General features: G+C 68.2%; 50 protein-coding genes (1 of these 50 cut by a window edge). 30 read left to right on the forward strand and 20 right to left on the reverse strand.

Going from position 1 to position 56,353, the window contains the following annotated elements; all coding sequences use genetic code 11:
- Nucleotides 1-158: 158 nt before the first annotated feature.
- Genes AC1RRS_RS15210 through AC1RRS_RS15225 form a run of 4 tightly spaced genes read right to left on the reverse strand, consistent with a single transcriptional unit; the run spans nt 159 to nt 3,668 of the window.
- Nucleotides 159-806 carry an ABC-type transport auxiliary lipoprotein family protein gene (locus tag AC1RRS_RS15210; protein ID WP_487291707.1) on the reverse strand — a complete coding sequence of 216 codons (648 nt, stop codon included), beginning with the start codon at nt 804-806 and terminating at the stop codon, nt 159-161.
- Nucleotides 803-1,741 carry an MlaD family protein gene (locus AC1RRS_RS15215; RefSeq protein WP_110121203.1) on the reverse strand — a complete coding sequence of 313 codons (939 nt, stop codon included), beginning with the start codon at nt 1,739-1,741 and terminating at the stop codon, nt 803-805. The genes AC1RRS_RS15210 and AC1RRS_RS15215 overlap by 4 nt, the downstream gene beginning before the upstream one ends.
- A complete protein-coding gene (locus tag AC1RRS_RS15220; protein WP_487291709.1) occupies nt 1,741-2,556 on the reverse strand; it encodes an ABC transporter ATP-binding protein in 816 nt (271 codons plus the stop codon). Before AC1RRS_RS15220 ends, AC1RRS_RS15215 begins: the two co-directional genes overlap by 1 nt.
- Nucleotides 2,553-3,668: an MlaE family ABC transporter permease gene (locus AC1RRS_RS15225; protein ID WP_492855872.1), complete on the reverse strand. Its 1,116-nt coding sequence runs from the start codon at nt 3,666-3,668 to the stop codon at nt 2,553-2,555. Before AC1RRS_RS15225 ends, AC1RRS_RS15220 begins: the two co-directional genes overlap by 4 nt.
- Before the next feature lie 284 nt (nt 3,669-3,952).
- On the opposite strand from AC1RRS_RS15225, the gene AC1RRS_RS15230 reads away from it, so the two are divergent.
- The 7 genes from AC1RRS_RS15230 to AC1RRS_RS15260 all read left to right on the forward strand — a co-directional run bounded on the left by AC1RRS_RS15230 (nt 3,953) and on the right by AC1RRS_RS15260 (nt 10,396).
- A complete protein-coding gene (locus tag AC1RRS_RS15230) occupies nt 3,953-5,413 on the forward strand; it encodes a glucan biosynthesis protein G (RefSeq protein ID WP_492855873.1) in 1,461 nt (486 codons plus the stop codon).
- Between the two features lie 170 nt (nt 5,414-5,583).
- Nucleotides 5,584-7,128, forward strand: coding sequence for a globin-coupled sensor protein (locus AC1RRS_RS15235; RefSeq protein WP_492855874.1), 1,545 nt, complete (start codon nt 5,584-5,586; stop codon nt 7,126-7,128).
- A gap of 884 nt (nt 7,129-8,012) precedes the next feature.
- Nucleotides 8,013-8,363, forward strand: coding sequence for a DUF3892 domain-containing protein (locus tag AC1RRS_RS15240; RefSeq protein WP_492855875.1), 351 nt, complete (start codon nt 8,013-8,015; stop codon nt 8,361-8,363).
- Between the two features lie 180 nt (nt 8,364-8,543).
- Nucleotides 8,544-8,939, forward strand: a complete 396-nt coding sequence (locus tag AC1RRS_RS15245) for a hypothetical protein (RefSeq protein WP_492855876.1) — start codon at nt 8,544-8,546, stop codon at nt 8,937-8,939.
- 85 nt (nt 8,940-9,024) lie between these two features.
- On the forward strand, nt 9,025-9,258 hold the full coding sequence (locus AC1RRS_RS15250) for a helix-turn-helix domain-containing protein (protein ID WP_492856088.1): 234 nt from the start codon (nt 9,025-9,027) through the stop codon (nt 9,256-9,258).
- Nucleotides 9,259-9,707: 449 nt separating this feature from the next.
- Entirely contained in the window at nt 9,708-9,953 is a 246-nt protein-coding gene (locus tag AC1RRS_RS15255) for a DUF1883 domain-containing protein (protein WP_492856089.1), read from the forward strand.
- Between the two features lie 266 nt (nt 9,954-10,219).
- Nucleotides 10,220-10,396, forward strand: coding sequence for a winged helix-turn-helix transcriptional regulator (locus AC1RRS_RS15260; protein WP_492856090.1), 177 nt, complete (start codon nt 10,220-10,222; stop codon nt 10,394-10,396).
- Nucleotides 10,397-10,454: 58 nt separating this feature from the next.
- On the opposite strand, the gene AC1RRS_RS15265 is transcribed toward AC1RRS_RS15260, so the two are convergent.
- A complete protein-coding gene (locus AC1RRS_RS15265; protein ID WP_487291715.1) occupies nt 10,455-11,519 on the reverse strand; it encodes a LacI family DNA-binding transcriptional regulator in 1,065 nt (354 codons plus the stop codon).
- Nucleotides 11,520-11,749: 230 nt separating this feature from the next.
- On the opposite strand from AC1RRS_RS15265, the gene AC1RRS_RS15270 reads away from it, so the two are divergent.
- The 3 genes from AC1RRS_RS15270 (at nt 11,750) to AC1RRS_RS15280 (ending at nt 14,891) form a co-directional block, all read left to right on the forward strand.
- Nucleotides 11,750-13,006, forward strand: a complete 1,257-nt coding sequence (locus AC1RRS_RS15270; protein WP_492855877.1) for an MFS transporter — start codon at nt 11,750-11,752, stop codon at nt 13,004-13,006.
- An 18-nt stretch (nt 13,007-13,024) separates the two neighbouring features.
- A complete protein-coding gene (locus tag AC1RRS_RS15275) occupies nt 13,025-13,849 on the forward strand; it encodes a TrmH family RNA methyltransferase (RefSeq protein WP_492855878.1) in 825 nt (274 codons plus the stop codon).
- A gap of 64 nt (nt 13,850-13,913) precedes the next feature.
- A complete protein-coding gene (locus AC1RRS_RS15280; RefSeq protein WP_492855879.1) occupies nt 13,914-14,891 on the forward strand; it encodes an alpha/beta hydrolase in 978 nt (325 codons plus the stop codon).
- 412 nt (nt 14,892-15,303) lie between these two features.
- Here AC1RRS_RS15280 and AC1RRS_RS15285 read toward each other — a convergent pair whose 3' ends face one another.
- Nucleotides 15,304-16,317: a hypothetical protein gene (locus tag AC1RRS_RS15285; protein ID WP_492855880.1), complete on the reverse strand. Its 1,014-nt coding sequence runs from the start codon at nt 16,315-16,317 to the stop codon at nt 15,304-15,306.
- Between the two features lie 401 nt (nt 16,318-16,718).
- On the opposite strand from AC1RRS_RS15285, the gene AC1RRS_RS15290 reads away from it, so the two are divergent.
- On the forward strand, nt 16,719-17,663 hold the full coding sequence (locus AC1RRS_RS15290) for a CPBP family intramembrane glutamic endopeptidase (RefSeq protein ID WP_492855881.1): 945 nt from the start codon (nt 16,719-16,721) through the stop codon (nt 17,661-17,663).
- 81 nt (nt 17,664-17,744) lie between these two features.
- On the opposite strand, the gene AC1RRS_RS15295 is transcribed toward AC1RRS_RS15290, so the two are convergent.
- On the reverse strand, nt 17,745-19,865 hold the full coding sequence (locus AC1RRS_RS15295; RefSeq protein ID WP_492855882.1) for a lytic transglycosylase domain-containing protein: 2,121 nt from the start codon (nt 19,863-19,865) through the stop codon (nt 17,745-17,747).
- 254 nt (nt 19,866-20,119) lie between these two features.
- Between AC1RRS_RS15295 and dapA the strand changes: the two genes are divergently transcribed.
- The 4 genes from dapA to AC1RRS_RS15315 all read left to right on the forward strand — a co-directional run bounded on the left by dapA (nt 20,120) and on the right by AC1RRS_RS15315 (nt 23,373).
- A complete protein-coding gene (gene dapA, locus AC1RRS_RS15300; RefSeq protein ID WP_492855883.1) occupies nt 20,120-21,004 on the forward strand; it encodes a 4-hydroxy-tetrahydrodipicolinate synthase in 885 nt (294 codons plus the stop codon).
- On the forward strand, nt 21,004-21,462 hold the full coding sequence (gene smpB / locus AC1RRS_RS15305) for an SsrA-binding protein SmpB (protein WP_058349779.1): 459 nt from the start codon (nt 21,004-21,006) through the stop codon (nt 21,460-21,462). Before dapA ends, smpB begins: the two co-directional genes overlap by 1 nt.
- Nucleotides 21,463-21,677: 215 nt before the next feature.
- The gene (locus tag AC1RRS_RS15310) at nt 21,678-22,838 is read left to right on the forward strand and encodes an acyltransferase family protein (RefSeq protein ID WP_492855884.1); all 1,161 of its coding nucleotides are present in this window, start codon (nt 21,678-21,680) and stop codon (nt 22,836-22,838) included.
- 115 nt (nt 22,839-22,953) lie between these two features.
- Nucleotides 22,954-23,373, forward strand: coding sequence for a DUF2147 domain-containing protein (locus tag AC1RRS_RS15315; protein WP_487291724.1), 420 nt, complete (start codon nt 22,954-22,956; stop codon nt 23,371-23,373).
- A 170-nt stretch (nt 23,374-23,543) separates the two neighbouring features.
- Here the strand turns inward: AC1RRS_RS15315 and AC1RRS_RS15320 are convergent, their stop codons facing one another.
- From AC1RRS_RS15320 to AC1RRS_RS15340, 5 genes are all read right to left on the reverse strand, one after another.
- Nucleotides 23,544-25,346 (reverse strand): aminopeptidase P family protein, encoded by a 1,803-nt coding sequence (locus tag AC1RRS_RS15320; RefSeq protein WP_492855885.1) that lies wholly within the window; start codon nt 25,344-25,346, stop codon nt 23,544-23,546.
- Between the two features lie 42 nt (nt 25,347-25,388).
- A complete protein-coding gene (locus AC1RRS_RS15325; RefSeq protein WP_492855886.1) occupies nt 25,389-25,781 on the reverse strand; it encodes a hypothetical protein in 393 nt (130 codons plus the stop codon).
- A 263-nt stretch (nt 25,782-26,044) separates the two neighbouring features.
- On the reverse strand, nt 26,045-26,911 hold the full coding sequence (locus AC1RRS_RS15330; protein WP_487291727.1) for a 50S ribosomal protein L11 methyltransferase: 867 nt from the start codon (nt 26,909-26,911) through the stop codon (nt 26,045-26,047).
- Entirely contained in the window at nt 26,908-28,317 is a 1,410-nt protein-coding gene (locus tag AC1RRS_RS15335; RefSeq protein WP_492855887.1) for an O-antigen ligase family protein, read from the reverse strand. Before AC1RRS_RS15335 ends, AC1RRS_RS15330 begins: the two co-directional genes overlap by 4 nt.
- 240 nt (nt 28,318-28,557) lie before the next feature.
- Complete coding sequence (locus AC1RRS_RS15340; RefSeq protein WP_492855888.1) at nt 28,558-29,058, reverse strand: hypothetical protein; 501 nt, start codon at nt 29,056-29,058, stop codon at nt 28,558-28,560.
- Nucleotides 29,059-29,144: 86 nt separating this feature from the next.
- On the opposite strand from AC1RRS_RS15340, the gene AC1RRS_RS15345 reads away from it, so the two are divergent.
- Nucleotides 29,145-30,326: a low temperature requirement protein A gene (locus AC1RRS_RS15345; RefSeq protein ID WP_492855889.1), complete on the forward strand. Its 1,182-nt coding sequence runs from the start codon at nt 29,145-29,147 to the stop codon at nt 30,324-30,326.
- Between the two features lie 117 nt (nt 30,327-30,443).
- Here AC1RRS_RS15345 and pip read toward each other — a convergent pair whose 3' ends face one another.
- Complete coding sequence (gene pip, locus AC1RRS_RS15350; protein ID WP_492855890.1) at nt 30,444-31,433, reverse strand: prolyl aminopeptidase; 990 nt, start codon at nt 31,431-31,433, stop codon at nt 30,444-30,446.
- A gap of 141 nt (nt 31,434-31,574) precedes the next feature.
- Between pip and AC1RRS_RS15355 the strand changes: the two genes are divergently transcribed.
- From AC1RRS_RS15355 to AC1RRS_RS15365, 3 genes are all read left to right on the forward strand, one after another.
- A complete protein-coding gene (locus AC1RRS_RS15355) occupies nt 31,575-32,123 on the forward strand; it encodes a TlpA family protein disulfide reductase (protein ID WP_492855891.1) in 549 nt (182 codons plus the stop codon).
- Between the two features lie 29 nt (nt 32,124-32,152).
- Nucleotides 32,153-32,407 (forward strand): low temperature requirement protein A, encoded by a 255-nt coding sequence (locus tag AC1RRS_RS15360; protein ID WP_110121231.1) that lies wholly within the window; start codon nt 32,153-32,155, stop codon nt 32,405-32,407.
- Between the two features lie 135 nt (nt 32,408-32,542).
- Complete coding sequence (locus tag AC1RRS_RS15365; protein ID WP_492855892.1) at nt 32,543-33,508, forward strand: bifunctional helix-turn-helix transcriptional regulator/GNAT family N-acetyltransferase; 966 nt, start codon at nt 32,543-32,545, stop codon at nt 33,506-33,508.
- A 75-nt stretch (nt 33,509-33,583) separates the two neighbouring features.
- On the opposite strand, the gene AC1RRS_RS15370 is transcribed toward AC1RRS_RS15365, so the two are convergent.
- On the reverse strand, nt 33,584-35,878 hold the full coding sequence (locus AC1RRS_RS15370) for a TonB-dependent receptor (protein ID WP_492855893.1): 2,295 nt from the start codon (nt 35,876-35,878) through the stop codon (nt 33,584-33,586).
- A 216-nt stretch (nt 35,879-36,094) separates the two neighbouring features.
- On the opposite strand from AC1RRS_RS15370, the gene ettA reads away from it, so the two are divergent.
- On the forward strand, nt 36,095-37,762 hold the full coding sequence (gene ettA, locus AC1RRS_RS15375; RefSeq protein WP_487291734.1) for an energy-dependent translational throttle protein EttA: 1,668 nt from the start codon (nt 36,095-36,097) through the stop codon (nt 37,760-37,762).
- Between the two features lie 60 nt (nt 37,763-37,822).
- On the opposite strand, the gene AC1RRS_RS15380 is transcribed toward ettA, so the two are convergent.
- From AC1RRS_RS15380 to AC1RRS_RS15395, 4 genes are all read right to left on the reverse strand, one after another.
- Nucleotides 37,823-39,844 carry a M48 family metalloprotease gene (locus AC1RRS_RS15380; RefSeq protein WP_492855894.1) on the reverse strand — a complete coding sequence of 674 codons (2,022 nt, stop codon included), beginning with the start codon at nt 39,842-39,844 and terminating at the stop codon, nt 37,823-37,825.
- Complete coding sequence (locus AC1RRS_RS15385; protein ID WP_492855895.1) at nt 39,832-40,203, reverse strand: hypothetical protein; 372 nt, start codon at nt 40,201-40,203, stop codon at nt 39,832-39,834. The genes AC1RRS_RS15380 and AC1RRS_RS15385 overlap by 13 nt, the downstream gene beginning before the upstream one ends.
- Nucleotides 40,200-42,017, reverse strand: coding sequence for a hypothetical protein (locus AC1RRS_RS15390; protein ID WP_492855896.1), 1,818 nt, complete (start codon nt 42,015-42,017; stop codon nt 40,200-40,202). Before AC1RRS_RS15390 ends, AC1RRS_RS15385 begins: the two co-directional genes overlap by 4 nt.
- Nucleotides 42,018-42,107: 90 nt before the next feature.
- Nucleotides 42,108-42,548, reverse strand: a complete 441-nt coding sequence (locus AC1RRS_RS15395; RefSeq protein WP_487288425.1) for a hypothetical protein — start codon at nt 42,546-42,548, stop codon at nt 42,108-42,110.
- A 309-nt stretch (nt 42,549-42,857) separates the two neighbouring features.
- Here AC1RRS_RS15395 and AC1RRS_RS15400 point away from each other — a divergent pair, with 309 nt between their 5' ends.
- From AC1RRS_RS15400 to metH, 9 genes are all read left to right on the forward strand, one after another.
- The gene (locus tag AC1RRS_RS15400; RefSeq protein ID WP_492855897.1) at nt 42,858-43,817 is read left to right on the forward strand and encodes a 2-hydroxyacid dehydrogenase; all 960 of its coding nucleotides are present in this window, start codon (nt 42,858-42,860) and stop codon (nt 43,815-43,817) included.
- A gap of 39 nt (nt 43,818-43,856) precedes the next feature.
- A complete protein-coding gene (locus AC1RRS_RS15405; RefSeq protein WP_110120994.1) occupies nt 43,857-44,219 on the forward strand; it encodes a VOC family protein in 363 nt (120 codons plus the stop codon).
- Nucleotides 44,220-44,368: 149 nt separating this feature from the next.
- Complete coding sequence (locus AC1RRS_RS15410) at nt 44,369-45,346, forward strand: ArsR/SmtB family transcription factor (RefSeq protein WP_492855898.1); 978 nt, start codon at nt 44,369-44,371, stop codon at nt 45,344-45,346.
- Nucleotides 45,343-46,299, forward strand: a complete 957-nt coding sequence (metF, locus tag AC1RRS_RS15415; RefSeq protein WP_492855899.1) for a methylenetetrahydrofolate reductase [NAD(P)H] — start codon at nt 45,343-45,345, stop codon at nt 46,297-46,299. Before AC1RRS_RS15410 ends, metF begins: the two co-directional genes overlap by 4 nt.
- Nucleotides 46,296-47,156 carry a CAU/MBL1b family subclass B3 metallo-beta-lactamase gene (blaCAU, locus tag AC1RRS_RS15420; protein ID WP_492855900.1) on the forward strand — a complete coding sequence of 287 codons (861 nt, stop codon included), beginning with the start codon at nt 46,296-46,298 and terminating at the stop codon, nt 47,154-47,156. Before metF ends, blaCAU begins: the two co-directional genes overlap by 4 nt.
- Nucleotides 47,153-48,229: a homocysteine S-methyltransferase family protein gene (locus tag AC1RRS_RS15425; RefSeq protein ID WP_492855901.1), complete on the forward strand. Its 1,077-nt coding sequence runs from the start codon at nt 47,153-47,155 to the stop codon at nt 48,227-48,229. Before blaCAU ends, AC1RRS_RS15425 begins: the two co-directional genes overlap by 4 nt.
- Nucleotides 48,230-48,244: 15 nt before the next feature.
- On the forward strand, nt 48,245-49,249 hold the full coding sequence (locus tag AC1RRS_RS15430; protein WP_492855902.1) for a D-alanine--D-alanine ligase family protein: 1,005 nt from the start codon (nt 48,245-48,247) through the stop codon (nt 49,247-49,249).
- 2 nt (nt 49,250-49,251) lie between these two features.
- Nucleotides 49,252-49,650, forward strand: a complete 399-nt coding sequence (locus AC1RRS_RS15435; RefSeq protein ID WP_492855903.1) for a DUF4259 domain-containing protein — start codon at nt 49,252-49,254, stop codon at nt 49,648-49,650.
- Nucleotides 49,647-52,325 (forward strand): methionine synthase, encoded by a 2,679-nt coding sequence (gene metH, locus AC1RRS_RS15440; RefSeq protein ID WP_492855904.1) that lies wholly within the window; start codon nt 49,647-49,649, stop codon nt 52,323-52,325. The genes AC1RRS_RS15435 and metH overlap by 4 nt, the downstream gene beginning before the upstream one ends.
- A 179-nt stretch (nt 52,326-52,504) precedes the next feature.
- On the opposite strand, the gene AC1RRS_RS15445 is transcribed toward metH, so the two are convergent.
- Complete coding sequence (locus AC1RRS_RS15445) at nt 52,505-53,626, reverse strand: HupE/UreJ family protein (protein WP_492855905.1); 1,122 nt, start codon at nt 53,624-53,626, stop codon at nt 52,505-52,507.
- A gap of 250 nt (nt 53,627-53,876) precedes the next feature.
- Entirely contained in the window at nt 53,877-55,013 is a 1,137-nt protein-coding gene (locus AC1RRS_RS15450; RefSeq protein WP_492855906.1) for a DUF3500 domain-containing protein, read from the reverse strand.
- Between the two features lie 189 nt (nt 55,014-55,202).
- Here AC1RRS_RS15450 and AC1RRS_RS15455 point away from each other — a divergent pair, with 189 nt between their 5' ends.
- A protein-coding gene (locus AC1RRS_RS15455; protein ID WP_492855907.1) for a GH1 family beta-glucosidase crosses the window boundary here: on the forward strand, nt 55,203-56,353 show its 5' portion. 298 nt of this gene lie beyond the right edge of the window; the window shows 1,151 of its 1,449 coding nt (coding positions 1-1,151); its start codon is at nt 55,203-55,205; its stop codon lies off the right edge, out of view.

The raw sequence follows: 56,353 nt of genomic DNA on the forward strand, positions 1-56,353 counted from the left end.
CCCGACCTGCTTCGCAGGCCACCCTCTCCCGCAAGGGGAGAGGGATCAGTTGTTCCGCTTTCGCGGGGATTTTACGGGGGAGGGCGGTTAGCGCTTCAGAAGCTGAAAACGGCCCCCCTCCGTCGCTCCGCGACACCTCCCCCAGAGGGGGAGGATCCCTATTCCGCCGGCAAACCCGCGCCCGCCGCGTTGATCCAGCCGACGATGTCGCCGATGACTTTCGCGTTGGCCTGGTCGAAGGCGGCGACGATGGCGCCGACGCGGTTGTCGGAGGCTTTCACCCTGGCTTCGAACAGCTGGTCGCCGACCAGGGCGCGGTCGCCGGTGCGGTTGATGACGCCGCGCACCTGGACGACGATTTCGGGGGGGGCCTTGGGGCCGTTCACATAGGCGGCCTCGAAGGCGCGGACCTCGAGCCGGACCACCATCTGGGCCTTGGCCACCTCGCCGCGGCCGATCAGGCGGGCGCGGCCGGGATCGGCGTCGAAGGCCCGGGCGATCGCCTCGTCGAACTGCACGCTGGCCGGGGCGATCCAGCGGGCGTCGGCGACATAGGCCGCCTCGCCGCCGGGGCTGGTGGTCAGGATGCGGTCGCCGGCCGAAGGGCGGGTGAAGACCGTGGGGGCCTTGAGCACGCCGAACATCGCGCCGGGCGGACCCTTGGCCGCCGCCGGGGGCGTGGTTCCGAAGCGGTACATGCCGGACGGCTTGGCCTTGGGGAACACGCTGATGCAGGCCGAGAGGCTGAGCGCCAGGCCGAGGGCCGCCGCGCCGGCGACCAGGGTCTTGATCCGGAATGCGCTCACGGCTTGATCTCCACTTCCTTGGCCGGGGCCTTGCCCACCAGGCCGCGCGGGTTCTGCTCCACCTCGCCGACCAGGCGGTCGAGCGACTCGGCGGCCGACTGCAGGGTGACGATGGCCGAGGACAGCTGCGGCAGGCCGGTGGAGGCGAAGTCGCTGGTCGGGCCTTCCAGGTTGCTGACCATGGTCCGCACGTCCTTGGCGGCCGCCTTGATCTCGTCGGCGGCCGCGCCGAGGTCCTTGATCGCCTTGCGGCCGTCGCCGTCGACCACGCCCTGGGTCGAGCGCGACAGGTTGGCGATCTCCTGGGCCGTCGTGTCGATGCTCTGCAGCGCCTTCTGGGCGTCGGCGATGATTTCCTTGCGCTCGCGCAGTTCGGCGGTGACCGACTGGACGTCGGACAGGCTGGCGCTGAAGGTCTTGATGTTGCGATCGGAGAGCACGCGGTTGACGCGGTCCAGGGCCTCGATCGTGCGGGTCAGCACCGTGCCGCCGCCTTCCAGCAGGTCGGAGAGGGCGCTGCGCTGGCTACGGATGATCGGGATGTCGCCCTTCTTCACCGTTTCCTTCAGCAGCGGCTTGGTCGAGGTGCCGGCGGTCAGCTGGATGTAGTTGACGCCGGTGATGCCCTGCGGCTCCAGCGTGGCGTAGCTGTCGACGCGCACCGGCACGTCGGAGGTCAGGCGGGTGTGGGCGATGACGCGGTTGGGGTCGGCCTTGTCGAGCTCGATCTTGGTGACCTCGCCGACCTTGATGCCGTTGAAGTGCACCTCGCCGCCTTCCGACAGGCCGCGCACCGCGCCGACGAACAGCACGTCGTAGAGGTCGTAGTCCTTGTTGAACTGCAGCTTGGCCAGCCAGACCACGAACACCACCAGACCCATGAACAGGATCAGGCAGGCCGCGCCGACGAGGGCGTAGTTGGCGTTTCTTTCCATCAGCGGCTCCTCGCCGTAGCGCCTTTCCCGGCCGCGCGTCCGCGCGGGCCGAGGAAGTATTCCTGAATCCAGGGGTGGTCGGAGTGTTCCAGCTCCTCGACGGGGGCCTGGGCGATCACCTGCTTGTCGGCCAGGACGGCGACGCGGTCGGTGATGGCGTAGAGGCTGTCGAGGTCGTGGGTGATCATGAAGACGGTCAGGTCGAGGCTGTCGGACAGGTCCTTGATCAGCTCGTCGAAGGCCGCCGCGCCGATCGGGTCGAGGCCGGCGGTCGGCTCGTCGAGGAACAGCAGTTCGGGATCGAGCGCCAGGGCCCGGGCCAGGCCCGCGCGCTTGCGCATGCCGCCCGACAGTTCGGCCGGCTTCAGCGAGCCGGCACGGGCGGGCAGGCCGGTCAGGGCGATCTTCAGGTCGGCCAGTTCGAGGATCTCGCTCTTGGGCAGGCGGGTGTGCTCGAACAGCGGGGCGGCGACGTTCTCGCGCACGGTCAGGTTCGAGAACAGCGCGCCCTGCTGGAACAGCACGCCCCAGCGGCGCTCCAGCGCCGTCCACTTGCGGCGCGAGGCCTCCTGCATGTCCTCGCCGAACAGGCGGATGACGCCGCCGTCGGGGGCCTTCAGGCCGATGATGCTGTTGAGCAGCACCGACTTGCCGGTGCCCGAGCCGCCGACCACGCCCAGCACCTCGCCGCGCTCGACGGTGAGGTCGAGGTTGTCGTGCACGGTGTTGTCGCCGAAGCGCGAGACCAGGCCGTCGACCTGGATCGGCGGGGCGGCCTCTTCCGGTTTGGTCGCTTGAGCGTGAGCGGCGGTCATATGTCGAGCTCCATGTAGAGCAGGGCGAAGACCGCATCGATCAGGATGATGGCGAAGATGGCGTGGACCACGGCGGCTGTGACCCGGCGGCCCAGCGACTCGACGTCGTTGCCGACCTCCATGCCCTGGCGGCAGCCGATGGCGGCGATGACCATGGCCATGACCGGGGCCTTGGACATGCCGATCCAGAAGTGGGTGGCGCCGACATAGTCGGTCATCCGCTGCAGGAAGAAGCTGGGCGAGAGGTCGAGCACCACCCAGACCACGACGATGCCGCCGGCCAGACCCGCCAGGGTGGCCACGAAGGTCAGCAGCGGGATGGTCAGCAGCAGGGCGGCGAAGCGGGGCAGGACCAGGGCCTCGTAGGGATCGACGCCGATCACCTGCATGGCGTCGATCTCCTGGTTCATCTTCATCGAGCCGATCTCGGCCGCGAAGCTGGAGGCCGAGCGGCCGGCCAGGAGGATGGCGGTGATCAGGATGTTGAACTCGCGCAGCACCGACACGCCGATCAGCTCGACGCTGAACACCTGGGCGCCGAAGTCGGTCAGGAGGTTGGCGCCCAGCAGGGCGACGACCGCGCCGATGAAGAAGGTGGTGGTGGCCACGATCGGCATGGCGTCCAGGCCCGCGCGCTCGGACAGGGAGATGATCGGGGCCCAGCGGATCTTGCGCGGATTGACGATGCAGCGGCCGATGGCCGTCAGCAGGTGGCCCAGGAACACCAGCGTGCCGTAGCCGTCGTGCAGCAGGTCGAACAGGCCGCGGCCGATGCGGTCGAGCAGGGCGACGAAGCCGTGCAGGCGGTTGTCGGGCGGGCACTCGACCTGGATGGCGTCGCCGACCAGTTCCAGCAGGCGCAGGGTCTGCTTGCGGGCCTTGATGTTCCCGGCCGTCAAGCGGCCGTCGGCGGCGCGGATGATGGCGTAGGCGCCGGCCGTGTCGCAGCGGCTCATGCCGGTCAGGTCGAGGTGGAACTTGTCCGAACCCTTCATCGCCTCGGCAAGGCGCAGGCCCGCGTCGGCCATGCCGCGCGCCGTCCAGTCCCCGGACAGGACGACCGACTTGCCGTCGTCCTTGTCTTCCAGGGTGAATTCCGCCCGTACGCCCATATACCGCGCTGATCCCTAGGTTGCTGACTCAGCCTAACAGGGACTGCGCCGCCGGCTCAAACGCGTCAAGGCGCAGCTTGTTGCGTCGTAATCGTGGCGCGGCCCGGATGATCGGTCTTGCAGCTTTATGCGGCGCCGCCGCAATGGCGCCGTCAAACCGCGTTAATTCGCTGTACGGTTCGTAGCGCCGAAGCGGCGCGCGGCATAGAAGGGGCCGCATGGAATTCGGTACGTTTAGCCGTCGCGGCGCGCTCGGCGCGCTGTCTCTCGGAGCTCTGGTCGCCATGCTCCCCCGTCTTGCCGCAGCGCAAACCGACACGGGATCGGCCGGCGAGCCGTTCTCGCCGGACATCCTGCGCGACATGGCCCAGGCCCTGGCCAAGAAGCCCTACCGCGCCCCGGCCACGGGCGGGAGCAAGGGCCTGGCCGGCCTGTCCTACGACGACTATTTCCGCATCCGCTTTAGGGCCGAGCACGCCCTGTGGGCCGATCGCCAGCCGCCGTTCCGCGCCGAGTTCTTTCCGCCGGCCTATCTCTATCCGCGCGTCTTCCCGATCCATGAGGTGCAGGACGGGATCGCCCGGCCGGTGCCGTTCGATCCGGAGATGTTCGACGTGCCCGGCGAGCACGCCGGCGCGGCCAAGGCCATCGGCGGCTTCTCGGGCCTGCGCCTGCTGTGGCCGCTGAACCGGGCCGACAAGCTAGACGAGATCGCCGTCTTCCAGGGCGCCAGCTATTTCCGCAGCCTGGGCCGCGACCAGTTCTACGGCCTGTCCTCGCGAGGCCTGGCCATCGGCGCCGGCGAGCCCAACGAGGAATTTCCCAGCTTCGAGCGCTTCTGGCTGGAGCGTCCGGCCGACGACGCCGAGACCGTCACCGTCCACGCCCTGATGGACAGCCCCAGCTGCACCGGCGCCTACAGCTTCCTGATCCGGCCCGGCCAGTCGGTGGTGTTCGACGTCACCGCCACCATCTTCCCGCGCGTGCGGATGACCAGGATGGGCGTGGCCGCTCAGAGCAGCATGTTCCTGTTCAACGTCTCGGACGGGCCGCGCGGCGACGACTTCCGCACCGCCGTGCACGACAGCGACGGCCTGGCCATGTTGACCGGGACCGGCGAGCAGATCTGGCGGCCGCTGACCAACCCGACCGCCCACCGCCTGTCGTACTTCCAGGACGAGAACCCCAAGGGCTTTGGCCTGGTGCAGCGCGCCCGGCGGCTGGAGGACTACGGCGACCTGGAGGCCCGCTACGACCTGCGCCCCAGCCTGTGGGTCGAGCCGCTCGGCGCCTGGGGCAAGGGCGCGGTGGTGCTGGCCGAGCTGGCCACCCGCAAGGAGAGCGACGACAACATCGCCGTCTTCTGGCGGCCGGACGCCCCGTGGGAGGCCGGCTCGCGCGTCGATCTTTCCTACCGCCTGCACTGGGGCGGCGAGCGGCGGGGCGACGGCGAGGCCAGGGTGGTGCGCACCCGCACCGGGGCCGACGCCCAGGCGGGCCTGCGGATGTTCACCATCGACCTTTCCGGTCCGATGCTGGCCGACGGGCTGGACGGGGTGAGCCTGCAGATCGAGGCCAAGGGCGGCCAGACGACCTGGAGCAACATCACGCCCTATCCGCGCGAGGCCACGGTGCGGGCCGCCTTCGGCCTGAAGCCGACGGCCAGCCAGGCCGAGCTCAGCCTGCGTCTGGTGCGCGGCGACACCCCGATCTCGGAGACCTGGCGCTATCTCTGGATGGCGTGAGCGCCGGCCCGGAAACTGGCCCGAAAAGCGACCTTCCGCCACACCCCGCGCAAGCTTTAACGGCTCGACAGGCGGTCATTTGCGGCTGGACCGCCCGGGTTTCAATCTTGGTTAATGAATTGCCGTCACGGCTCTCCTGACCAGGATTTTCAGTGACTCGGGGTGACGGCATGAGCGCGCAGAACCAGCTCGACCAGCGCATGAGCTTCATGCGGTTCGACCACAAGGACCGCGCCGCCCTGCGCGCGGCCAAGCCGCTGATCGACGCCGAGATTAACGGGGCGCTCGACGCCTTCTACAGCCAGGTCCGGGCCTTCCCCGAGACCCGCAGGATGTTCTCCAACGAAGCGCACATCGGCAGCGCCCAGACCCGCCAGTCCTCGCACTGGCGCCGTCTGGCGACCGCCGAATACGGCGCCGACTACCAGCAGGACGTCGCCCGCATCGGCAAGGCCCACGCCGTCATCGGCCTGGAGCCGCGCTGGTACATCGGCGGCTACGCCCTGGTGGCCGAGAAGCTGATCCGCGCCATGGTCGAAAAGCGCGCCAAGGGCCTGTTCGCCAGCGCCAAGAACGACGCCGAGCTGGCCGACGGCCTGGTGGCCCTGAGCAAGGCCGTCATGCTCGACATGGACCTGGCGATCTCGACCTATCTGGAACTGCTGCAGGACGAGCGCGACCAGCTGGAGGCCGAGCGCGCCAGCGCCGAGCAGCGTCAGGCCGACGCCGTGCGCGCGGTCGGTGACGCCCTGTCGCGTCTGGCCGCCGGCGATCTTTCGGCCCGCGTCGACGGCGCCCTGTCGCCCGAGTTCGTCAGCCTGAAGTCCGACTTCGACCAGGCCGCCGCCGCTCTTGCGGAAGCGATGGGCGCGGTAGACCGCGCCACCCGCGGCATCCGCTCGGGCGCCGACGAGATCGCCTCGGCCGCCGACGACCTGGCCCTGCGCAGCGAGCAGCAGGCCGCCACCCTGGAACAGACCGCCGCCGCCGTCGAACAGCTGACCTCGACCGTCGCCAAGACCGCCCAGAGCGCCCGCGAGGTCTCCACGCGCGTCGGCGAGGCCGCCACCGAGGCCCAGCGCTCGGGCGCCGTGGTCACCCGCGCCGCCGAGGCCATGAGCCAGATCGAAAGCTCGTCCAACCAAGTCAACCACATCCTGGGCGTGATCGACGAAATCGCCTTCCAGACCAACCTCCTGGCCCTCAACGCCGGCGTCGAGGCCGCCCGGGCCGGCGACGCGGGCAAGGGCTTCGCGGTCGTGGCCCAGGAAGTCCGCGCGCTCGCGCAGCGCTCGGCCGATGCCGCCAAGGAGATCAAGAGCCTGATCTCCGACTCCAGCCGCCAGGTGGGCGAGGGCGTCGAGCTGGTCCGCCAGACGGGCGACGCCCTGCGCGGCATCGTCGACAAGGTCGGCGCCATCGACAGCCTGGTCAACGAGATCGCCGCCTCGGCCAACGAACAGGCCACGGCCCTCAACGAGGTCAACAGCGCCGTCGGCCAGCTCGACCAGGTCACCCAGCGCAACACCGCCATGGCCCAACGCTCGACGGACGCCACCCGGGCGCTGCGGGCCGAAGCGGCGGACCTGGCCAACCACGTCGGCGGCTTCAGGATCGGGACGCACGCCGCGCCGACGCAGCGCTACGCCGAGCCGGAGCACCCGGTGCACGCGGCGAGAGCCAAGGTCGCGGCGTTCGCCCGACCGGGGCGGTGAGGGCGGTTCTAGACTGCAGAGGTTTTGAGAGGGGCGCGGCTGTGGGCCGCGCCTTTTTTCTTTGGGTCACGCCCGTTTGCCGTGATCCGAGATCCGAACGGCTTGTTGTGACTCATAGGCGACCTTGGGAAGGTCTGCTGCCGGGCAGCGGCCACGATATCGGGCCGCGACCGGGAAACCTGTTCCTTTCCGACCTTGGAAAGGTCCCTTTGTGCCGTTGGCTCTACCAATAGCGAGCTGCTGTCATTCTCCTACCGGTTCTTATCCCCGTGTTGCTCCGGCCCCGATAGAGCTTCATCCAGTGCCGGGAACTTACGATATTAGGTAGCAAACTCAGGAAGGCGCTCGATCGCTGCCACGAGTTGCATTAACTCTACTTATCAGTGAACTCGCCGATTAAAAATCACGACTCACGCACTTGGAAGGCAAGAATCACCGCGCTTCTTGCGGTTCAAAGCATGCGTTCTCCGGCATGGGTGCGCCTAAGAAAGTATTAATTACCAAGTGCCCGATACTTGCACAGAGTCGCCCTAAACCTTTTTGCGAGTCGAGATTTGGGGCCAGCTTTTTATCCCCTAAATCGCTACATATGTTGTGGATAACCATGTTGGCCACTATCCCTAGCGGCTTGTACGAAGGGGGAAGACGCGTCAGCGTGCCAATAGTGATGGTGCGCTAGGCACTGCTAACAGATGAGGCCCACCGGCTAACCGCCACGACGATGATTTTAGGGAAGAAGGCTGGGACCATGAGAGGCGCGATGCGCTCGGGTCTTGGATCGGAGAGGAGAGGTCATTCCCTCGGTCGGCAAAACTTAGGCGACCCCTCCACTCCTGGCACCATCGGCTTTGTGAACCGACGATAGCGGGAAGCTATGTCGCCGTGTGCGCGCTTGGCAACTCCGAAATCGTCATTTCAGTTCGCAAAGCCATCAAATTTCGCAACCGAAATTGATGGGTTTTTTGAACATGGCACTTCGATATCAAGTCACCTGCATTACCCCGGACGGCTCCGACTCCGATCAGCGCATCGATGGTATCGGGGGCTCCGGATTCCGCTACCTGATCGACGACGCCATCCGCAAAATCGAGGCTGGAGCCAACGAGTTCTGGACCTGCGCCGGTGGTCGGGCGACCGACGTGGTGGTTGCTAAGCTGGCCAACGGGCGGAAGTACCTGAAGACGGTCGCTGATGGCGTAGGGCCCAACAACCTCCTCGCTCTCCCGCGCTGCTAGCCGCAACAGATGATCAATGTGGCGGGGACCGGTCCCCGCCACACCTTTCCAGCTTCGCCTACTTGGGACTGGAAATATCGTTCGCCGTCTACCTACTCCATTGACGGACTACTTCATTGAGTTATTCTGAGGCCGTTACGGGAAATCAGGCCTCGGTTTCTAACCGCCCTGAAGGGATGGATGATGTTCAACGCGGATCAATATTGGATCACGGTCGCCGAGGTGAAGGGTTTCACGAAGGCAGCCAAAGATGCGCTCACCGACCACGAGTGGGATGCCTTGATTCAGCTAATCTCCCTCGACCCGGCAGTGGGTGAAGTCATTCCTGATACGAATGGCGTTCGCCTTCTTTCTCTTCCTGCCAAGTCGCAAGGTGAAAAGGGACGCGTTAGGATCATCTACTATTTCCGTGACTTGAATGCGCCAGTTTATCTACTGGCGCTGTACAAGAAGGGGGAGCGGATGAATTTGAATCCGGCGCACAGGAGCTTGATCCGAGAATTGGTTGACGAACTGGTCAACGCTTATGCGATCAAGTGGGCTGCTAATGACGCTGCGCACACAGGCGCAGCGTAGAAAGGAGCAACGGAGACTGGATATGAGTAACCCAAGCAAAATTGCAGACGGCTTGCGTGATGCTATCGCGCACGCCCAGGGAGGTATGGTTGGGGTTCGTGAACGTAAAGTCAGGGTCCCTGACAATATCAATGTGCAATCTATCCGTCATAAGCTTGGCCTCACGCAGCAGGAGTTCGCGCTGCAATTCGGGTTTAGCCTCTCTACTATCCGTAATTGGGAGCAGGGAACTCGTGTTCCGCCCGGACCATCCCGAGTTTTGCTGACGGTAATCGACAAGGAGCCTGAAGCTGTCCGTAAGGCGCTTGCCGCAGCGTGATTTTCTTTCTTCGGTGCGGCGTAAGCACCAAAGAGCCTGGAGTAAGTTTTATGATTGACTGACCCTAGAATGATGAAGCCGCCACGGAGTGGAGTCCATGGCGGCCTCGGAGTTCTAGGAATTCCGCAAACCTCGGACGAGCAGCGGATACCTGTCTTGTAGACAGCGCGGACCATGGGTCCTCGTAGATAGGGAGTCAAGCTCGGCCAAATGCCACTATAGGAGTGAACCTGTGGCCAAGCCTCCCTCAAACCACGGCAAGCCGTGGGATGCCAAGCAAGATGCGGCGCTACGCCGCGAAGCTAGCCAGAACACGCCTACCCGCGTGATTGGGCTCCATCTGGGCCGCACCCCGGCCGCGATCCAGAGCCACGCGTCGGACATCGGCCTGTCGCTGAAGCCCACCAACCAAAGCCCCTACGGCACCAAGAAGCGGTAGGTGGGGCATGATGCATTCTCGCGAATATCTGCACGGTGGCGACGTCGTCGTTGTGGACTGCACCCACCAGTGCGACGTGCTGGTGATGGATGATGTGAACTTCAGCGCTTATCGGCGCGGAGGACGGGCAACGTACTATGGAGGGGGCTATCGATACCTCCCCGCCCAAATCCCCGTCCCTCATGACGGACATTGGAACGTAGTCCTTCAGGCCCCCCGTGGGGCTAGGTACGGAATGAGCGTCATCAAGAACTAAGGAAGAGCGGCCCGATACTATTTCGGGCCGCTTTTTTATATGCAGCTATTAACTGTATGCTATCATCCGCATAGTCCTATGGATGTGGCCGCGACATGTCCGTCGGCTTGAGATTGTCGCGGCGCGAGCGAGGTGCTTAGTCGCATCGGGGATAAATGACGATCCAAGTGGTTGTCATGCTTCGCGCACACCCGCATCGCTTCAACGACCTAAAGCGGCGTGTCGCCGGGATCTAGCAGCTGATGCTGACCTGAACGCTCAAAAGCCTGGAGCGGGACGGCATGGTCCTGCGCACTGTCACGCCAGCGACGCCCCAGGTCGAATACGCGTTGACGGACCTGGGCCTATCCCTGTCAGAAACAGTCAGACCTTTGCCCCAATGGGCGAGCGAGAATCTGGCGACCATTCACGACAATCGCCAAGCATATGACGATCGTGCCTGATCGCTTGATTGTCGTGTTTCCGGAGCCAGCCCAAAGGCAGCTCCTGGCGCAAATCCCCTCACCCCACCGGCGGCGGAGCCGTGGACGCCCGGTGGATCAGTTCGAACGGCAGCAGTTCGTCGATCGGCGCGGCCATCGCTCCCGCCGCGCCGCCCTTGACCTGGCCCTTGATCAGCAGGCGCGTGGCCAGTTCGGCCATTTCGGCGACGGGTTGGCGGACGGTGGTGAGTTGGGGGCGGGAGAAGCGGGCGCTGGGGCTGTCGTCGAAGCCGGCGACGGAGACTTCGCCGGGGACGAGGACGCCGGCCTCGGCGGCGGCGGCCAGGACGCCCAGGGCCATGTCGTCGTTGGAGGCGAAGATCGCCGTCGGGCGGTCGGGCAGGGCCAGGAGGGCCTTGGCGGCGTCATGGCCTGACTGGAAGGTGAAGTCGCCCTGCTTGACCCAGGCGGCGTCGACGGAGAGGCCGCGGGCCTCCATGGCGGCCATGTAGCCGGCCCGGCGGGCCTGGCTGGCGCCGTGGCGGGGCTCGCCGACCACGAAGCCGATGCGCTTGTGGCCAAGGCCGGCCAGGTGCTCGGTGACGTCGCGGGCGGCGGCGAAATTGTCCATGTGCACGCGCGGGCCGGGGCCGTCGGTCTCTTCCGGGCCGAGGCGGACATAGGGCGTGCCGGACTTGTTGAGGAGTTCCAGCACGATCTCGTTGTCGGAGCTGGGCGGGGTGAGGATCACGCCATCGGGCTTGAGGGCGGCCAGCAGGGCGCCGACCTCCTGGCGGATCTGCGGGGCCTCGTGGTCGATCAGCTCGACCAGCAGGTGGTAGCCGGCGTCGCGGCACTGGAGCGTGGCGCCCAGCTGGATGCGCGAGAGGTAGTCGGCGCCGCGCTCGCTGCGCCAGTGGTCGATGGTCAGGGCCGCGTCGACGAAGACGGCGATGACGAAGCTCTTGGAGCCGGCCAGGCTGCGGGCCGAGAGGTTGGGGCTGTAGCCCAGGGCCTGGGCGGCCTCGAGCACGCGCTCGCGCATGACCGGCCGCACGTTGGGCTCGTTGTTCATGACCCGCGAGACGGTCTTGATCGAAACCTCGGCGCGCGCCGCCACGTCGTAGATGGTCACCGACGCCATCGGTTTGCCGCTTCCCCCGCTAAGCACGACTGAACTGTCGTTTGGTCGGGCCGCTTGGACTCAACCGTTCTGACCAGCCTAGAACATTTGGCGTACCGAACGCGACCCCGGAGCTTACGAAAAAACTGGAGGAGGGGCGCCGGCGCCTCTTGCCGGGCCGCAACGGCGCGGCGAAGGTCGCCGGGCAGGCGAACGCGGCGGCAAGACCGCGTCGGTCACAGGGAGCAGTCATGTCGCATCGCGGCGCAAGCCGGCCGGTCGAACCGGTCCGGCCGAGTTTCATCGCCGCCTTCACCTTCGCCCAGATGGGCGCCTTCGTCAGCTTCATGCCGCTGATCCAGGTGCTGCTGCCGCTGAAGGCGGCCGCGCTCGATCCGGCCCAGAAGGCGCTGGTGCTGAGCCAGACGGCGTTTTGGGGCGCGCTGATCGCCAGCGTCGCCAACCTGCTGGCCGGCGCGATCAGCGATCGGACGACCTCGCGCTTTGGCCGGCGGCGGCCGTGGCTGCTGATCGGCCTGGTGGGCACCCTGGCCTCGTACGTGGCGATCATGCTGGCCGACAGCCGTTTCGAGCTGATCCTCGGCGTCATCGGCTTCCAGCTGGCCTTCAACATGATGTTCGCGGCGCTGCTGGCGCTGCTGCCCGACCGGGTGCCCGACGCCCAGAAGGGCAGGGTGGCAGCGTTCCTGAGCCTGGGCCATCCGATCGGGGCGGTGGCGGGGGCGGTGCTGGTCGGCGGCCTCCTGACCTCGGAAGGTTCGCGCTACCTGGCGATCGGCGTGGTGCTGGCCCTGGCCATCGCGCCCTTTGCATTGCGCCTGAAGGACACGCCGATCACGGCCGACGACGCCGAGCGCTTCAGCCTGGTCGGCTTTCTCAAGGGGCTGTGGGTCGATCCGCGCAAGCATCCCGACTTCGCCCTGGCCTGGGTTAGCCGGTTCATGGTGCTGGTCGCGATCACCCTGACCCAGTGCTACATGCTCTACTACCTGCAGGACGCGCTGCGGTATCCGACCCTGTTTCCGGGCCAGCGGGCCGAGCAAGGGCTGGCCCTGCTGACCACCGTGGCGACCGTCGCCAATGTCTGCTGCGCGATGATCTTCGGCATGCTGAGCGACCGGCTGGGACGGCGGAAGCTGTTCGCGGCCGGGGCGGCGATGATCCTGGCCACCGCGATGCTGACCTTCTCGCTGGTGCCGGGCTGGCCGGTGGTGCTGATGGGGTTCGTGGTCTTCGGCTGCGGGGCGGGCTGCTACTACGCCGTCGACATCGCGCTGGTCAGCCAGGTGCTGCCCTCGCAGGCCGACGCCGGCAAGGACCTGGGGGTGATCAACCTGGCCAACACGCTGCCCCAGGCGCTGGCCCCGGTGCTGGCGGTGTGGTTCCTGGGGCCCAGCCGCATGGACTATCATTCGCTGTTCCTGGTGGCGGCGGGGCTCGCGGCGGCTGGCGGTCTGGCGATCCTTCCGATACGGGGCGTGCGGTAGTCTTCCTTCGGATCCGCCGTGCCGCAGTTCGTCACCATCGCCGACCCCGCCGACCCGCGCCTGGCCGCCTATCGCGACATTCGCGAGCGCGACCTGGTGGGCCGGGAAGGGCGGTTCATAGCCGAGGGCGAGACAGTGCTGCGGGCCTTCGTGCGCGATGCGCCCGAGCGGGTGGAGTCGCTGCTGATCGACCCCAAGCGGCGCGACAAGCTCGCCGAGGTGTTCGACGGCCTGGCGGACGAGACGCCCGTCTATCTGGTCGAGCAGGCGGTGCTGGACGCCGTGGCCGGCTTCCACCTGCATCGCGGGGTGCTGGCCGTGGGGCGCAAGCCGCAGGCGACGCGGGCCGCCGACCTGCTGGCGCGCCTGCCGGAGCGGGCGGTGGTGGTGGCGCTGTTCGGCATCGCCAACCACGACAACCTCGGCGGCATCTTCCGCAACGCCGCCGCCTTCGGGGCCGACGCCGTGCTGCTGGACGCCGACTGCTGCGATCCCTTCTACCGCAAGGCCATCCGCGTCTCGGTGGGGGCGACGCTGAGCGTGCCGACGGCCCATATCGGCAAGGGCGAGGACGCTGTGGACTTGCTGGCCGGGGCCGGCTTCACGCCGCTGGCCCTGACGCCGTCGGCGGGGCGCACGCTGGCTGAACTCGATCCGCCGGCCCGGGCGGCTGTGCTGCTGGGGACGGAGGGGCCGGGGCTGTCGGCGGATGTCATCAAGCGGTCGGAAGGGATCGGCATTCCGATGGCGGGCGGGTTCGACTCGCTGAACGTGGCGACGACCAGCGGGATCGTGCTGCATCACCTGAGGTTCGGCGGAAGTCTGCCGAGCGTGAGCCGCTGATCTTGTCCACCGGTTACCGGACGCTCTAAGGTCCGGCCAAACAGTAGAGTTCGGGAGAAACGTCATGCCGCAACTGAACCGTCGGGGCGCCTTCGCCCTGCTGGCGGGGATCACCGCCCTGTCGACCGCGAGCATGGCCAGCGCGGCCCGCAAGCCGGCCGTTCCCGAGCCGAGCGAGGTGCGGCCGCTGTGGCCCAGCGATCCGCCGGGCTCGCAGGGCGTGACCGCCCAGGAGACGGTGACCGAGCGCAGCGACGGCAAGGGTCCGCGCGACCGCGCCGTGACCCACACCCGCAGGCCGACGCTCAGCCTGTTTCGTCCGCGCAAGCCCAACGGCGCGGCGGTGATCCTGATGCCCGGCGGCGGCTATGAGCGCGTCGTCATGGACAAGGAAGGCTTCGAGACCGCCCAGTGGCTGGCCGATCGCGGCTACACCTGCTTCGTGCTGCTCTACCGCCTGCCGGGCGACGGCTGGGGCGCGGGGCCGGACGCGCCGCTGCAGGACGCCCAGCGGGCCCTGCGCCTGGTGCGCTCGTGGGCGCCGGGGATGAAGTTCGCGCAGAACCGCATCGCCATCATGGGCTTCTCGGCCGGCGGCCACGTGGCGGCCAGCCTGACGACCCGCTTCGAGGCCGAGGTCTATGACCGCGTCGACGCCGCCGACGACCTGTCGGCCCGTCCGGACCTGTCGGCCCTGATCTATCCGGTGATCACCATGACCGCCGGCCTGACCCACGCCGGCTCGCGCAAGCAGTTGCTGGGCGCGGCCCCGTCGTTCGAGACGGTGCAGGCCTATTCGCCCGAGGCCGGGGTGGGCGGGCGCACGCCGCCGGTGTTCCTGGTCCACGCCGCCGACGACAAGGCCGTGCCGGTCGAGAACAGCCTGATGATGTTCGCCGCCCTGAAGGCCAAGGCGATCCCGGCCGAGCTGCACGTCTTCGAGGAGGGCGGGCACGGCTTTGGCCTGCGCTCGATCGCCGGCAAGCCGGTGGCCGCCTGGCCAGGGCTGTTCGAGACCTATGCGAAGAAGAAGGGGATTTAGCGCTTCTCGCCATTTCCCGTCATTCCCGCCCCCGTGGCGGGGACATCCGCCGCTACCGACAACCCGCCAGGAAGCGGACGGATTTGATGTTGGCTAAGGGTGGTGAGCGGTCCTCTAAGCCCGTCCCTTCCTGGGGTGACGAGGGTAGTGGACGCTTGCCATGTAAATGCCGACCAATCGACCGCGCCGCCGCACATCGCTAGAGGCTTCCTTACAACCGAACTGAATGCCGGAGTCGGAGCAGCCCAACTCAAGGCTATGCCCGTCACTCTTACAGCCGAACGGGAGCGCGGCGCCTCGATGCGTGCCCCGCGGGATGAACAAAGGCCCTTCAGCGGCCATTGCCCGATGGCTCCCCGATCATCGTGGCGAAAAGCATGAAGGAGGATGAGCCCGCCGAGATGCTGGTCGATTAAGTCGCGCGCCCTGGGAAATCGAACTCCTTCTTTTCCGACACATCGATCAGCGCGACGTCGTCTCCGCTTACGATGATGAAGTCGGCGTCGTTGGAGGACGGAAGCCCTTCGGCGAAACCACCATCGATCCGCTGCCCGTGAACTTCGAAGGTGATATCCTCGGCAATTACATAGGCGTAGCTGTCGATACCCAGGTTCGCAAGGCCTCCAGCCACGTGCGGATAATTGGAGTATTTTACGTCGTTATATTTCGTGTCCAGCATACGTATGAATGCCTTCTCAACGTCGCTAGTCAGATTGGCTTTGGGCACGCCCGTGTCACCCTTCGCCATCCGCTCAAAAAACTCTTCGGATATCTCGTCATCAGGTCCCCACGAACGCACCTGAAGCGGATCGATCTCGAAGAGGAAGAAGTAGACTTCGTCGGTAAGCCGCGCTTCCGCTCTCATTTGATATTCGTTGCTCAGAATGCCAACGCGCGCGTGATGGGGCGCCTTGATAAGCCGATTGTAAGCGCCGTCCTCCGACATTCCGATGTAGAGTAAACTGTAGGTCGAAAACGACCTCACATCGCCGTCAATTTCGATCCCCGGCTCTTTGCGCCAGTGTTGGTATAGCAGAGCGTCAGGGCTCGCGCCCCACACGGCCTTCCTCGTTCCACGCTCATCGATGTCAAGGACGTAGATCGTCTTACTGCCGCCGTTGAAGCCTAGGGAAGCGCAATCCGGATCGCCATATCGATCTGACAGGAACCAGACATTCACTCGACCAGATAGGCGCTTATCACCCATGACGAGATCGAAGCTGCAAATCCCTTCATCTTCGTCGAAATTGAGCTTGTCGAAGAAGATCTCACGCCGCTGCGCGATCATGTAAATTGACGCGTCGCCAAGCCGTTCTTTCAGGCTCTTTGCGCCCTTCGTCCTGATCTTCCGAAGGATGTCGGCATCCTGGTTGGACAGAGGAGCATGAACCAGCCGGAGCGACGCCGTGAGCGCATGATGTGCCATCTAAACTGCCCTAGATTGGTGCCTACCAAGCGCCACGCAAAGCGGAGAAGCTCGAAGCTCCACCTTAGGCGCCACGGCTCTTAACAATGTCCGCAACGGGTCGTGAACCGAAGTTGGTCCGCCGCCTGTTCGGGCGGTCAAATCAGCGTCGCGAGCGAGTGTCTGTTTCGGTCAACCTTGTGGCGGGACCCCCTCTGTCGGCCGCAAGGGCGTGTGTTCACCCAGGCCGAAACTTGCTCGCGGCGGCGAATGACTGTTCTTACAAACAATTAATGAAAATTACTGCATCCGAGCGCTGACCCCGGCGCCTCTACAGCATGTGCCAAGAACGATCTGCGCATCTCTCAATATATGCGCGCGTGGCATGTGAATTTATGTCTTGAGGCAGTCGGAGGGGGCTTATGAGTGGAGTAGAGATTTTTGCGCCGCGCACCGCCAAAAGTCGGCGTACGTGGACCGCCGCAGCGCTGATCCTGATCGTCGTTTTCTTTTTGGTCGGACAACTGACGACCATCTTCGCCATCTTGAAGCCCCTGGGGTATCACAAGGCGGACCTTGATACGCAATGGCAGCCACTGGCTATCTACCTGGCCGGCGGAGGCGTTACCATACTTCTCATCGTTGCCTGGGCGTTGCTGTTCGAGCGCAGATCACCGGCGGCCTTAGGATTTAACGGCAAAATAGCCGGCGCCTATTTGCGCGGGCTGGTCGTCGGAGGGCTTTGCCTCGGCGCCGTCGTCGGCGTCATTTTCGCCGCGGGGGGTTACAAGGCCGCCGGGAATTTGTCCTTGGGCTTGCTGGCGCCGGCCGTTCTGACGCCGTTTCTGGCCTTGTTCGCCGGGTATGTGATCCAGGGAGCGGCCGAAGAAACCATGTTGCGTGGCTGGCTGATGCCCTTGGTTGCATCCAGGCACGGATTGATCGTCGCCGTTCTTCTCAATGCCGGCTTTTTTGCTCTGCTCCATGCGAGCAATATCGATCCCTCGAAGGAGCTCGTGCTCGGGCTCTTCAACCTGTTTCTTTTCGCCGTCTTTCTTAGCCTCTACGCCGTCAAGGAAGGATCATTGTGGGGCGTGTGCGCCTTCCACACGGCCTGGAACGCCCTGCTTGGTACGGGTTTTGGACTGGAGGTCAGCGGCCAGAAGGTCGCCATCGCACCGATCGTGGTGGGTTTGGCGCCGGTCTCAGGCGCACCGTGGTGGCTTACCGGTGGGGCGTTCGGCCCGGAAGCGAGCGTCGCCACGACGATCGTGCTTGCTGGCGGCTCCGCCTATCTGATCGCAAAGGGGGCCTTGAAGGCGGCGTCCAACGCGCGGCCTAGAGCCGTTGCAGAAGCCCTTTCGTAGCCGCGCCCTTGTCGGTTGCGAACACAAGGCGGGCGGGAATGACGGGAGAACAGGTCGGGGCGGAGGGGAGGCTATGAGCCCCTACCGCCCCCCGATCGGATCCATCGTCGCCGCGCCCGGCACGTAGCTGTAGCCGCCGCGCTTCAGATCGGTCGACAGGGTCAGGGGGGCGACGCCGCCGCCCAGGCGGGCGCGGTAGACCATGGTGGTCTCCAGGGTGCGCATCACGTAGTTGCGGGTCTCGCTGAACGGGATGCACTCGATGAAGTCGAGCGGGTCGGTGCTGGCGCCGCGCGGATCGCCGCACAGGGTCACCCATTGCGGCGGGCGGCCGGGGCCGGCGTTGTAGGCCGCGGCGGCCATGATGTAGGAGCCGCTGAAGCGGTTGATCATGTCGCCCAGATATACCGAGCCCAGGCGCATGTTGTAGTCGGGCTCGAACAGGCGATCGACGGTGTGGCTTTCGCCCAGCTTGCGGGCGACGCCGGCGGCGGTGGGCGGCATCAGCTGCATCATGCCGCGCGCGCCGACGCCCGAGCGGGCGCGGGGGTCGAAATTGCTCTCCTGGCGCGAGATCGAATAGACGAACGCCGTCTCGGCCGCGCCCGGAATGGGCGTGAAGTGGTGGTCGAGCAGGGGGTAGCCGCGCTCGGGCAGGATGAAGCCGCGCTGGGCGGCGGTGCGGACCGCGCGCATGGCCAGGTCCTGGTCGCCGGTGTTGCGGGCGAAGTCGACCAGCAGGGCCTCCTCGGCCGCGGTCGGCAGCTGGTCGTCGATATAGAGCACCAGGGCGCGGAAGGCGTCGTTGGCCCCCACGTCGCGCAGCAGCTTGGCGGCGCGCACCAGCTCGCGGCTCTCGAAGCGGGCGCGGTCGGCCTCGGTGATCACCGGGTCCTTGTCGAGCCGGATCTCCTTGATGCCGGCCTTTTCGGCGGCCAGCTGGCCGTAGAAGGTGGTGATGTACTTGGCGCCGTCGCCGTAGAAGGCCTGGGCGGCGATGGCGTCCCCTTGCGCCTCGGCCGCGCGGCCCTGCCAGTAGAGGGCGCGGCCGCGGGTGATCGGAGAGGCGCCGATCTCGGCGATGCGGCCGAAGTGGTCGGCGGCGGCGTCGGCGTCCTTGAGGCGGGAGAGGGCGATCCAGCCGGCGAAGAACTCGGCCTCGGCCGCGTCGGCGCCGCCGGGCAGGCCGGCGTTGGCGGCGGCGTAGGCCCCGCGGCTGTCGCCGTTCTTGATCGCCGACATCACCAGCTGCTTGCGCTCGCGCCAGATGGCGCCGGCGACGTCGTCGGACGGCGGCGGGGCGGGGAAGTAGCGCACCAGCTCCAGCGCCATCACGTCCATGCCCTTGCGGCGCAGGGCCGAGGCGCGTTCGAAGGCCACGCCCGGCGACAGCTGCTGGGTCGGGGGGAGGGCGGCCACCAGGTCGTTGGCGTTGCCGGTGCCCGAGCGCAGGGCGATGCGGGCCAGGGCCGCGGCCTGCTGGTCGGCCGGCAGCAGGGCGATCATGTCGCGCGCGGCCGGGCCCTGCTGGCCGTAGAGCAGCACGTCGGCGCGGCGGGCGTGGTCGTCGGCGGTCAGCACCGCGCCGAACCGCGCCAGCATGGCCCGCTGGGCGTCGACCTCGAAGCTCTTGCCGCGCCAGAACCGGCGGATGAGGTTGGTCGCGTCCTGGGCGCGGCCGCTGGCCTGGTAGGCCGATGCGAGCGCCATCGCGCCTTCGGCCGTCAGCGGTTCGGATCCGCCGAACCAGGCGATGGTCTGGGCCGGCGTCAGGCCGGAGGTCGAGAGGGCCTTTTCCGCCGGCAGGTCGCGGCGCGAGGCGCGGGGCCAGCCGACCAGGTCGCGGCGGGCCTGGTCGAGCTCGAAGAAGCTCATGCTCTCGGCGCCGACGTCAGCCAGGGCCCAGAGGGCGATCTTGCGGGCCAGCGGGTCGGAGATGCCGGTCATGGCCGCGCGCACGGTGGCCGCCGAGCGCTGGCCCATGACGGCGGCGCGCAGGTTGGCCGCGTCGCTGTCGGACAGGCTGGAATTGTTGGCGGTGTAGGGCGTGCTGATCAGGCCGGGACGGGCCGAGCCGGTATAGGGCTGGGGCGCGGTCGGCAGGCCCTCTTCGTCGGTCTGGCCAGTCTGGGCGTCGGCGACGCCCGAGATCAGGACCAGGCTGGCGCAACCGAGGAGAAGCCGACGAATCCCAAAAGCCAAAACGCGGTCTCCTTCACGAGCGGGCCCTGGGCCCCTATCTTGTCTACGACGGCTTCGAGGGCCGATTTGGGGCCGGAACCGAGACGATGCACGCTCTATAGCCCGGTTCGCCGCCGGATCGACCCGTCCAGGCGGGCGTAACCCTCGAAAAGGTCAGCTCGGCCAGTTGCGGTCGGGCGGCGCCCGGACATATTGTCCGCCCCCACGTTTCAGCCGCAACTCTCGCGGCGTCTGCTCACGGCAAATTGCAAGTCATGGTCCATTCCCCGTTCAAGGGCGTCATCCCGGCCCTGGTCACCCCGTTCCAGAACGGCGAGGTCGACGAGAAAGGCTTCGTCGCGCTGGTCGAGCGCCAGATCGCCGGCGGCGTGCACGGCCTGGTGCCGGTCGGCACCACGGGCGAGACCTCGACCCTGTCGCACGACGAGCACAAGCGCGTCGTCGAACTGTGCGTGAAGACCGCCCGCGGCCGCGTGCCGGTGATGGCCGGCGCCGGCAGCAACTCGACCGACGAGGCCATCGACCTGGTGCGCCACGCCAAGACCGTCGGCGCCGACGCCGCCCTGGTGGTGACGCCGTACTACAATCGCCCGAGCCAGGAGGGCATGTACCAGCACTACAAGGCGATCAACGACGCCGTGGAGCTGCCGGTGTTCGTCTACAACGTGCCGGGCCGCACGGGCGTCGACATCTCCAACGACACCCTGGCGCGCCTGTCGAAGCTGCCCAACATCGTCGGCATCAAGGACGCCACCGGCGACCTGACCCGCATCAGCCTGCAGCGCATCACCTGCGGCGAGGACTGGGTCCTGCTGACGGGCGATGATCCGACGGCGCTGGGCTACATGGCCCACGGCGGCCACGGCGTGATCTCGGTGACTTCGAACGTCGCTCCGGACGCCTGCGCCACCTTCATGAACGCCTGCTTCAACGACGATTGGGAGACGGCCCGCTACTGGCAGGACCGCCTGATCAAGCTGCACAAGGCGCTGTTCCTCGACTCATCGCCGGGCCCGACCAAGTTCGCCCTGGCGCAGCTGGGCCTGTCCACGGAAGACGTGCGCCTGCCGATCACGCCGTGCAGCGAAGCCGTGCGTCCCGCGATCCTGGAAGCGATGCGCGAGGCGGGTCTGGTCTGATGACCAAGCCGATCGCCGAGAACCGGCGCGCCCGGTACGACTACTTCATCGAGGAAACCTTCGAGGCCGGCATCATGCTGACCGGCACCGAGGTGAAGAGCTTGCGCGTCGGCCGGGCCAACATCGCCGAGTCCTATGCGTCGGTCGAAGGGCGCGAGATCAAGCTGATCAACGCCGACATTCCCCCTTACGGCCACGCCAACCGTTTCAACCACGAGCCGCGCCGGCACCGGAAGCTGCTGCTGCACCGCAAGCAGATCGAAAAGCTGATCGGCGCGGTGCAGCGCGACGGCCGCACCCTGATCCCGCTCAAGCTCTATTGGAACGAGAAGGGCCTGGCCAAGCTGGAGATCGGCCTGGCCAAGGGTAAGAAGAACCACGACAAGCGCGAGACCGAAGCGGCTCGTGACTGGGCGCGCGACAAGGCGCGGCTGATGAAGGGCGACCGGGGGGATTGAGAACCTCCCCCTGTGGGGGAGGTGATCGCGAAGCGATCGGTGGGGGGAGTGGTTGCCGACCCCGCCGATGTCCCGGAAGCTGAAAACGGCCCCCCACCGGCCTTCGGCCGCCTCCCCCAGAGGGGGAGGTTCCTTGGTTCAGATGCTCCCCCTTCAGGGGGAGGGTTTTGATCCTGGCCCCAACCTTGCTCCTCCTTCCGCGAAGGAGTCCGCCCATGTCCGATATTGGTGCAAAACCGGCCAAGGCCGCGCGTCCGCTGTCCCGTGGCGGGCCGCTGGATGCGTTGCGGTTCTTCGCGGCCTTCTTCATCGTGGTCTATCACTACGCCGAGCAGGCGCCGGTCTCGCTGTTCTCGATCCATCCGGCGTTCGGGCGCGGCTATCTGGCCACCGACTTCTTCCTGATGCTGTCGGGCTATGTGCTGGGCCGGGCCTATGGGCCGCGGTTCACCGCCGGTCAGGTCGACGACCGCGCCTTCCTGCTCAAGCGCGTGGCCCGGGTGTGGCCGGCGCACCTGGTCATGATCGCCGCCTTCGTGGCCCTGGTGCTGGCGACCTCGTTCCTCGGTCTGCCGGCCCGCAATCCGCAGTGGTACCAGTGGGACCAGCTGCCGGCGCAGATCTTCCTTGTGCAGACGTGGGGGTTCCAAGGGCCGTCGGGCTGGAACATGCCGACCTGGACGCTGTCGGCCCTGCTGGTCTGCTACGCCCTGTTCCCGACCATCTGGCGGGTGTTCGGCAAGGTCCGCTCGCCGTGGCTGGCCCTGGCGATCGGCCTGGCGATCTTCGTGGCGGTGGACGCCTTCGCCCGCGCCGCCTTCGGCCTGCCGTCGTTCCACCTGCACCTGCGCAACGGCCTCTACCGCGCCATTCCGCTGTTCCTGATGGGCGTGCTGATCGCCCGCCTGGCCCGCGAGGTGGTGATCGGCCCGAAGCTGGCCGACGCCCTGGCGGCCTTCGCCATCGTCGGCTTCGTGGCCCTGAACGTGGTCGGCGAATACGCCTATCCGAGCCTGGCCCTGCTGGGCCTGCTGATCTTCGCCGCCAGCGGTTCGGCCCAGAACGGCTGGACCTGGGCCAAGACCGGCGGGCGCCTGTCGTTCTCGCTGTACCTGACCAACCAGTTCGTCGGCGTGGTGTGGTTCGCCCTGCAACGCATGCTCGACCAGAAGGTCGAGTTGCACCAGGCCGCCCACTGGGTGATCTGGGCCATGGCCTTCCCGGCCGCGATCGCCTTCGCCTGGGTGTTCGAGCGCCTGGTCGACGCGCCGCTGCAAGACTGGCTGAAGCCGTACCTGGAGCGGTTCACCGCCGGCTGGGGCAGGAAGGTCGAGCGGAACCCCAGCGCTCAAACGATGGTTACGACCTCACCTTGAAAAGGAGGGGCCTTGAAAACAAGGCCCTGAAATCGCCTTGCCGTTCGCGGCGAGATAGGCGACGAGGGATAAAACGCGCGTTCCAAACACTACGCGCATAGGGAGTCGTAACTGTATGCTCAGGACCGCCATTCTCGCCGCCGTCGCCAGCGCCGCCTTCGTCGCGCCGGCCATGGCCGCCGACATCACCGGCCTCTGGCTGACCGAGACCAACGGCGGCCAGGTCGAGGTCAGCCGCTGCGGCAACAGCCTGTGCGGCAAGCTGGTGACCTCCGACCACATCAAGACCGACCCGTCCAAGAAGGACGTCAAGAACAAGGACGCCTCGCTGCGCACGCGCCCGCTGAAGGGCATGCAGATGCTGTGGGGCTTCAGCGGCGGTCCCGAGAAGTGGACCGGTGGCAAGGTCTACAACGCCGACGACGGCGGCACCTATTCGGGCACCATCACCATGACCTCGCCCGACAAGCTGAAGCTGAAAGGCTGCATCGTCGCGCCGCTGTGCAAGACGCAGGTCTGGACGCGGTTGAAGTAGAACTCTCCTTCTCCCCTTGCGGGAGAAGGTGTCAGCGAAGCTGACGGATGAGGGGTCTCTCGGACGCAAAACGCCGCGAAAGCTGATCGGCTTTCGCGGCGTTTCTGTTCGTGCGACCCCTCACCCGACCTCCCTCCGGGAGGCCACCCTCTCCCGCAAGGGGAGAGGGGTCAGATGGGCTTACACACCTCTTCCAGCCAGGCCCGCACTTCCGGCTCCAGCCGCGGGCCGATCTCGCGCAGCACCCGGGCGTGGTAGGTGTCGAACTGGGCGACTTCCTCGGCCGTCAGCAGGGCCTTGTCGACCAGGCGGCGGTCGATGGGGGCGAGCGTCAGGGCCTCGAAGCGGTGCATCGGGCGGTCGCCGCCGCCGACGGTCTCGGCGGGCAGGACGACTTCCAGGTTCTCGATGCGGATGCCGTATTCGCCGTCCTTGTAGTAGCCGGGCTCGTTGGAGACGATCATGCCGGGCTGCAGGGCGACGGTGTTGGGCGCCTTGCTGATCCGCTGCGGGCCTTCGTGCACGCCCAGATAGACGCCGACGCCGTGGCCGGTGCCATGGTCGTAGTCCAGCCCATGAGCCCAAAGGGCCATGCGGGCGAGCGCGTCGATGGCCGAGCCGGTGGTGCCGGCCGGGAAGCGTAGGCGGGCGATGGCCAGATGGCCCTTCAGGACCAGCGTGTTGCGCTGGACCATCTCGGCCGTGGGCTCGCCGATGGCCACGGTGCGGGTGACGTCGGTGGTGCCGTCCAGGTACTGGCCGCCGCTGTCGACCAGCAGCAGCGAGCCGAGGGCCGCGCGTTCGTTGCTGCGCTCGGTCGGGCGGTAGTGGGGCAGGGCGCCGTGGCCGTTGGCCGCGCCGATGGTGTCGAACGACAGGTCCTTCAGCACGCCGGTGGCTTCGCGGAAGCTTTCCAGCTTGGCGACGGCCTCCTTCTCGTCCGGCGGGCTGACCTGGCCCTCGGTGGCCAGCCAATGCAGGAAGCGGGTCAAAGCGGCGCCGTCGCGGCGGTGGGCTTCGCGCGTCCCGTCCAGCTCGACGCCGTTCTTGCAGGCGCGGGGCAGGGTGCAGGGGTCCATGCCGCGCACGACCTTGGCGCCGGCGGTGGTCAGGGTGTCGAAGTACCAGGCCGAGGACTGGGCCGGATCGACCAGCACCGACTTGCCGGCCAGCTCTGCCAGGGCGCCTTCGAGGGCTTCTGGGGCCTCCAGCGAGACCTCGTTGCCGAGCCAGGCGGGCAGGTCGTCGGTGACCTTGGCCGGGTCTAGGAACAGGCGGGCGCTGCCGTCGGCGCGCAGCACGGCCTGAGCTAGCGGCAGGGGCGTGCGGATGACGTCGCCGCCGCGGATGTTGAACAGCCAGGCGATCGAGGCCGGGGCGGTGATCACCGCCGCGTCGGCGCCGAGGCCCGCGCCGACACGGGCGCGCTTGGCCGAGGATTCCTCGCCGGCGTACTGGGTGGGATGCGGAACCACCGGAGCTTGCGGCTGAGCCGGGCGCTGCTGCCCCCAGGCCTCGTCGAGCGGGTTGGCGGTGACGGGTTTCAGCGTGGCGCCGGCGCGGGCGGCGGCGGCCTTCAGGGCGTCGAGAGCCGAGGGGCTGTGCAGGCGGGCGTCATAGCCAATGACGGCGCCCGACCTGGCGGTTTCCAGATAGGCCGGGACGCCGCCCTCGACGAGGTCGCGGATCTCGAACACGCCCTGGTCGACCTGTTCACGCACTTGCAGCGTATAGCGGCCGTCGACGAAGACGGCGGCGCGGTCGCTCATGATGACGCCGGCCCCGGCCGAGCCCGTGAAGCCGCTGGCCCAGGCCAGGCGGTCGTTGGCGGCGGGCAGGTATTCGTTCTGGTGCTCGTCCTCGTGGGGCACGAGGAAGCCGTCCAGACCCTGACGGGCCATGGCCTCGCGGATCAGCGGAACGTGGCGCGGGCCAAAGCCCGGATCGGTGGATTCATCGAAGGTCTGGCGCATGGGCAACGATTTAGGCCCCATGCGCCGACCTGAAAAGGGGACTTATTGCAGGCGGTCGGGGTTGGGCGACGGCGCCGTGCCGTCGGTGGTGGCCCCAGTCCCAGGGGGGGCGTTGGCGGCGGCGTCGTGGGCCGCGTCGGCGGCGTTCTGGGCCTGGGCCTCGGTCTGGCGGCGGACGGCGTCGGCCGCGGCGGCGGCGTCACGGGCCGAGCTCTCGGCGGCGGCCTGGGCCTGCTGGGCGCCGGTCTGGAGGCCTACCTGCGCGCCTTCGATCAGGCCGGCGGCGCGGCCCTGTTCCTGGGCCTGGGCGATCTGGTCGGTGGAAGCGTCCATCGGCCGCGAGGTCAGCATGAAGGCCACGGCGATCACCGCCACGATGGCCACCACGCCGGCCACCAGCCAGCCCAGGGGACTCGACTCGCGGCGGACTTCCACGACGCGCTCGGGCTGTCGCTGGACCGGGGGGAGGGAAGGATCGGTATAGGTCATGGCTCTCGTCCTGGAACGTTGTTGTTCGAGGAAACGTGGAGCCAAGCGGAGGTGTTCCGCTCTGTCTCACCTCTCCCATGGGGAGAGGGAGGGGCCCATTGCGCAGCAATGGGAGGGGGAGGGGGTAAAACGGGTGAGGTTGTAACACCTCACCCTCCCACGCCTGACGGCGCGGGTCCCTCCCTCTCCTTATAGGAGAGGTGTTTTTATCAGGGCCGCTCGAGCACCAGCGTCGCCCAGGCGTCGCGGTGGATGCGGGTCTTCACGCGGAAGCCGCGCGACAGGTAGGCGGCCTTGACCATGCGTTCCTGGGTGCGCAGCAGGCCCGACAGGATGACCGTGCCGCCGGGGACCAGGGCGCGCTTGATGTCCTGCACCAGGCTGATCAGCGGGCGGGCCAGGATGTTGGCGAAGACGAGGTCGTAGGGCGCGTTGTCGGCGACCAGGCGGTGGCCCAGGCCCGAGGCGTGGACGAAGCGGGCGTTGGCCTTGTTGACCAGGGCGTTCTCGCGGGCGATGCGCACCGACGGCTTGTCGATGTCGGTGCCGACGGCGAGCTTCGAACCGGTGCGGGCGGCGGCGATGGCCAGCAGGCCGGTGCCGGCGCCGACGTCGAGCACCTTGTTGAACTTCTTGGCCTTGATCAGGCGGTCATAGGCCTGGAGGCAGCCGACGGTGGTGCCGTGGTGGCCGGTGCCGAAGGCGGCGCCCGCCTCGATGCGCAGGTTGACGGTGCTGGCCGGCAGGCGGCCGCGGTCGTGCATGCCGTAGACGAAGAAGCGGCCGGCGCGCACCGGCGGCAGGCCCGACAGCGCCATGGCCAGCCAGTCGGCGTCGGCCAGGGTCTCGCGCACGACCTTCAGCGGGAAGCCGCCCAGCAGCTCTAGCAGGCCGGCGTCTTCCTCGTCGGTGGTCGGGAAGGCGTCGATGCGCCAGATGTTCTTGTCCTCGTCCTCTTCCAGGATCGAGTAGGTCGCGCCTTCGAGGCCGGGCATGTTGTCGATGGCGTCGGCGGCTGCTTCGGCGTCGGCGCGGGCGCCGCGGGCGACGATCTGCTGGGGCGTGTAGTCGGTCATGCCGCTCCAATAGTCGTACGCGCCGCCAAAGGCGAGACCGTGCGTCGCCCGAAGACGGGGGCGGGGCTCCAAATTTCCGGGATCGGCTCGGGCGGGGCCAGGCGCCAGGTCAGCGGCGCCTCTTCTCGGGGGGCTCGCGCGGCCTTCGGTTCGGCGCCGCGGGCGAAGCCCAGGGCGGGGCCGAGCAGGCGCGTGGCGGCCGCGCAGGCCAGAGCCCAGGCGATGCCGTTACGCTCCAGGATGAAGCTTTCCGAGAAGGTGGTGATCAGGAAGATGACCAGGAACAGCGTCGCCCAATAGCCGTCGCGCACCTTGTCGAACCGGAACAGGGCGACCAGCAGCGGCAGGCCCAGCACCAGCGCCGACAAGCCCACGCCCACCCAGCCAAGTTGGGCCAGCACGTCGAGCCAGCCGTTGTGGGCGGTCGGCACGTTCCAGCCGGTCTCCTTGCGGATGAACATGGCCGGCACCGACTCGTCGCGCCAGAACACCGCATAGCCGTAGCCGGTGATCGGGGCCTTGGCCGACTGGCGCAGCAGGGCGTCCCAGATCTCGGTGCGGCCGGTCAGGGTGGGGTCCTTGCCCAGGGCCTTGAAGAGGAGTTCGGGGGCCAGCCACATGACCAGGGCCAGGCCGCCGACCACGGTGACGCCTAGCCAGACCATGGTGATCGCGGTGGCCGGACCGCGCCGCATCATGCCCAGCAGGCCCGAGCCCGCCAGGCCGATCATCAGCACCATCAGCGAGGTCTTGGACTTGCTCATCACGATCATGAAGGCGCAGAGCACGATGGCGGCGATGAAGAGCTTGCGGTGGCGCGTGCCGGCCAGGATGGCGGCCATCGAGGCCAGGGCGCCGTAGACCATCATCGCGCCCATCTGGTTCTTCTCGAACCACAGGCCGCGCCAGTCGCCGGCGTTGATGTCGTGCTGCACGCCCATCTTGGGATAGGCGATCGCCGCCAGCAGGCCGCCGGCGCCGAGGATCAGGAAGGTGGTCGCCAGGATCTCGGCCATGCGGCGGCCGTCGAAGCTGGCGGCGAAATAGAAGCCGAACAGGGTGGTGAAGGCCGCCGCCAGGGCCCGGCGGTTGGTGGTGCCCGGATCGAACGACCACGACGACGAGGCGAACACCCAGAAGACCAGCAGGCTGAGCACGCTCGCCGGCAGCCAGAACTTCATCAGGCGGGGCGCGCGCCACATCACCAGCCCCAGGATCAGGGCGTAGACCGGCAGCCACATCAGGCGAAGGAGCGGCATGTCCTCGCCGCCGGCCTGTTCGGGGTCGAGCAGCGGGCCGATCAGGGCGTTGGACAGCATGAACAGCACAAAGCCGCAGGCCCAGGCCTCCAGCGTGCGCAGGATCCCTCCCTCGTGCTCGTCCCGTTCCAGCGCCGCCGCGTCCATCTGCGTTCCCGTGTGGCGCGAAACGGCACAATGTCGCTTCGCTCGACGGGATGGGTGCAAGGCGGGGGCCTAAATCCCTCTCCCCTTGCGGGAGAGGGTGGCCTCCGAAGGAGGTCGGGTGAGGGGTCTCTCAGATCTCGACGCTGCGTGCGGCGGCTAGGTCTGGGCGAAGCGTTTGATGTTTGAGAGACCCCTCATCCGTCGGCTTCGCCGACACCTTCTCCCGCAAGGGGAGAAGGATCAGTAGCTCGACGCCGCCATTTCCGTTGGCGGGCCCGTCACCACCTCTTCCGGCAGGCGCTTGTCGAGGATGTCGCCGCTGGTCGAGGCGTAGCTGGCGCGGGGGGCGTCGGCCGGTTCGGCGGGGGCGGGGGGCTGGTCCATGGCGGTGGCGCCGGAGGCCGAGACGATGTCCTGATCGGCGGGCTCGTAGCTGGCCGGTTCGATCAGGCCCATCTCGGGGCCCATGCCGACGAGATCGGCCGAGGTCAGCACCACCGGCGTCTCGTCCTGCGGCGGGCGCAGGAAGTCCTGGCCGATGACGTAGTCGGGGACCTTGCCGGCCGGCCAGACCATGGGCGCGGCCTCGGCGTACTGGCTGCCGTGAACCTCGACATAGGCGCCGGGTTCGGCCTCCTGCGGACCGATCTGCATGGCGACGCCGGCCACCGCGCCCAGGGTCAGGGCGAGGGGGAGGCCGACGATGGCGGCGCGGGTTTTCAGGAGATCGAACGGCGTCATGCGAGGATAGCGCTTCAGCCGCCAATTCGTTCTGGCTAGCTTCCGATTCAGGGCGGAAGTCTGGGCGAAAGAACGAAGGAGCGGACATGACGAGCAGGAAGGGCGGCGGCCTGCTGCGGGCGCGCGAGGGCGGCCATGCGCGGGTGACCTATGTCGAGCTGTTCTTCGACCTGGTGTTCGTCTTCGCCATCACCCAGCTGTCGCATGGTCTGATCGGCCATCCGAGCCCGTTGGGCGTGCTGGAGACGGGCCTGCTGCTGATGGCCGTCTGGTGGGCCTGGGTCTACACCGCCTGGGTCACCAACTGGCTGGACCCCGAGCGCCCGCCGGTGCGGATCATGCTGTTCGTGGTGATGGCCGCGGGCATGGTGCTGGCGATGTCGATCCCGCAGGCCTTCGAGGGCCGGGGCCTGCTGTTCGCCCTGGCCTATGTCGGCATCCAGGTGGGGCGCAGCCTGTTCACCCTGTGGTGCGTGCGGCTCGACGAAGGGCTGCGGCTGAACTTCCTGCGGATCAGCGCCTGGCTCAGCGTTTCGGGCGTGCTGTGGATCGCCGGCGGCCTGCTGCACGACGAGTTGCGCCTGGCCTGCTGGGCGGCGGCGATCGCCATCGAATACGCCTCGCCGGCCGCCGGCTTCTGGACCCCGGGCCTGGGCCGGTCGAAGACCGCCGACTGGACGGTGGAAGGCGCGCACCTGGCCGAACGCTGCGCCCTGTTCACGATCATCGCCCTGGGCGAGTCGATCCTGGTGATGGGCGCGACGGCCGCGGGCCTGGACTGGACGCCGGCGGTGACGGCGGCCTTCGCCTCGTCGTTCGTGGCCAGTCTGGCCATGTGGTGGATCTATTTCTCGTTCACCGCCGAAGCCGCCAGCGAGGCGATCAGCCATTCCGACGATCCGGGGCGGGTGGCGCGGGTGGCCTACACCTACAGCCACCTGCTGCCGGTGGCGGGGATCATCGTGGCGGCGGTCGGCGACGAGTGGGTGATCCACCATCCGGTCGGCCACGCGGACCTCAAGACCGCCATGGCCCTGATCGGCGGGCCGCTGCTGTTCCTGCTGGGCGGGGTGCTGTTCAAGAAGGCGGTGTTCCGCATCTGGTCGCCGTCGCGGATCGCCGGCATGGCGGCGCTGGGGCTGCTGGCCCTTGTGGCGATGGCGGTCTCGCCGCTGGTGCTGTCGCTGCTGACGACGGTGGTGCTGCTGGCGGTGGCGGCCTGGGAGAGCCTGGCGATCAAGCGGCGGGGGAGGCACCTGGGGGCTTGAGGGGATTAGATGCTCCCCCTCTGGGGGAGCTGTCGCGGAGCGACTGAGGGGGTCTTTCGGCCGCGCCGGCCCCCTCCGGCCCTCCGGGCCACCTCCCCCAGAGGGGGAGGATTTCCCCTACCGCCCGAACGCCGCGTCCGTCGCCCGGACCAGGCCGTCGATGACGCCGGGCTCGGTCGAGGCGTGGCCGGCGTCCCAGACGATCTCGAAATGGGCCGAGGGCCAGGCGCGGTGCAGGGCCCAGGCGCTGGCGAGCGGCGTGACGACGTCGAAGCGGCCCTGGACGATCCAGGCCGGGATGCGCCGGATCGTCTCGATGTTCTTCAGGATCCAGCCGTCCTCGGGGAAGAAGCCGCGATTGACGAAGAAGTGGCTCTCGATCCGCGCGAAGGCGATGGCGAAGTCTTCTTCGTTGAACTTCGGCGGCCGGGCCTCGGGGCCGCGCAGCGAGATGGTGTCGCCCTCCCACTGGCTCCAGGCGTTGGCGGCCTCGGCCTGGACGCGGCGGTCGGGGTGGACGAGGCGCTTGTGATAGGCGGCCATCAGGTCGCCGCGCTCCTCGACGGGGATCGGCGCGAGAAAGCGCTCCCAGGCGTCGGGGAACAGCATCGAGGCGCCGTCCTGGTAGAACCAGTTCAGCTCCTTCTCGGTCAGCAGGAAGACGCCGCGCAGCACCAGCCCCTCGACGCGGTCGGGATGCTTGATGGCGTAGGCCAGGGCGAGGGTGGAGCCCCAGGAGCCGCCGAACACGGTCCATTTTTCGACGCCCAGGTGCTCGCGCAGCCGCTCGATGTCGGCGATCAGGCTCCAGGTGGTGTTGTCGTCGAGGCTGGCGTTGGGGCGCGAGCGGCCGCAGCCGCGCTGGTCGAACAGGGCCATGCGCCAGCGGCCGGGATCGAAGAACCGCCGCATGGTCGGGTTGATCGCCCCGCCGGGGCCGCCGTGCAGGATGACCGCCGGCTTGCCGCGCGGCGCGCCGCATTCCTCGTAATAGATCTCGTGCGGCCCGCCGACCGACAACCAGCCGAAGGAGAACGGCTCGACCTCGCGGAACAGGCCGCGACGGCCGATGGCGGACATGGCTGCGAGGGAAGCATGACGGTCCATGGACAGAACCTAGGCGGTTTGCTTGCCCCTGTGAACGCGCTTCGTCACGGTTCGGTCGTTGTCGAGGCGGGGCGGGAGTAAGCTTGACCGCGAGCAACCCTGGCGATAACGCCGCTGGAGCAGGTGGCGTACGGAGGGGACATGCGGCGGCGCGAAGTGATGGCGGCCCTTGCTGCGATGGGGGCGACGACGGGCCTGGCGACGCCGAGCCTGTCCTGGGCCAAGGGCAAGCAGGCGGCGGTGGGCGACGTCGCGCCGCCGTTCACGATCTCGACCTTCGATCACCAGGTCATCAAGTCGACCGAGATGGCCGGCGACGTCGTGGTGCTGAACTATTGGGCCACCTGGTGCGGCCCCTGCCGCGCCGAGATGCCGGCCATGGACCAGTTCATGCGCGAGCGCAGCGGGGCGGGCCTGCGGATCTACGCCATCAGCGTCGAGGATTCGCCGCCGGAGCGGGCCCTGCGCGACCTCGCCAAGGTGCTGGCCTTCCCGCTGGCCAAACGGCTGACGGGCAAGGGCTATGGCAAGATCGACAACGCCGTGCCGACCAGTTTCGTCATCGACCGCCAGGGCGTGGTGCGCCACGCCGACTCGGGCAGCTTCACCTACGGCAGCTTCGCCAAGCTGCTGAAACCCTTGCTGGCCGAGCCGCGCCCGATCGAGGCCAAGTCGGCGCCGGTCGCCTAGCGGCCGAAAGGTCTGCTATGTCGGGGCGCATGAGCAATACGCCTGAAGACTTCTCCGACGACGAACTGCTGGATCTGCTGAGCGACGACCAGCTGATCGAGCTGGACCAGTCGATCGCCGATATGTTCGGCGCCGAGGGGCTGGACCGGCCGGAGGCGCTGGTGGTTCTGGCGCGGGTCTACACCATGCGGGCGGCCGAGCGCGATGAAGCCTCGGCGCTGGCCCTGTTGCAACTGGCGGCCGCCATGCGCCGCCGCGCCGAACGGCTGAAGCCGCGTCAGTAGGGGCGGGCAGGGCGCCTTTCCGCGACATCGACAGCGACGCCGCCGGGCCGAGCTAGCGCTTCTGGCGTCGTCTTGACCGTGATGCGTATAGCTAGATATATAGCTTGCTATATATAATTCTGCAGGATGGCGCTGATGACCTCCGACACCCTCTCCGACCTTGGCGTGACGTTCCTGGGAAGTCGCCTCAAGCGCCTGGGCGACCGGTTGCAGACCGAGGCCGGGGCGATCCTGCAGGCCATGGACCTGCCGGTTCAGCCGGCCCAGCAGCCGCTGCTGGCGGTGCTGCGCCGCGAGGGGCCGCGCACGGTCGGGGCCATCGCCCAGCACCTGCGCATCAGCCAGCCCACCGCCACGCGCGCCCTCCAGGCGCTGATCGAGCAGGGGCTGGTCGAGGCCAGCAGGGAAGGGCGCGACCAGCGCCACAAGCTGCTGTCGCTGAGCCCCGCCGGCGAGGCCTTGATGGACAAGCTGGAAAACGACCTCTGGCCCCGGGTCGAGGCCGCCGCGATCTCGCTGTGCGGCGGGCGGCATCAGCAGTTGATGGACGCCATCGCCGACATCGAAGCCGAACTGGACCGCCGCTCGCTCGTCGATCGCACCTTGGCCGACCGCACCCTGGCCCCGTCGATGAGCGTGCGCGACTTCTCCGACGAGCTGGCCGAGCCGTTCCATCGCATCAACGCCGAATGGATCGAGGAGATGTTCGCCCTGGAGGCCAACGACGTCGACCTGCTGTCCAACCCGCGTGAGCGGATCATCGACAAGGGCGGGGCGATCCTGTTCGCGCAGACGCCCGACCTGGGCGTGGTCGGGACCTGCGCGCTGATGAAGGCCAAGGACGGTTGGTTCGAGCTGACCAAGATGGGCGTGTCGAAGTCGGCGCGGGGCCGCAAGGTCGGCGAGTTCCTGCTGGCCGAGGCGATCAAGCGGGCGAAGGCGATGGGGGCGAGCGAGAAGCTCTACCTGCTGACCAACACCAAGTGCGGGCCTGCCGTGCACCTCTACGAGAAGCTGGGCTTCGAGCACGACGCCGAGGTGATGGCCCTGTTCGGTTCGCGCTACGAGCGCTGCGACGTCGCCATGCGGTTCAGGGGCTGATCACCCGAGGGCTGAGAACGAAAACGCGGCCGGGAGTCGCCTCCCGGCCGCGCGTTCTTCAGTTTGAAGGCGGGCTTAGAACGCCTTCTTGATCGTCACGAAGCCCTGGCGGGGCGCGCCCGGCAGCAGGGTCATGGCCGTGCCGGCGGTGTCGTTGTTGACGAAGCCGCCCGAGCCGACGGTCGAGATGTAGTCCTCGTCGAACAGGTTGGTGATGTTGGCCTGGATCTCGAGGCCCTTGGTCCAGCCCTCGCCGTCGAAGCTGTAGCCGAGGGTGAGGTCGGCCACGGTGGCGCTGTCGACCTTCCCGCCGATGTTCTCGTAGGTGTAGTAGCGCTCGCCGGTGTAGCTGACGCCGAGCTTGGCGTAGAAGCCGGCCTGCTCGAACTTCACCTCGCCCTTGAAGATGTTCTCGGGCGTATCGACCACGGTCTTGCCCGCGGTGTGGGCGACGACGGCGCCGCTGCCGTTGATGACGTCGTCCTGGTATTCCGACTTGTTGTGGGTGTAGGCGGCGTAGACCGACCAGGCGTCGCTGACGCGGTATTCGCCGGCCAGTTCCAGGCCTTGGGTCTTCACCGAGCCGACGTTCGACAGAACGGCCGGCAGGCCCAGGATCGGCGAGGCCGTCGAGGCGCTGAGCAGGCGGTCCTCGAAGTTGACGTCATAGACCGCGACCACGCCCTGGAACGGACCCCGGTGATAGCGGGCGCCGGCTTCGAAGGTCCGGGAGCTTTCCGGGTTCAGGGTCTTGGCGACGTAGTCGACGACCGTCTGGCTCTGCGAGGCGAACGGGCCGGCCGTCGCCGCCGAGACGTAGGCGGCCATGTTCTCGGTGTAGCCGCCGAAGAACTCCAGGCCGCTGCCCAGGTCGTAGACGAAGCCGATCTGCGGCAGGAACGTGTCCTTGCTCTCGATCTTGCCCGCCAGCGCGCTGCCGACCACCGTCTCGACGCTGTTTTCGACCTTCACCGCCTTGAAGCCGAAGTTGACCTTCAGGGCCTCGGTGACGGTCCAGCTGTCTTCGATGTGGCCGGTCAGGGTCTTGGTCTCGAAGCGGTACTGCCACTGGGTGGCGAACGGGTTGGCCTGGAAGTCCAGCGGATCGCGCGACGGGGCCGAGGCGGTCTCGGCATAGAACCGGCGGGCCTGGTTGAAGTGGTTGGTTTCCGTCCAGAAGCCGCCGCTGATGGTGTGGGCGCCCAGTTCGACCGACAGGCCGGCGGTCAGGCCGCCGCGGTCGATGTCGTATTCGGTGGTGCGGATCGACAGCGGGGCGGCGTTCGAACCGGTCGTGCCGAAGCCGGGGCTGGCCAGGTACGGCGTGTACCAAAGACCCTGGCCCTGGTTCTTGTGCTGGTAGGCGGTGGCGTCGAACTTCACGCGGTCGCCGAAGGGCAGGCTGAGGCTGGCCCCGTAGAGATCGTCGTCACGGATGCCGGCGCCGGCGTAGTAGGCGTCGTCGACCGAGGTGAAGGGCGAGGGCAGGGCGGTTCCGGTCTGGTAGGCGCGGGCGGCGGCGATCGCCAGGGCCCAGTTGGGCTGGGTGTTGTCCCAGTCGCGGCCGAGACGCTTGATCATCTCGAACGACATGTCCTGGTAGTCCTGCTCGCGGCGTTCCGAGCGGTGGTAGAAGCCGGTCAGTTCGCCTTCGCCGATCGGCAGCACGGCCTTGGCGTCGTATTGGCGCTGCTTCTGCTCGCCGCCGCCCTTCCACTTGTCGCTCTTCTGGTCGGCGATCGAGACGTAGGCGCGCAGACCGCCCAGTTGCTCGATGGCGCCGGTCTCGAAGCGGCCGAACACCCGGTGCATGGCCTCGGAGCCGCCGGTGAGGTTCAGCTGGCCGCCGAGCGTCTCGGACGGATCGCGCGAGAAGAACTGCAGCGTGCCGCCCAGGTTCGAGGTCGAGGCGACGCCCAGCGCGCCGGCGCCCTGAGCCAGTTCGACCTTGCCGATGTTCTCGCTGGCGACGGCGCGGCTGATGTGCAGGCCGTTGTGGTTGCCGTAGCTCATGTCGCCCAGCGGCACGCCGTCGAGGGTGAAGCCCAGCTGGTTCTGGTTGAAGCCGCGGATCGAGATGCGGGTCGACCATTCGTAGGCGCCGAAGGCGTCGGCCGACTGGAAAGACACGCCGGGCAGCTTGGCGATCGCCTTCAGCGGGCTGGAGCCGGAGGCTTCCAGGGCCAGGGCGGCGTCGTTGACGGTCTGGACCTGGCGGCTCTGGCCCTGGCCGATGACGATGACGGCGTCGACCTCGGTGGCGGCGTCAGCCGCGGCCGGCGCGGGTTCGGCGGGCGTTTCGGCGGCCAGGGCGGGAGCGGCCAGCAGGAGGGCGCCGAAGGCGGCGCTCAGCAGAAGAGCGGATTTCATTTTCTATCCCCTGGTGCGCCGGGCGGGGAGATCGCCCAGGGCGCGTCTAGGGGGCTCGCCTAACGTTGATCGACGACACCGCCGCGACGGTTATTTGTCGTCTCGCCGACAGTCTGGCGACGAATGCGTGAAGGGGCCGCGATTGCGCAAACCGCCCCCAACCGCTATTTGAGCGCCCGACCCCCGCACCCCGACCCGAGAGACGAAAAGCCCCTCATGGCGCAGCAATACATTTTCCAGATGCAGGGCCTGACCAAGGCCTATCCCGGTGGCAAGAAGGTCTTCGAGAACATCTGGCTGTCGTTCTACTCCGACGCCAAGATCGGCGTCGTGGGCGTCAACGGCTCGGGTAAGTCCACCCTGCTGAAGGTGATGGCCGGCCTCGACAAGGAATTCTCGGGCGAGGCCAAGGCCGCCGACGGCATCAAGCGCGGCTATCTCCCGCAGGAGCCGGTGCTGGACCCGACCAAGGACGTCTGGGGCAACGTCATCGCCGACTGCGAAGACAAGCACGTCTTCGACAAATACAACGCCCTCGCGGTTCAGCTCGGTGAGGAATACACCGACGAGCTGATGGAGGAGATGACCAAGCTCCAGGAGATCATCGACGCCAAGGATCTGTGGGACATCGATTCCAAGATCGAGATGGCGATCGACGCCCTGCGCTGCCCGCCCAACGACAGCAACATCGAAAGCCTGTCGGGCGGTGAAAAGCGCCGCATCGCGCTGGCCCGCCTGCTGCTCAGCAAGCCCGACATGCTGCTGCTCGACGAACCGACCAACCACCTGGACGCAGAGTCGGTGGCCTGGCTGCAGCACCACCTGGAAGACTTCCCGGGCTGCGTCATCCTGGTGACCCACGATCGCTACTTCCTGGATCAGGTGACCAAGTGGACCCTGGAACTGGATCGCGGCAAGGGCATCCCCTACGAGGGCAACTACTCCGGCTGGCTGGAGCAGAAGCAGAAGCGCGTCGTCCAGGAGCAGTCGGAATCCGAAGCCCGCCAGCGCGCGCTCACCCGCGAACTGGAATGGGTCCGGTCCTCGCCCAAGGCCCGTCAGTCCAAGTCGAAGGCCCGCCTGGCGAGCTATGACGAAATGGTCGCCGCGCAGGAAAACGCCCGCGCCGCCCAGACCCAGGCCCACATCCAGATCCCGCCCGGCCCGCGCCTGGGCAACCTGGTGCTGGAAGTCGAGGGCCTGGAAAAGGAATACGGCGACAAGGTGCTGTTCAAGGACCTGTCGTTCCGCCTGCCGCCGAACGGCATCGTCGGCGTCATCGGCCCGAACGGCGCCGGCAAGTCGACCCTGTTCAAGCTGATCACCGGCCGCGAACAGCCCGACGCCGGCACCGTGAAGGTCGGCGAGACGGTGAAGCTGTCCTATGTCGACCAGTCGCGCGACGCGCTGGATCCGAACAAGACCATCTGGCAGGAAATCAGCGGCGGCACCGACGTGATGGTGGTCGGCAAGCGCGAGATCAATTCCCGCGCCTATGTCGGCAGCTTCAACTTCAAGGGCGGCGACCAGCAGAAGAAGGTCGGCCTGCTGTCGGGCGGTGAGCGCAACCGCGTCCACCTGGCCAAGACCCTGGCTACCGGCGGCAACCTGCTGCTGCTCGACGAACCGACCAACGACCTGGACATCGAAACCCTGCAGGCCCTGGAAGAGGCGCTGGAAGAGTTCGCGGGCTGCGCCGTGGTCATCAGCCACGATCGCTGGTTCCTGGACCGCCTGGCGACCCACATCCTGGCCTTCGAGGGCGACAGCCACGTCGAATGGTTCGAAGGCAACTTCGAGATGTACGAGGAAGACAAGAAGCGCCGCCTGGGCGCCGACAGCCTGATCCCCAAGCGGATCAAGTTCCAGAAGTTCGCCCGCTAAGGCGGGAGGAACGCCTCGAGATCGAAGCCCGCCGGACCGGATGGTCCGGCGGGCTTTTTCTTATTTGCTGGCGGGCTTGAGCAGCGAGCGCAGGTCGAACGGCGAGACCGACTGGTCGTCCTTGGCCGTCTTGGGCGTCGCGCCCCAGTAGGCCAGGTCGTGGAACTGCTGCTTCTGCTGCTCGGTCAGCTTGCTCTGATCCAGGTCGCTCAGCGCGTCCAGGCAGTCGAGGATGATCTGCTCGCGCTGGCTGGCGCGGCATTTGCCGATGACCGGCCCCGCCTCCTTGAACTTGTGCCCGCGCACCAGGATGCGGACGTCCTCGGGCAGGAAGTAGTCGTAGTCGCCGGTCTTGCTACGGCCTTCCGTCACGATCGTCTGGGCCTGGGCGAGGGCGCCGCGCTTGGCGTACAGCCTGGCCAGTTCGCGATAGGCGTCGGGCGACACGTTCGGCGAGGAGCGGGCGGCCTCCAGGTGGTTGACCGCGTCGCCCGGCCGGTTCTGGGCCAGGGCCACCCGCGCGGCGACCAGCCGGATATAGGCCTCGCGTTTGAAGGGCGTGTTCAGGGCGATCTGGATCTCGCTCGCGGCCTTGGCGTACGAGACCTGCGGATCCTCGCCCTGCACCGGGTCGAGGGCGTTCTCGGCGTTGCTGGCGGCGCGGGCGGCGCGCACCGCCTCGGCCAGTTCGGTCAGGCCCATCAGGCCGGTGGTCTCGGCGACGATCTTGCCGCTGGCGGGGGTGATCTGGGCCCTGTCGTAGGCGGCCTGGCGATAGCGTTCCATGCCCTCCGAGCGGGCCTTGGCCGAGCGGTGGTCGCGGCTCATCCAGTCGATGGCCTGGCTCTTGGCCTCCTCGATCAGGCTTTTCTTCAGGGCTTCGCCCATGGTGTTGGCCGCGGCGCTGAACTGACCCTGGTTGAGCGCGGCCTGGTACTGCGGATCGGCCAGCAGGGCGGAGGCCTTCTTGCTGAGCCCCGATTTGACGGCGTCTACGCGGTCGTCCATCGCCTTTTCGCCCAGCGCGAACTGGGTCGTGGAGTAGCTCCAGCGCGGCTGGTAGCCGGCCAGGGCGGCGACGTCGTAGCCCGCGGCGTCGGCCTCGTCCTCGAGCATCCGGCCCCAGAACGGCATGGCGATCTTGTCGACCAGGAAGCGCAGCCGGCGGTGGGCCTCCTTGGAATCCTCGATCCGTTCGCGCATGTCGGCGTTCACGCCGGGCTCGGCGTAGCGCATGTTGGCCTCCAGCACCGCGCCGCGCTGGTAGAGCGAGGTCATGCTCTGCAGCAGCTTGCGCTGGCCCTCGGCGGCCTCGTCGCGACGGCTGTGGCCCAGAGCCAGGTGGGCGTATTCGTGGCCCAGCAGCCAGTAGAGGTCGTTGTCGGTCAGCTGGTCGGTCAGGGTTCCGGGCGTGGTTCCTTCGAACACGCCCAGCCAGACGGTGAGCGTGTTGTCCGGCCGCGCCTCGGCGTTGTAGGCGAGGTTGGCGCTGATCAGCACCCGGGGACGCGGCGCGTTCGGATAGGGCCAGGCCTTGGCGAGGCGATCGACCATGGCCTGGAGGCGCGCCTGGGTCTGGTTCATCTGGAAGAGGGTGGGGCGCATGTCGCCGCGCACGTCGGCCTGGGCCGACAGCGACAGCACGGCTGGTCCGCCGCCGGGCGTCGTCGTTTTCGTGGCGGCCGGGGCGGGCTCGGGCCGGGCCGCCCGCTCGGTCGCCTGCGCGGCCTGGCCTGGCGAGCACAGGAAGACACCGTCGCGGCCGCTGATCGAGAACCGGTCGATCGTGGTGGAGCCGATCCGCGCCAGTCCGCCGCCGATCATGCCGCGCACGCCGCCCTTGGCGGGAGGCGGGGCCTTCAGCGCCTCGCCGCTGCAGACCGCCACCAGGCCCGGCTGGGGCGGCGGGGCGGGCGGTTGCGGCGGCGGGGGCGGCGGTTTGGGGGCGGCTGCGGCTTTCGCCGGGGGCTTGGCGGCGGGCGACTTGCGGGCCTGGGCCATGACGTCGCTCGCCGGGGCGCCCAGGCTCAGCCCCATAGCGAGCGCCAGGACGGCGCGCAGGCGCGGGGTCAGTTGTTGCATGCCGCCCCCTGCGACCCGGCCGTGGCCGTGGCCTTGGGCCGCTCGGCCATGCGCAGCCCGCTCTGGCACGGCCCCTTGCGGGCCGAGAGCGCGGCTTCCAGCACGTAGTAGCGAACCCCCGAGGCGTCCTTGAGGGTCAGGCAGCCGCCGCTGGCGGGGACCGCCGGATCCCGGGTCAGCGGCGGCAGCTTGCCGGCCGCGACCGTCTGCTTGGTGGCGAAGCAGTCGGGGTCGGCGTGCAGGGTCACGCTGCCGGTGCTGAAGGCGACCGGGACATCGCCGTCGGCGGCGAGCGCCGGGGCGGCTGCGGGCAGGAGCAGGGCGGCGCAGAACGCCGCGGACGCGATCGGACGGTTCATGATGAGGACGCCTCGTTCTCGGTGGCTCGGGGAGGGGGCGGGGAAGCGGGGCGGCGGCGCAGCAGGGCGCGCGCCTTCCGGACGCCGTTTCGCCAGGCGACGACGACGGCGTCGCGGCAGAGGATGGCGCTCCAGCTGAAGCCCTCGATGCTCCAGAAGCTGATCACGCCGTCCATGATGGTGAAGCCGAACAGCCCCACGATGTTGACCGGCTCCCAGTGTCGCGTCTGGGTGAAGATCACCGCCGTGGTCAGCACGACGCAGCTCATCAGGAAGAGGCCGGCGATCTTGCGAAGGACGTCGCGGCGGCGAACGCCTTCGGCTTCGACGCGCCGCCGGGTGTGCTCCACCAGGAAGGCGATCGAAAAGGCGCAGGCGAACTCCAGCACCTCGCCCCAGTCGAGGTTGAGGTCGCCGAGCAGGCCGTCCTCGAAGACGGGAGGCGGCGGCCGCTGCAGGTTCGGCCCCAGGCGGACCAGGTTGTCGTAGGCCATGGCGTGGAACTGCACGCCGGGCTGGCGGCCGTGGACGACGTTGCTGATCCAGTCGTTGTTGCCCGACTGCGCGGCGCCCACCATCACCGTGCGGCCCGCAAGGTAGCCGCGAACCTCGCCGGCGCGCGGGCCGGTCAGCTCGTCGCGCAGCACGGCGTAGTCGAAGGTGGGCGCGTAGGGGCAGGCGACCTTGGTGGCGGCCTCGTGTTCGCCGATCGCCGAACTCAGCTGGACGAAGCCGACGGAGAGCAGCCGCAGCGGCGAGCGGGTTTCCTTGTCGCAGTCCTTTTCTTCGTCGCTGACGGCGTAGATCTTCTGGTCGAGCGCCAGCTTTTTCGGATCGGGGCGCGATCCCCAGATGACCGAGGCTTTCTCCGCAGGAAGGCCGAGCCTGTCCAGCGTCTCGCGAAACGCCGGCCCTTCGGTCGGCAGCGCCCGCAGGGCCGCGCACAGGGTCTTGCCGTCATCCGGCCTGGCCGGCCCGCGCAGGCAGTCGACGGCGTAGGCGGCCATCGCCGGGGAGAGGTCGTATTGCGCGCCGCCGTGCCAGGCGAAGCCCGGCCTCGTGGCGTCGCCTGGGACCTCGATCGTGCGCAGGGCCTTGCAGGACGCCATCAGCGCCGTGGCCTGCTTGTTCTTGGCCGGGTCCCGCTTGTCGCCATAGGCGTCGTTCATGGCGGCCGCATAGTCCTGGCGGGTCAGGACGGGCCGGTAGGCGTCCGGCAGGTCGGGCCAGCCCAGCGGCGCCAGCAGGGCCACGCCGTCCTGGGCGATCATGTCCATGGACATGGTCCTGCCGGTGATCGGGCCGCACTGGTCGGGCGGAAACTGCTTGCCGAGGATCACCGGCACGCCGCCGGCCTGGACGATGCATTTCAGCTTGTGGAGCGGGGTCGAGCGGCAGTCGGCGCCCTTGGGCCAGTCGGCGACCCGGGTCACCTCGCCGACGGTCTGGATGAAGGCCTGGCGCTCGCTGGGCTCGCCGAACTCGGACACCAGCATGTAGTCGAGGAAGATCGCCGAGGGCCGTTCGGCGGCCAGGGTGCGGACGAGATCGCTGTAGAAGCCGCGCGGGGGAGGCCAGGGCGTGGCCATCTCCTGCAGGGTGGCGTCGCTGACGAGAACCACCGTGGGGCGATGGGGCGGCGCGTCGGGCTCGCCGCCGTAGAACGGCGCCGTCATGCGCCCGACCACGCCGGCGCTATGCCGGTCGGACGCCTCGTCCAGACCCATGGGATCGAGCACGGCGATGATCGCCGCGATCGCCGTCACGATGACGGCCACGACGAAACATGCCGCGAGCTCGCGACGAAGTTGCATATGCAGACCCCCCTGCCTCTTCACGATAGGGGCAGAGGGGGCTCATGGTAAAGCGAATAGTCGCGCTTTAGTTGCGCCTTGGTCGCCTGTCTACTTCGGCTCTTTCGGCGGCATGTTCGGGTCGGTTCCGGGCAGGTTCGAGCCGGGTTGCGGGGCCATGTCGTCGGGCGGCGTGCTGTTGGTCGGCGGCGTGGTCGGCATCGAGGCCGGGGCGTCGGTCATGGGTGGATTGACCTGAGTGCTGGCCGCGGCGTCACCGGACATCGAGCCGTTCATCGAATTGGCCGGGGACGCCGGCGGCATGGTCGCCGAGGTGTCGGCCTGCATGCCGGTGGCCGCCTCGCCGGCCCACCAGTCCTTGGTCGCGCGCTGCTTGGGCGAGGCCTTGGTATAGGCGTCGAGCTGGCTGTAGGGGATCGGCTGCTTGGGCGCGGCCACGGCGGCGCTGGCCTTGATCTTCGGATTGGCGACGGCCGCGCCGGAGACGATCATGGCGAGCGCTGCGCCCGCCAGCAGGGTTTTCGTCAACATGGGGAGCTCTCCCTAAGGCGCCGTGCTCGGCGCCAAGGAATAAAACCCGTTCGCGCTCAAGGCGTTCACAGCTTGGCATTGCCTGTTGCGGTGCGGGAACCGGTGGTCGGCGCGGCGGGTTGTCTGCGGCAGTCCGGCCGGGGCGAGGCGTTCGCGCAAGCCGCCGCCGGACGACTTCAGATATTCGTGCGTCGCGCGCTACGTGCTGGCGCCCGGCCGCCAGAAGAGTAGCTTGTCCTTTGGAGATGATCGTCCCGCGGATCGGCGACGGAGACCTTCCGCCGCGCGCCGGGACCGGAGCCGCCGCCAATGCCGCAAAACCCTGTCGTAAAGCCCCACATCGTTCTTTCGCACGAGATGCTGCTGCCGATGCAGCCGCTGCTGGAGGGCGCCTACGAGGTGCACCGCCTGTGGGACTATCCTGATCGCCTGGACTTTCTTGAAGGGCCGGGCGGGAAGGTGCAGGCCATCGTCCACGCCGGCGAGATGGTGCTGCCGCGCGACCTGCTGTCGGAAATGCCGCGCCTGGGCCTGATCGCCTGCGTCAGCGCCGGCTATGACGGCGTCGACGTGCCCTGGTGCCGGGCCCACGGGCTGGCGGTGACCCACTCGGTCGGCCTCAACGCCGGCGACGTGGCCGACCACGCCCTGGGCCTGCTGCTGGGCGCCTGGCGCGGGATCGCCGAGGGCGACCGGCGGGTGCGCAGCGGCCGCTGGAGCTCGATGGACCGCATGGGCGCGCGCCACGGCCTGCGCGGCCGCAAGGCCGGGATCGTGGGCCTGGGCCATATCGGCGAGGCCGTCGCCCGCCGCCTGGCCGCCTTCGACGTCAAGGTCGCCTGGTGGGGTCCGCGCCCCAAGGAGACCGAGTGGCCGCGCGCCGACAACCTGCTGGCCCTGGCCCGCGACAGCGACATCCTGGTGGTCTGCGCCCGGCCCGACGTGTCCAACCGCCACCTGATCAACGCCGGGGTTATCGACGCCCTGGGTCCGCAGGGCTTGCTGGTCAACGTCTCGCGCGGGTCGCTGGTCGACGAGGACGCCCTGGTCGAGGCCCTGAAGGCCGGCCGCCTGGGCATGGCCGCCCTCGACGTCTTCGAGCAGGAGCCGACCTCGCCGGCCCGCTGGGCCGACGTGCCCCACACGGTGCTGACGCCGCACATGGCCGGCGCGACGCTCGACAGCATTCCGGCCATGGTCAACCTGACCCTGGAGAACCTGCGCCGCTACTTCCTCGGCGAGCCCCTGGCGAGCCCGGTGGCGGCGTGATGTAGTTCTCCTCTGCTTTTCGCGGGTGGAGGGGAAGTCATGGCCAAGGTGCTCGGTCTGGGCGGCGTGTTCTTCAAGGCGAGCGATCCCAAGGCGCTGGCCGACTGGTACGCGCGGGTGCTCGGCTTCAAGATCGAGGACTGGGGCGGTGCGGTGTTCGAGCCTTCGAAGAAGCCGTTCACCGGCAATTGGTCGCCGTTCCCCGCCGACACCCGCTATTTCGAGCCGTCGGCCGCGCCGTTCATGGTCAACTTCGTCGTCGACGACCTGGAGGGCGTGCTGGCCAAGGCCGCCGCGGCGGGCGTCGAACCGACCGGCCGCCAGGACGAGGGCTACGGCAAGTTCGCCTGGCTGGTCGATCCTGAAGGCTTGAAGATCGAGCTGTGGCAGCCGGCCGAATAGGCGCGGGGCGGGCAGGGGAAGATTTATCCCCTGCGCCGTACGTTTGGAGAGCTGGCGGGGCTTTTTGATCTCCGTGCGGCGGGCTAAGGACGGTCTCTCAGCTTAGAAATCGCTTGCCAAATCGGACATAAAGATATCTTTATATCCCTATGGCGCTATCGAGCGAACAGGTTGTCGACGTTTTGCGCGCGGCGGGCGAAAGCACCCGTCTGCGCATCCTCGCGCTGCTGGCGGCGGACGAGCTTTCGGTGCTCGAACTGTGCCGGATCCTCGACCAGAGCCAGCCGCGCGTCTCCCGCCATCTGAAGCTTCTGGCCGAGGCCGGGCTGGTCGAACGCTTTCCCGACGGCGCCTGGGTCTTCTATCGCCTGGCGGGAACGTCGGGCGGCGGGGCGGTGGTCGCTTCGGCCCTGGGGCTGATCGACCGCGACGACGCCGTCATCCAGGCCGACTCCAGCAAGCTGGCCGCGGTGCGCGCCGAACGCTCGGCCGGCGCCCAGGCCTATTTCGCCCGCAACGCCGCGCGCTGGAACGAGATCCGCTCGCTCTATGTCGACGAGCAGGAGGTCGAGGCGGCCATCCTGCGAGCGATCGGCGAAGGGCCGTTCGACGAGATGGTCGACCTGGGCGCGGGCGCTGGCCGCATGCTCACCCTGCTGGGCAAGCGGGTGGTCAACGCCCTGGGCCTGGACCTGTCGCAGCAGATGCTGAACATCGCCCGCGACGAGGTGGCCAAGGCCGGGCTGACGGCCTGCGAGCTGCGCCACGGCGACATCTTCGACACCGGCCTGCCGGGCGGTTGCGCCGACCTCGTCACCGTCCACCAGGTGCTGCACTATCTGGGCGATCCCGCCGCCGCCGTGGGCGAGGCCGCGCGCCTGGTCGCGCCCGGCGGCCTGCTGCTGATCGCCGACTTCGCCCCGCACGACCACGAGTTCCTGCGCGAGGCCCACCAGCACCGCCGTCTCGGCTTCGCCGACGACGAGATCCAGCCCTGGATCGTCGCCGGCGGCCTGGTCCCGGAAGTCAATATCGCCCTGCCGCCGACCACGGCCGAGGGGCTCACCGTGAAGATCTGGACCGCCCGCCGCCCGGCGCAAGCGCTCGCCGAAAGGACCGCCGCATGACCCTGCCGCCCACCCGCCGCGTCATCGGTCCCGTCGCCCGCGCCGGCGAGCGTCCCGTCGGCGCCGTGCGTCCGCGCGTCTCGTTCGAGTTCTTCCCGCCCAAGACCGAAAAGATGGAAGCCAGCCTGTGGGAGGCGATCACCCGCCTGGCCCCGCTGGATCCGGCCTTCGTGTCGGTGACCTACGGCGCCGGCGGCTCGACCCGCGAGCGCACCCACCGCACCGTCAAGCGCATCCTCGACGAGACCAGCCTGAAGCCGGCCGCCCACCTGACCTGCGTCGGCGCCAGCCGCGCCGAGGTCGACGAGGTGATCCACGACTACTGGGACATCGGCGTGCGCCACATCGTGTCACTGCGCGGTGATCCGCCTCCCGGCGAGGGCGGCATCGGCGGCGTCTACGTGCCCCGCGAGGACGGCTACAAGAACGCCACCGAACTGACGGCGGCCCTGCGCGGCATCGCGCCGTTCGAGGTGCTGGTCGGGGTCTATCCCGAGAAGCACCCCGAGAGCCCCTCGCTCGACCACGACATCGAGGTGCTGAAGGCCAAGGTCGACGCCGGCGCGACCCTGGGCATCAGCCAGTTCTTCTTCGACATCGACGCCTTCCTGCGCTTCGTCGACAAGGCTCGCGCCGCCGGGATCACGATCCCGATCGTGCCGGGGATCATGCCGGTGACCAACTTCAACGGCCTGAAGAAGATGTCGGTGGCCTGCCAGACCTCGGTGCCGTCGTGGCTGGCCAACCTGTTCGACGGGCTGGACGAGGATCCCGAGACCCGCCGCCTGATCGCCTGCTCGGTGGCCGCCGAGATGTGCGCCAAGCTGCAGGAGCAGGGCTTCAACGACTTCCACTTCTACACCCTGAACCGGGCGGACCTGGTCTACGCCATCTGCCGCGTGCTGGGCGTGCGCGAGACCGCGCCGGCCCCGGCGGCGGAGGCCGCGGCATGAAGCGGATCCTGACCCTCGCCCTGGCCCTTGGGCTGGCCGGCCTTTCCCCGGCCGGCGCGCAGGACAACGCCTCCTGGACCAAGCCGAACCGGCCCTACCGGGTGGTGGGCAACATCTATTACGTCGGCTCCGAGGGGCTGTCGGCCTGGCTGATCACCTCGCCGGAAGGCCATGTGGTGCTTGACGGCGGCCCGTCGGCCGAGGGCGGCAAGCTGATCGAGCGCAACATCCAGTCGCTGGGCTTCAAGCTCACCGACGTGAAGGTGCTGATCAACACCCACGCCCACTTCGACCACGCCGGGGGCCTCGCCCAACTGAAGGCCGACACCGGCGCCAAGGTCTGGGCCTCGCGCGCCGACAAGCCGGCCCTGGAGAAGGGCCAGCACTTCGGCGACAACGCCAACGGCCTCACCCAATTCCCGGCCGTGAAGGTCGACAAGGCGTTCGGCGACGAGACCAAGCTGAAGATGGGCGGGACCACCCTGGTCGCCCACCTGACGCCCGGCCACACCGTCGGCTGCACCACCTGGACGATGCAGGTGGTCGAAAAGGACCGGCCGCTGAACGTGACCTTCCCGTGCTCGCTGTCGGTGGCCGGCAACGTGCTGGTCGGCAACAAGACCCACAAGACCATCGTCGCCGACTATCGGGCCAGCTTCGCGACCATGCGGGCGCTGCCGACCGACGTCATGCTGCCCAGCCACGAAGAGCAGGGCGGCCTGCTGGCCAAGCGCCAGAAGCAACTGCGCGGCGACGCCGACGCCTTCATCGACCCGACCGAGCTGGGCCGGTTCGTCAACGCCTCCGAGACGGCGTTCAACAAGGAACTCGCGCGCCAGCAAGGAGCCGCGAAATGACCGACCTGACCATCCGCGCCAACCGCGTCGCGGCCCTGAAGGCCGCCGCCAAGGAGCGCATCCTCATTCTCGACGGCTCCTGGGGCGTGATGTTCCAGAAGAAGAAGCTGAGCGAGGCCGACTATCGCGCCGAGCGCTTCGCCGACTTCGACGGCCAGATGAAGGGCAACAACGACATCCTGTGCCTGACCCGGCCGGATCTCGTGGCCGAGCTTCACGACGCCTATTTCGCGGCCGGCGCCGACATCTCCGAGACCAACACCTTCTCGGGCACCACCATCGCCCAGGCCGACTATCGCCTCGGCGAACAGGACGTGTGGGACATCAACCTGGAAGGCGCGAAGATCGGCCGCCAGGTCGCCGACCGCTGGAACGCCGAAAACCCCGACCGTCCGAAGTTCATCGCCGGCTCGATCGGGCCGCTGAACGTCATGCTGTCGATGTCGTCGGACGTGAACGACCCGGGCGCGCGCAAGGTGACCTTCGACCAAGTCTACCAGGCCTATCGCCAGCAGGTGGACGCCCTCTACCAGGGCGGGGTCGACCTGTTCCTGATCGAGACCATCACCGACACCCTGAACTGCAAGGCCGCCATCAAGGCGATCCTCGACTGGCGCGACGAGGGCCACGAGGAGCTGCCGATCTGGATCAGCGGCACCATCACCGACCGCTCGGGCCGCACCCTGTCGGGCCAGACGGCCGAGGCGTTCTGGAACTCGATCAAGCACGCCAAGCCGTTCGCCGTCGGCTTCAACTGCGCCCTGGGGGCTGATCTGATGCGCCCGCACATCGCCGAGATGGCCCGCATCGCCGACACCCTGGTCGCAGCCTATCCCAACGCCGGCCTGCCCAACGCCATGGGCGAGTACGACGAGGAGCCGCACGAGACCGGCCACGCCCTGCACGAATGGGCCAAGGACGGTCTGGTCAACATCCTGGGCGGCTGCTGCGGCACCACCCCCGACCACATCCGCCACGTGGCCGACGAGGTGCGCGGCGTCGCCCCCCGCGCCATTCCCGAGCGCCCGAAGGCCATGCGCCTGTCGGGCCTCGAACCCTTCGAACTGGCTTGATCGAGTACGAGTCTGATGCGCACCACCATCCTCTTCGGCGGCCCCAGCCGCGAGCGCCTCGTGGCCGTGGCCAGCGCCCAGAGCCTGACCCGGCAGCTGCCGGACGCCGACCTGTGGTTCTGGGCGCCGGACGGCCAGGTCTATCCGGCCAGCCAGGCCGTTCTGCTGGGCCATGACCGTCCGTTCGAGCTGGACCTGCCGACCGAAGGCGCGCCGATCGGCGACATCGAGACGGCCCTGGGCGTCGCCGCCCGCGAGGACCGCGCCCTGCTGCTCAGCCTGCACGGCGGCTTCGCCGAGGATGGCGGCCTGCAGAAGCTGTGCGAGGCGCGCGGCGTGGCCTTCACCGGCTCGGGCTCGCACGCCAGCTGGCTGGCGTTCAGCAAGACGCGCGCGAAGGACGTGGTCGAGAAGGCCGGCGTCTCGGTTCCCCAGAACATCGCTTCGGAGGACGCACAGGCGGCGCTGGCCAAGTACGGCCGCCTGATCGCCAAGCCGTCCGAGGACGGCTCCAGCTACGGCCTGATCTTCGTCGATACGCCGGCGGACCTGGACGCGGCCCTGAAGGCGGCGACCGAGCAGGCCTATGTCATCGAACCCTTCGTCCAGGGGCTGGAATCGACCTGCGGCGTGCTGGAACTGGCCAGCGGCGAACTGATCGCCCTGCCGCCGGTGGAGATCCGTCCGTCGGCCGGCAAGTTCGACTACAAGTCCAAGTACCTGGCCAAGGACACCGAGGAAATCTGCCCGGCCACCTTCGCGCCGGAGATCAACGCGGCCCTGCAGGACCAGGCGCTGAAGGCTCACAAGGCCCTGGGCTGCCGGGGCTATTCGCGCTCGGACTTCATCGTTTCCGAGCACGGCCTCGTCTATCTGGAGACCAACACCCTGCCGGGCCTGACCGCCTCGTCGCTTTATCCCAAGGCGCTGAAGGCGCAGGGGATCGAGGTCGCCGACTTCCTCCAGGGGCAGCTGGTCCTGGCCGAGGCGCGCGCCAAGCAAGCCGCGACGGCGGCCTGATCATGGCCTGGGACACCGGACCCTTCGAAAACGACGAAGCCGCCGACTTCATCGCCGATCTGGCCGAAGCGCCCGACTGGCGCGCGGTGGTGCTGATCCTCGACCACGTGACCAAGGCCGCCGGCTATCTGGAAGCGCCCGAGGCCGAGATGGCCGTGGCCGCCGCCGCGGTGGTCGCCGCCGCCTTGAGCGAAGCCGCGCTGCTGCCGGCCGACCATCAGGGCCTGAAGGCGGAACTGGGCGCGCCGCCGGAAGGCGCGGCTCGCCTGGCCAAGGCCGCCCTGGCCCGCGTGGTCGGCCCGGCCTCCGAACTCGACGAACTCTGGCAGGAAGGCGACGGTCACGACGGCTGGCTGACCCACATCGCCGGCCTGCAAGCTATTCTGAGCGCATCCCAATGAGACCTGTCTTCGTCAACATCGGCGAGCGCACCAACGTCACCGGCTCGGCCAAGTTCAAGAAGCTGATCGTCGAGGGCAATTTCAGCGAGGCCCTGTCGGTCGCCCGCCAGCAGGTGGAAGCCGGCGCCCAGGTCATCGACGTCAACATGGACGAAGGCCTGCTCGACAGCGAGCAGGCGATGGTCACCTTCCTGAACCTGATGGCGGCCGAGCCCGACATCGCCCGCGTGCCGGTGATGATCGACAGCTCCAAGTGGGAGGTGATCGAGGCCGGCCTGAAGTGCGTGCAGGGCAAGGCGATCGTCAATTCGATCTCGATGAAGGAAGGCGAGGCCAAGTTCATCGACCAGGCCAAGCTGTGCCTGCGCTACGGCGCGGCCGTGGTGGTCATGGCCTTCGACGAGGTCGGCCAGGCCGACACCGCCGCCCGCAAGATCGAGATCTGCGAGAAGGCCTACCGTATCCTGGTCGACAAGGTGGGTTTCCCGCCCGAGGACATCATCTTCGACCCCAACATCTTCGCCGTGGCGACGGGGATCGAGGAGCACGACAACTACGCCGTCGACTTCATCGAGGGCACGCGCGAGATCAAGAACCGCTGCCCCTGGGCCCGGATCTCGGGCGGGGTGTCGAACGTGTCGTTCAGCTTCCGCGGCAACGAGCCGGTGCGCCGGGCGATCCACTCGGTGTTCCTGTACCACGCCATCAACGCCGGCATGGACATGGGCATCGTCAATGCCGGCGACCTGCCGGTCTATGACGACATCGACCCGGTGCTGCGCGAAGCCGTCGAGGACGTGATCCTCAACCGTCCGCAGCGCGATCCGGTGCAGAGCAACACCGAGCGCCTGGTCGACATGGCCCCGCGCTACAAGGGCGAGAAGGGCGCGGCCCAGCAGGTCAATCTGGCCTGGCGCGAGGGCACGGTGGGCGAGCGCATCACCCACGCCCTGGTCAACGGCGTCACCGAGTTCATCGAGGCCGACACCGAGGAGGCGCGCCTGGCCGCCGAGCGTCCGCTGCACGTCATCGAAGGCCCGCTGATGGACGGCATGAACGTCGTCGGCGACCTGTTCGGCGCGGGCAAGATGTTCCTGCCGCAGGTGGTCAAGTCGGCCCGCGTGATGAAGCAGGCCGTTGCCTGGCTGATGCCGTTCATGGAGGCCGAGAAGGAAGGCCAGGTCCGCAAGGCGGCCGGCAAGGTGCTGATGGCCACCGTCAAGGGCGACGTCCACGACATCGGCAAGAACATCGTCGGCGTCGTGCTGCAGTGTAACAACTACGAGGTCATCGACCTGGGCGTGATGGTCCCGGCCGACCGCATCCTCGACGAAGCGAAAAAGCACCAGGTCGACATGATCGGCCTGTCGGGCCTGATCACCCCGTCGCTGGACGAGATGGTGTTCGTGGCCGCCGAGATGGAGCGCCAGGGCTTCAACATCCCGCTGCTGATCGGCGGGGCCACCACCAGCCGCACCCACACGGCGGTGAAGATCGAGCCGGCCTATCGGCGGGGCCCGACCACCTATGTCGTCGACGCCAGCCGGGCGGTCGGCGTGGTCTCGGGCCTGCTGTCGGAAAGCGAGCGCGACCGGATCATCGGCGAGACCCGCGCCGAGTACGTCAAGGTGCGCGAGCAGTACGCGCGCGGCCAGACGGTCAAGGCCCGCACCGCCATCGGCGAGGCCCGCAAGCGCAAGTACGCCATCGACTGGAAGGGCTATGCGCCGCCCAAGCCGCTGTTCACCGGTACGCGGGTGTTCGAGCCGAGCCTGGCCGAGCTGGAGCCGTTCATCGACTGGTCGCCGTTCTTCGCCAGCTGGGAGCTGATCGGCCGCTATCCGCAGATCCTGGACGACGACGTGGTCGGCGAGGCCGCCCGCGACCTCTATCGCGACGCCCGCGTGATGCTCGACAAGGTGATCGCCGAGAAGTGGTTCGGGGCCAAGGGCGTGATCGGCTTCTGGCCGGCCCAGGCGGTCGAGGACGACGTGGTGCTGTACAGCGACGAGACCCGCACGGTCGAGATCGCCCGCCTGCACACCCTGCGCCAGCAGATCGACAAGGGACCGGGCGAAGGCAAGGCCAACCTGGCCCTGTCGGACTTTGTCGCGCCCGTGGGCGGCCCGGCCGACTATGTCGGCGGCTTCGCGGTGACCGCTGGTCACGGCGAGGATGAGATCGTCAAGAAATTCAAGGACGCCGGCGACGACTACTCGGCGATCATGGCCTCGGCGCTGGCCGACCGCCTGGCCGAAGCCTTCGCCGAGTGGCTGCACCACAAGGCTCGAGTAGAGCTCTGGGGCTATGCGCCGGAAGAGGGCTTCGACGCCGATCGCCTGATCGCCGAGAAGTACCAGGGCATCCGTCCGGCCCCCGGCTATCCGGCCCAGCCCGACCACACCGAGAAGGGCACGCTGTTCCGCCTGCTCGACGCCGAGGCCGCCACCGGCATGGCCCTGACCGAGAGCTTCGCCATGAGCCCGGGCGCGGCCGTGTCGGGCCTCTATTTCAGCCATCCGCAGAGCCACTATTTCGGGGTCGGCAAGATCGACTTCGACCAGGTCGAGGACTACGCCCGCCGCAAGGGCTGGGACCTGGCCACGACCGAGCGCTGGCTGTCGCCGATCCTGAACTACGACCCGCTGGCTAGGGCGCGGGGGGCGGCGGCGTAAGACGGTATCCTCTTAACTCCCGTCATTCCCGCCCTTGTGGCGGGAACCCCTGGTTCCGCTCGCAGGTGAGGTGCAAGCGGACTGCTCAGCAGTCCGCCCCATCCGCCCTTGCGGCTGACAGAGGGTTTCCCGCCACAAGGGCGGGAATGACGGGAGTTTTGGAGAGGGCGGGGGCAGGTCTACGCCAGCCGCGCGTAAAGCCACACCATCGACGCCACGAGCGCGCCGGCCCCCAGCGCCCAGCGGGTCCACACGCCCGCCGCCTTGCGCCTGAGCACGAACACCACCGGCGCCACCGCCGCGACGATCAGCAGCTGCACCAGCTCGATCCCCAGATTGAAGCCCAGCGTCGCCGCCACCAGCTGGCCGGTCGAGAGCTGCAGCGCGCTCAGCGTCTCGGCGAAGGCCAGGCCGTGGACGAGGCCGAAGCCGCCGGCGATCCAGGCTTCGCGCCGGGGGAAGATCGGCCGCAGGGCGTGCAGGGCCGAGATCCCCACCGACAGGGCGATCAGCGCCTCGACGACCTTGCCGCCCGGCGGCAGCCAGCCTAGGGCCGCGCCCAGCAGCGAGATCGAGTGGCCGACCGTGAAGGCGCTGACCCGGGCGAAGGTGGCCCACAGCGCCTTGCGGGCGTCGCCGACCGGCCGCCAGCGGCCGTTCTCGGCGACCAGCGGCGCGGTCAGGATCAGGGTGACCAGGAACAGCAGGTGGTCTGCGCCCTCCAGGATGTGGCGCGCGCCCATGACGACCATGCTGGTCCAGGCCGGCCAGGGCGAGCCCTGGACGCGGTCGATGCGGATCTGCCGGGTCTCGGCTCGCAGCGTTCCCAAGAGGCGCGGCTTGTGCGGCAGCACGTTGCGCGCCCAGTCCTGCTCCAGGGTCAGCACCGCCGAGTGGGTGGCGATCTCGCGGACGATGACCTCGTAGTCCAGCATCAGGGAGTCCGGCGCCGGGCCGGGCGGCGGGGTCAGGTCGACCTCTACCGTCCATTCGTCGGTGGGGAAGGGGACCTCGTCGACGCTGAGCACCTGCACGCCCCAGGCCGCGCCATTTGGCGAGCGCGGCTGGACGCGGTCCTGGACGTAGGCCGCCACGCCCGCCGCCGTCAGGGTGGGGCGTCCGTCGCCGAGCGGCTTGGGAACCAGCCCGGCCTGGAGGAAGGCGACCTCCAGCCGGTCGGCCGGCAGCCGCAGATGCAGCCGCCAGGCGTGGTCGAGCACGCGGATCTGGACGAAGGACTTGGCCATCGGGTGGGCGATGGCCAAGCCCGTGGTCAGGAGGGCTATCGTGAGAACAGCCATCCATGCCGCGAGACGGGGGAAAGAGCGCACTCCCTTCCTCCCGTCATTCCCGCCCCCCGGGACCAGCCGAAGGCTGGCCCGAGGGCAGGCCAAGTGGCGGGAAACCCTGGTTCCGCTCGCAGGTGAAGCGCCAGCGGACCACCGGCGGTCCGCCCCATCCGCCCTTGCGGCTGACAGAGGGGTTCCCGCCACAAGGGCGGGAATGACGGGAGTGGGGGGAGAGGCGGCGTTAGTCATTGGACGGGCTGCCTCAGAACGTGAAGTTGCCGCCATAGTCCGCCGTCTTGTCGCGCCAGATGCTGTGGTAGTGGTTGGCGCTGAACACGACGCCGCTCTGGACGCTGAGTTCGATCCAGACGCGCGGGCCGTCGATGCGGACGTAGGAGCCCTTGGTCGATAGGTCCGAGTAGGACGCCCACGAGATGTAGGTCGAGGCCAGGGCCGTGTCGGTCGTGTAGGCGTCGGCCTGGCCCGTGCCGTTGGCGTCGGCGGCGTAGGCGTTGATCGCCGCCTTCACCAGCGCCTGCTGGGTCGAGCTCAGGCTCGAGACCGCCAGCCCCGACTGGGTCGAGGGGAAGTCGCCGTCCTCCTGCGGGCCGACCAGCACGTCGTCATAGGCCTGGGACAGCTTGGCCGAGGCCAGCTGGGTGGACGACAGGCCGCTGAGCATCGCCGCCAGGGTATCGTGCCGGGTCTGCATCGGCGTGTAGGCCGTGCCGCCGTAGGTGAACGACAGCGGCTCCACCCCGACGAAGTTGGGGGTCATGCTGACATAGTCGCCGGTGACGCTGGCCATGAAGGTGTAGTGGTGGCCGGAGAACTCCAGGATCCACGGGCTGGAGGTCGAGGGCGTGCCGAGGAAGGCGACGTAGTAGAGGTTCTGGCCGTAGCCGCTGGCGGCGGTGGCGAGGTATCCGTCGGCGGCGCGCAGGCCGGTCATGGTCGACTGGCCCTGGGTGGTCAGGGCCGCGGCGATCAGGGCCTCGGCGGCGGTCTTCTGGTCGGTGCTGAGCGCGCTGAGCGCCAAGCCCAGGCGGCTGACCGAGCCGACCGGCAGGTTCGACCAGTGGTCGGTCGCGTTGGACGAGGTCAGGCTGTAGCTGACCGAACTGAGCTGGCTGCTGCTGAGCGTGGCCCGGAACACATTGGCCAGGCAGACCAGCTGTGCGCCTTGGGTGCTCTCCGAGCAGGACGTCGAGGCCGTGCTGCTGGAACTGGAGCTGCTCGAGCTGCTGCTGCTGGACGAGCTGCTCGACGAGGAACTGCTGCTGGAGCTGCTGGAACTGGAGCCGCCGCCGCCTCCGCAGGCGGCCAGGCCCGCGGTCAGGGCCATGGCGACGACCGCCGCGACCAGGGCTGAGTTTTTTCGGGCGCCTTCGAGGGCCATGGGTTCTTCCCAAAATGCGATGTTCTGGGACCCAGGGGTGAACGCCGTTCTTTCCCGACCTATGTCCGGCCTGACAAAATGTACGGCGGTTGAAGTGACAAAATCGCGGGCTGGCCAAGTATCCGGTTATAGCTGCATTGTTCCCCCAACGGAGGTTGTGAACCTCCGATCCAAAGCTGGGGGTGGAGCGTGGATCAGGCGGGCATGAGCCGTCGGGCGCTGGGCGCGTTGGCGGTCGGCGGAGCGACGGCGGGGTTGTCAGGGTGCGGGACGCAGCGGCCCGGCGACGTGCAGCCGAAGTCGCGCGATTTTCCCAGGGACTTCGTCTGGGGCACGGCCACCGCGGCCTTCCAGACCGAGGGCTCGCCCGACGCCGACGGGCGCGGCCCCAGCGTCTGGGACGTGTTCCAGGACCTGCCGGGCAAGATCATCGACGGCTCGAACGCCAAGGTCGCCACCGACAGCTATCGCCGCTGGGCCGACGACGTGAACCTGGTGGCGGGGGCGGGGCTGGGCGGCTACCGGTTCTCGATCTCGTGGTCGCGGCTGCTGCCCACCGGGGCCGGAGCCGTCTCCCAGGCGGGGATCGACCACTATTCCCGGCTGATCGACGGCCTGCTGGAAAAGGGCGTCACGCCCTACGCCACGCTGTTCCACTGGGACCTGCCCCAGGCCCTGCAGGATCGCGGCGGCTGGGCGGCGCGCGATACGGCCCAGGCCTTCGCCGACTACGCCGCCCTGGTCGGCGAGCGGCTGGGCGACCGGCTCAAGCGGATCATCGTGCTCAACGAGCCGGCCGTGCACGCGGTGTTCGGCCACGTCACCGGCGAGCATGCGCCGGGCCTCAAGGACGTCGCCCTGCTGGGGCCGGTGACCCATCACATGAACCTGGGTCAGGGACTGGCGATCCAGGCCCTGCGGGCGGCCAAGAGCGACTTTTCCATCGGCACCACCCTGGCCTTACAGCCGTGCCGGCCGGCGGGCGGCGGGCTGGCGTTCTGGAACCGGCTGGCGTCGGACGGGCTCGACGCGCTGTGGAACCGCGCGTGGTTGGATCCCCTGCTGAAGGGCGAATATCCCGACGCCATGAACGAGTTCCTGGGCGACCGGGTGCGCTCGGAGGATCTTTCGACCATCCGCCAGAAGGTCGACTTCATGGGGGTGAACTACTACGCGCCGGCCTATATGCGCCTGGCGCCGCTGTCGCCCGGCAAGATCGCGCCGGCCGCGCCGCCCAAGGGCGTGGAGCTGGACGCCTTCGGCCGCCATGTCGATCCGTCGGGCCTGGCCGAGGTGCTGGGACGGCTGCGGACCGAGTACGGCAACCCGCCGGTGTTCGT

Source organism: Caulobacter sp. GW821-FHT12A07 (genome assembly GCF_058807655.1).

Coding starts and splice junctions, on each gene's coding strand:
- smpB (WP_058349779.1), top strand. CDS start 21,004: ATGACCAAGCCGATCGCCGAGAACCGGCGCGCCCGGTACGACTACTTC.
- AC1RRS_RS15270 (WP_492855877.1), top strand. CDS start 11,750: ATGTCGCATCGCGGCGCAAGCCGGCCGGTCGAACCGGTCCGGCCGAGT.
- AC1RRS_RS15345 (WP_492855889.1), top strand. CDS start 29,145: ATGACGAGCAGGAAGGGCGGCGGCCTGCTGCGGGCGCGCGAGGGCGGC.
- pip (WP_492855890.1), bottom strand. CDS start 31,433: ATGGACCGTCATGCTTCCCTCGCAGCCATGTCCGCCATCGGCCGTCGC.
- AC1RRS_RS15320 (WP_492855885.1), bottom strand. CDS start 25,346: ATGCGCCAGACCTTCGATGAATCCACCGATCCGGGCTTTGGCCCGCGC.
- metH (WP_492855904.1), top strand. CDS start 49,647: ATGAGACCTGTCTTCGTCAACATCGGCGAGCGCACCAACGTCACCGGC.
- AC1RRS_RS15340 (WP_492855888.1), bottom strand. CDS start 29,058: ATGACGCCGTTCGATCTCCTGAAAACCCGCGCCGCCATCGTCGGCCTC.
- AC1RRS_RS15370 (WP_492855893.1), bottom strand. CDS start 35,878: ATGAAATCCGCTCTTCTGCTGAGCGCCGCCTTCGGCGCCCTCCTGCTG.
- AC1RRS_RS15395 (WP_487288425.1), bottom strand. CDS start 42,548: ATGTTGACGAAAACCCTGCTGGCGGGCGCAGCGCTCGCCATGATCGTC.
- AC1RRS_RS15310 (WP_492855884.1), top strand. CDS start 21,678: ATGTCCGATATTGGTGCAAAACCGGCCAAGGCCGCGCGTCCGCTGTCC.
- AC1RRS_RS15405 (WP_110120994.1), top strand. CDS start 43,857: ATGGCCAAGGTGCTCGGTCTGGGCGGCGTGTTCTTCAAGGCGAGCGAT.
- AC1RRS_RS15250 (WP_492856088.1), top strand. CDS start 9,025: ATGGTTGGGGTTCGTGAACGTAAAGTCAGGGTCCCTGACAATATCAAT.
- dapA (WP_492855883.1), top strand. CDS start 20,120: ATGGTCCATTCCCCGTTCAAGGGCGTCATCCCGGCCCTGGTCACCCCG.
- AC1RRS_RS15335 (WP_492855887.1), bottom strand. CDS start 28,317: ATGGACGCGGCGGCGCTGGAACGGGACGAGCACGAGGGAGGGATCCTG.
- AC1RRS_RS15450 (WP_492855906.1), bottom strand. CDS start 55,013: ATGGCCCTCGAAGGCGCCCGAAAAAACTCAGCCCTGGTCGCGGCGGTC.
- AC1RRS_RS15425 (WP_492855901.1), top strand. CDS start 47,153: ATGACCGACCTGACCATCCGCGCCAACCGCGTCGCGGCCCTGAAGGCC.
- AC1RRS_RS15330 (WP_487291727.1), bottom strand. CDS start 26,911: ATGACCGACTACACGCCCCAGCAGATCGTCGCCCGCGGCGCCCGCGCC.
- AC1RRS_RS15215 (WP_110121203.1), bottom strand. CDS start 1,741: ATGGAAAGAAACGCCAACTACGCCCTCGTCGGCGCGGCCTGCCTGATC.
- metF (WP_492855899.1), top strand. CDS start 45,343: ATGACCCTGCCGCCCACCCGCCGCGTCATCGGTCCCGTCGCCCGCGCC.
- AC1RRS_RS15265 (WP_487291715.1), bottom strand. CDS start 11,519: ATGGCGTCGGTGACCATCTACGACGTGGCGGCGCGCGCCGAGGTTTCG.
- AC1RRS_RS15385 (WP_492855895.1), bottom strand. CDS start 40,203: ATGAACCGTCCGATCGCGTCCGCGGCGTTCTGCGCCGCCCTGCTCCTG.
- AC1RRS_RS15285 (WP_492855880.1), bottom strand. CDS start 16,317: ATGGCACATCATGCGCTCACGGCGTCGCTCCGGCTGGTTCATGCTCCT.
- AC1RRS_RS15360 (WP_110121231.1), top strand. CDS start 32,153: ATGAGCAATACGCCTGAAGACTTCTCCGACGACGAACTGCTGGATCTG.
- AC1RRS_RS15355 (WP_492855891.1), top strand. CDS start 31,575: ATGCGGCGGCGCGAAGTGATGGCGGCCCTTGCTGCGATGGGGGCGACG.
- AC1RRS_RS15390 (WP_492855896.1), bottom strand. CDS start 42,017: ATGCAACTTCGTCGCGAGCTCGCGGCATGTTTCGTCGTGGCCGTCATC.
- AC1RRS_RS15435 (WP_492855903.1), top strand. CDS start 49,252: ATGGCCTGGGACACCGGACCCTTCGAAAACGACGAAGCCGCCGACTTC.
- AC1RRS_RS15400 (WP_492855897.1), top strand. CDS start 42,858: ATGCCGCAAAACCCTGTCGTAAAGCCCCACATCGTTCTTTCGCACGAG.
- AC1RRS_RS15430 (WP_492855902.1), top strand. CDS start 48,245: ATGCGCACCACCATCCTCTTCGGCGGCCCCAGCCGCGAGCGCCTCGTG.
- blaCAU (WP_492855900.1), top strand. CDS start 46,296: ATGAAGCGGATCCTGACCCTCGCCCTGGCCCTTGGGCTGGCCGGCCTT.
- AC1RRS_RS15290 (WP_492855881.1), top strand. CDS start 16,719: ATGAGTGGAGTAGAGATTTTTGCGCCGCGCACCGCCAAAAGTCGGCGT.
- AC1RRS_RS15245 (WP_492855876.1), top strand. CDS start 8,544: ATGATGTTCAACGCGGATCAATATTGGATCACGGTCGCCGAGGTGAAG.
- AC1RRS_RS15225 (WP_492855872.1), bottom strand. CDS start 3,668: ATGGGCGTACGGGCGGAATTCACCCTGGAAGACAAGGACGACGGCAAG.
- AC1RRS_RS15315 (WP_487291724.1), top strand. CDS start 22,954: ATGCTCAGGACCGCCATTCTCGCCGCCGTCGCCAGCGCCGCCTTCGTC.
- ettA (WP_487291734.1), top strand. CDS start 36,095: ATGGCGCAGCAATACATTTTCCAGATGCAGGGCCTGACCAAGGCCTAT.
- AC1RRS_RS15280 (WP_492855879.1), top strand. CDS start 13,914: ATGCCGCAACTGAACCGTCGGGGCGCCTTCGCCCTGCTGGCGGGGATC.
- AC1RRS_RS15220 (WP_487291709.1), bottom strand. CDS start 2,556: ATGACCGCCGCTCACGCTCAAGCGACCAAACCGGAAGAGGCCGCCCCG.
- AC1RRS_RS15230 (WP_492855873.1), top strand. CDS start 3,953: ATGCTCCCCCGTCTTGCCGCAGCGCAAACCGACACGGGATCGGCCGGC.
- AC1RRS_RS15365 (WP_492855892.1), top strand. CDS start 32,543: ATGACCTCCGACACCCTCTCCGACCTTGGCGTGACGTTCCTGGGAAGT.
- AC1RRS_RS15255 (WP_492856089.1), top strand. CDS start 9,708: ATGCATTCTCGCGAATATCTGCACGGTGGCGACGTCGTCGTTGTGGAC.
- AC1RRS_RS15445 (WP_492855905.1), bottom strand. CDS start 53,626: ATGGCTGTTCTCACGATAGCCCTCCTGACCACGGGCTTGGCCATCGCC.
- AC1RRS_RS15380 (WP_492855894.1), bottom strand. CDS start 39,844: ATGCAACAACTGACCCCGCGCCTGCGCGCCGTCCTGGCGCTCGCTATG.
- AC1RRS_RS15235 (WP_492855874.1), top strand. CDS start 5,584: ATGAGCGCGCAGAACCAGCTCGACCAGCGCATGAGCTTCATGCGGTTC.
- AC1RRS_RS15410 (WP_492855898.1), top strand. CDS start 44,369: ATGGCGCTATCGAGCGAACAGGTTGTCGACGTTTTGCGCGCGGCGGGC.